Origin of the sequence: Amycolatopsis anabasis (assembly GCF_009765355.1) — a bacterium.
GTDB lineage: Bacteria > Actinomycetota > Actinomycetes > Mycobacteriales > Pseudonocardiaceae > Amycolatopsis > Amycolatopsis anabasis.
In genome coordinates this window covers 1-57671 of the sequence record NZ_VTHK01000053.1, presented here as the reverse complement: position 1 = coordinate 57671, position 57671 = coordinate 1, and the positions used below count along the sequence as shown (strand labels likewise).

The 57671-nt window shown below is 68.3% G+C and carries 50 protein-coding genes, 1 tRNA gene and 1 pseudogene (1 of these 52 running past the window's edge); 20 read left to right on the top strand and 32 right to left on the bottom strand.

The genetic code is table 11. The features are described from left to right. The 19 genes from cas1 to FXO23_RS40920 form a co-directional block, all read right to left on the bottom strand. Positions 1 to 460: the 5' end (the start) of a CRISPR-associated endonuclease Cas1 gene (cas1, locus tag FXO23_RS41010; protein ID WP_158892606.1), read on the bottom strand. It extends 512 nt beyond the left edge of the window; only the first 460 of its 972 coding nucleotides appear in the window; the start codon lies at positions 458 to 460; the stop codon falls past the left edge of the window. After that, on the bottom strand, positions 460 to 960 hold the full coding sequence (locus FXO23_RS41005; RefSeq protein WP_218952304.1) for a CRISPR-associated protein Cas4: 501 nt from the start codon (positions 958 to 960) through the stop codon (positions 460 to 462). Before FXO23_RS41005 ends, cas1 begins: the two co-directional genes overlap by 1 nt. Continuing rightward, on the bottom strand, positions 957 to 3428 hold the full coding sequence (cas3, locus tag FXO23_RS41000; RefSeq protein ID WP_158892604.1) for a CRISPR-associated helicase Cas3': 2472 nt from the start codon (positions 3426 to 3428) through the stop codon (positions 957 to 959). Before cas3 ends, FXO23_RS41005 begins: the two co-directional genes overlap by 4 nt. Then, positions 3425 to 4096 (bottom strand): CRISPR-associated protein Cas5, encoded by a 672-nt coding sequence (gene cas5 / locus FXO23_RS40995; RefSeq protein ID WP_158892602.1) that lies wholly within the window; start codon positions 4094 to 4096, stop codon positions 3425 to 3427. The genes cas3 and cas5 overlap by 4 nt, the downstream gene beginning before the upstream one ends. Positions 4097 to 4126: 30 nt before the next feature. After that, positions 4127 to 5140 (bottom strand): type I-B CRISPR-associated protein Cas7/Cst2/DevR, encoded by a 1014-nt coding sequence (gene cas7i, locus FXO23_RS40990; protein WP_246258326.1) that lies wholly within the window; start codon positions 5138 to 5140, stop codon positions 4127 to 4129. Then, entirely contained in the window at positions 5137 to 6606 is a 1470-nt protein-coding gene (locus FXO23_RS40985; protein WP_158892600.1) for a hypothetical protein, read from the bottom strand. Before FXO23_RS40985 ends, cas7i begins: the two co-directional genes overlap by 4 nt. Continuing rightward, positions 6603 to 7277 (bottom strand): CRISPR-associated endoribonuclease Cas6, encoded by a 675-nt coding sequence (cas6, locus tag FXO23_RS40980; protein WP_246258325.1) that lies wholly within the window; start codon positions 7275 to 7277, stop codon positions 6603 to 6605. The genes FXO23_RS40985 and cas6 overlap by 4 nt, the downstream gene beginning before the upstream one ends. Positions 7278 to 8457: 1180 nt before the next feature. Then, entirely contained in the window at positions 8458 to 9426 is a 969-nt protein-coding gene (locus tag FXO23_RS40975; protein ID WP_158892596.1) for a hypothetical protein, read from the bottom strand. Positions 9427 to 9671: 245 nt separating this feature from the next. After that, entirely contained in the window at positions 9672 to 10196 is a 525-nt protein-coding gene (locus tag FXO23_RS40970) for a hypothetical protein (protein WP_158892594.1), read from the bottom strand. 74 nt (positions 10197 to 10270) lie between these two features. Continuing rightward, positions 10271 to 11632: a hypothetical protein gene (locus FXO23_RS40965; RefSeq protein ID WP_158892592.1), complete on the bottom strand. Its 1362-nt coding sequence runs from the start codon at positions 11630 to 11632 to the stop codon at positions 10271 to 10273. Next, positions 11616 to 12410 carry a hypothetical protein gene (locus FXO23_RS40960; RefSeq protein WP_158892590.1) on the bottom strand — a complete coding sequence of 265 codons (795 nt, stop codon included), beginning with the start codon at positions 12408 to 12410 and terminating at the stop codon, positions 11616 to 11618. Before FXO23_RS40960 ends, FXO23_RS40965 begins: the two co-directional genes overlap by 17 nt. After that, complete coding sequence (locus FXO23_RS40955) at positions 12407 to 14293, bottom strand: type IV secretory system conjugative DNA transfer family protein (RefSeq protein WP_158892588.1); 1887 nt, start codon at positions 14291 to 14293, stop codon at positions 12407 to 12409. Before FXO23_RS40955 ends, FXO23_RS40960 begins: the two co-directional genes overlap by 4 nt. Beyond that, positions 14290 to 15444, bottom strand: a complete 1155-nt coding sequence (locus FXO23_RS40950; RefSeq protein ID WP_158892586.1) for a C40 family peptidase — start codon at positions 15442 to 15444, stop codon at positions 14290 to 14292. Before FXO23_RS40950 ends, FXO23_RS40955 begins: the two co-directional genes overlap by 4 nt. An 8-nt stretch (positions 15445 to 15452) precedes the next feature. Further along, the gene (locus FXO23_RS40945; protein ID WP_246258324.1) at positions 15453 to 17000 is read right to left on the bottom strand and encodes an ATP-binding protein; all 1548 of its coding nucleotides are present in this window, start codon (positions 16998 to 17000) and stop codon (positions 15453 to 15455) included. Beyond that, the gene (locus FXO23_RS40940) at positions 16997 to 18511 is read right to left on the bottom strand and encodes an SCO6880 family protein (RefSeq protein ID WP_158892584.1); all 1515 of its coding nucleotides are present in this window, start codon (positions 18509 to 18511) and stop codon (positions 16997 to 16999) included. Before FXO23_RS40940 ends, FXO23_RS40945 begins: the two co-directional genes overlap by 4 nt. Beyond that, on the bottom strand, positions 18508 to 19917 hold the full coding sequence (locus tag FXO23_RS40935) for a TrbL/VirB6 family protein (protein ID WP_158892582.1): 1410 nt from the start codon (positions 19915 to 19917) through the stop codon (positions 18508 to 18510). The genes FXO23_RS40940 and FXO23_RS40935 overlap by 4 nt, the downstream gene beginning before the upstream one ends. Next, entirely contained in the window at positions 19917 to 20750 is an 834-nt protein-coding gene (locus FXO23_RS40930) for a hypothetical protein (protein ID WP_246258323.1), read from the bottom strand. The genes FXO23_RS40935 and FXO23_RS40930 overlap by 1 nt, the downstream gene beginning before the upstream one ends. 3 nt (positions 20751 to 20753) lie before the next feature. Further along, positions 20754 to 20909, bottom strand: a complete 156-nt coding sequence (locus tag FXO23_RS40925; protein ID WP_246258322.1) for a hypothetical protein — start codon at positions 20907 to 20909, stop codon at positions 20754 to 20756. An 85-nt stretch (positions 20910 to 20994) separates the two neighbouring features. Further along, the gene (locus tag FXO23_RS40920) at positions 20995 to 21816 is read right to left on the bottom strand and encodes a hypothetical protein (protein ID WP_179957028.1); all 822 of its coding nucleotides are present in this window, start codon (positions 21814 to 21816) and stop codon (positions 20995 to 20997) included. A gap of 1300 nt (positions 21817 to 23116) precedes the next feature. On the opposite strand from FXO23_RS40920, the gene FXO23_RS40915 reads away from it, so the two are divergent. Then, on the top strand, positions 23117 to 24022 hold the full coding sequence (locus tag FXO23_RS40915; RefSeq protein WP_158892580.1) for a hypothetical protein: 906 nt from the start codon (positions 23117 to 23119) through the stop codon (positions 24020 to 24022). Here the strand turns inward: FXO23_RS40915 and FXO23_RS40910 are convergent. Both FXO23_RS40910 and FXO23_RS40905 read right to left on the bottom strand, forming a co-directional pair. After that, positions 24019 to 25197 carry an MAB_1171c family putative transporter gene (locus FXO23_RS40910; protein ID WP_158892578.1) on the bottom strand — a complete coding sequence of 393 codons (1179 nt, stop codon included), beginning with the start codon at positions 25195 to 25197 and terminating at the stop codon, positions 24019 to 24021. The two genes, FXO23_RS40915 and FXO23_RS40910, sit on opposite strands and share 4 nt — an antisense overlap. Further along, the gene (locus FXO23_RS40905) at positions 25190 to 25624 is read right to left on the bottom strand and encodes an ImmA/IrrE family metallo-endopeptidase (RefSeq protein ID WP_158892576.1); all 435 of its coding nucleotides are present in this window, start codon (positions 25622 to 25624) and stop codon (positions 25190 to 25192) included. Before FXO23_RS40905 ends, FXO23_RS40910 begins: the two co-directional genes overlap by 8 nt. A gap of 722 nt (positions 25625 to 26346) precedes the next feature. On the opposite strand from FXO23_RS40905, the gene FXO23_RS40900 reads away from it, so the two are divergent. From FXO23_RS40900 to FXO23_RS40865, 8 genes are all read left to right on the top strand, one after another. Next, positions 26347 to 27207 carry a hypothetical protein gene (locus tag FXO23_RS40900; RefSeq protein ID WP_158892574.1) on the top strand — a complete coding sequence of 287 codons (861 nt, stop codon included), beginning with the start codon at positions 26347 to 26349 and terminating at the stop codon, positions 27205 to 27207. Between the two features lie 658 nt (positions 27208 to 27865). Next, a complete protein-coding gene (locus tag FXO23_RS40895; RefSeq protein WP_246258321.1) occupies positions 27866 to 29641 on the top strand; it encodes a S53 family peptidase in 1776 nt (591 codons plus the stop codon). 95 nt (positions 29642 to 29736) lie between these two features. Next, the gene (locus tag FXO23_RS40890; RefSeq protein ID WP_246258320.1) at positions 29737 to 30693 is read left to right on the top strand and encodes a L,D-transpeptidase family protein; all 957 of its coding nucleotides are present in this window, start codon (positions 29737 to 29739) and stop codon (positions 30691 to 30693) included. Between the two features lie 36 nt (positions 30694 to 30729). Beyond that, entirely contained in the window at positions 30730 to 31455 is a 726-nt protein-coding gene (locus FXO23_RS40885) for a hypothetical protein (RefSeq protein WP_158892570.1), read from the top strand. 463 nt (positions 31456 to 31918) lie between these two features. Beyond that, positions 31919 to 33034 (top strand): hypothetical protein, encoded by a 1116-nt coding sequence (locus FXO23_RS40880; protein ID WP_158892568.1) that lies wholly within the window; start codon positions 31919 to 31921, stop codon positions 33032 to 33034. A gap of 83 nt (positions 33035 to 33117) precedes the next feature. Then, positions 33118 to 33606, top strand: a complete 489-nt coding sequence (locus FXO23_RS40875; protein WP_158892567.1) for a cupin domain-containing protein — start codon at positions 33118 to 33120, stop codon at positions 33604 to 33606. 162 nt (positions 33607 to 33768) lie between these two features. Further along, positions 33769 to 34302, top strand: coding sequence for an Rv0361 family membrane protein (locus tag FXO23_RS40870; RefSeq protein ID WP_158892565.1), 534 nt, complete (start codon positions 33769 to 33771; stop codon positions 34300 to 34302). Between the two features lie 321 nt (positions 34303 to 34623). Next, on the top strand, positions 34624 to 35667 hold the full coding sequence (locus tag FXO23_RS40865; RefSeq protein ID WP_158892563.1) for an SAM-dependent methyltransferase: 1044 nt from the start codon (positions 34624 to 34626) through the stop codon (positions 35665 to 35667). A gap of 39 nt (positions 35668 to 35706) precedes the next feature. Here FXO23_RS40865 and FXO23_RS40860 read toward each other — a convergent pair whose 3' ends face one another. Then, positions 35707 to 36846 (bottom strand): hypothetical protein, encoded by a 1140-nt coding sequence (locus FXO23_RS40860; RefSeq protein ID WP_158892561.1) that lies wholly within the window; start codon positions 36844 to 36846, stop codon positions 35707 to 35709. 411 nt (positions 36847 to 37257) lie between these two features. On the opposite strand from FXO23_RS40860, the gene FXO23_RS40855 reads away from it, so the two are divergent. Next, entirely contained in the window at positions 37258 to 37911 is a 654-nt protein-coding gene (locus FXO23_RS40855) for a histidine phosphatase family protein (RefSeq protein ID WP_158892559.1), read from the top strand. Between the two features lie 93 nt (positions 37912 to 38004). Then, on the top strand, positions 38005 to 38232 hold the full coding sequence (locus tag FXO23_RS40850) for a 3'-5' exonuclease family protein (RefSeq protein WP_158892557.1): 228 nt from the start codon (positions 38005 to 38007) through the stop codon (positions 38230 to 38232). A gap of 630 nt (positions 38233 to 38862) precedes the next feature. Here FXO23_RS40850 and FXO23_RS40845 read toward each other — a convergent pair. The 3 genes from FXO23_RS40845 to FXO23_RS40835 all read right to left on the bottom strand — a co-directional run bounded on the left by FXO23_RS40845 (position 38863) and on the right by FXO23_RS40835 (position 40149). Further along, a complete protein-coding gene (locus FXO23_RS40845) occupies positions 38863 to 39099 on the bottom strand; it encodes a hypothetical protein (RefSeq protein WP_158892555.1) in 237 nt (78 codons plus the stop codon). A gap of 220 nt (positions 39100 to 39319) precedes the next feature. Further along, positions 39320 to 39484 carry a hypothetical protein gene (locus FXO23_RS40840; RefSeq protein WP_158892553.1) on the bottom strand — a complete coding sequence of 55 codons (165 nt, stop codon included), beginning with the start codon at positions 39482 to 39484 and terminating at the stop codon, positions 39320 to 39322. Positions 39485 to 39735: 251 nt separating this feature from the next. Then, a complete protein-coding gene (locus tag FXO23_RS40835) occupies positions 39736 to 40149 on the bottom strand; it encodes a hypothetical protein (protein ID WP_158892551.1) in 414 nt (137 codons plus the stop codon). Positions 40150 to 40506: 357 nt separating this feature from the next. Here FXO23_RS40835 and FXO23_RS40830 point away from each other — a divergent pair, with 357 nt between their 5' ends. The 6 genes from FXO23_RS40830 to FXO23_RS40805 all read left to right on the top strand — a co-directional run bounded on the left by FXO23_RS40830 (position 40507) and on the right by FXO23_RS40805 (position 49033). Further along, positions 40507 to 40749, top strand: coding sequence for a hypothetical protein (locus FXO23_RS40830; protein ID WP_158892549.1), 243 nt, complete (start codon positions 40507 to 40509; stop codon positions 40747 to 40749). 40 nt (positions 40750 to 40789) lie between these two features. Then, complete coding sequence (locus FXO23_RS40825) at positions 40790 to 41920, top strand: 3-oxoacyl-[acyl-carrier-protein] synthase III C-terminal domain-containing protein (RefSeq protein ID WP_218952303.1); 1131 nt, start codon at positions 40790 to 40792, stop codon at positions 41918 to 41920. 43 nt (positions 41921 to 41963) lie between these two features. Continuing rightward, positions 41964 to 42206, top strand: a complete 243-nt coding sequence (locus tag FXO23_RS40820) for a hypothetical protein (RefSeq protein ID WP_158892546.1) — start codon at positions 41964 to 41966, stop codon at positions 42204 to 42206. A 116-nt stretch (positions 42207 to 42322) separates the two neighbouring features. Further along, entirely contained in the window at positions 42323 to 42937 is a 615-nt protein-coding gene (locus FXO23_RS40815; protein WP_158892544.1) for a hypothetical protein, read from the top strand. 4414 nt (positions 42938 to 47351) lie between these two features. Then, a complete protein-coding gene (locus FXO23_RS52775) occupies positions 47352 to 47639 on the top strand; it encodes an excisionase family DNA-binding protein (protein ID WP_158892542.1) in 288 nt (95 codons plus the stop codon). A 260-nt stretch (positions 47640 to 47899) separates the two neighbouring features. Continuing rightward, on the top strand, positions 47900 to 49033 hold the full coding sequence (locus FXO23_RS40805) for a tyrosine-type recombinase/integrase (RefSeq protein ID WP_158892540.1): 1134 nt from the start codon (positions 47900 to 47902) through the stop codon (positions 49031 to 49033). A gap of 77 nt (positions 49034 to 49110) precedes the next feature. Here FXO23_RS40805 and FXO23_RS40800 read toward each other — a convergent pair. After that, positions 49111 to 49183 (bottom strand) — tRNA-Asn (locus tag FXO23_RS40800). A gap of 165 nt (positions 49184 to 49348) precedes the next feature. Here FXO23_RS40800 and FXO23_RS40795 point away from each other — a divergent pair. Continuing rightward, positions 49349 to 49546: a hypothetical protein gene (locus FXO23_RS40795; protein WP_158892538.1), complete on the top strand. Its 198-nt coding sequence runs from the start codon at positions 49349 to 49351 to the stop codon at positions 49544 to 49546. Here the strand turns inward: FXO23_RS40795 and FXO23_RS40790 are convergent. Genes FXO23_RS40790 through dnaG form a run of 3 tightly spaced genes read right to left on the bottom strand, consistent with a single transcriptional unit; the run spans position 49543 to position 52763 of the window. Further along, the gene (locus FXO23_RS40790) at positions 49543 to 50298 is read right to left on the bottom strand and encodes a trans-aconitate 2-methyltransferase (RefSeq protein ID WP_158892536.1); all 756 of its coding nucleotides are present in this window, start codon (positions 50296 to 50298) and stop codon (positions 49543 to 49545) included. The two genes, FXO23_RS40795 and FXO23_RS40790, sit on opposite strands and share 4 nt — an antisense overlap. Positions 50299 to 50356: 58 nt before the next feature. Further along, positions 50357 to 50887, bottom strand: a complete 531-nt coding sequence (locus tag FXO23_RS40785) for a hypothetical protein (protein ID WP_158892534.1) — start codon at positions 50885 to 50887, stop codon at positions 50357 to 50359. Beyond that, positions 50874 to 52763: a DNA primase gene (dnaG, locus tag FXO23_RS40780; RefSeq protein ID WP_179957027.1), complete on the bottom strand. Its 1890-nt coding sequence runs from the start codon at positions 52761 to 52763 to the stop codon at positions 50874 to 50876. The genes FXO23_RS40785 and dnaG overlap by 14 nt, the downstream gene beginning before the upstream one ends. Before the next feature lie 42 nt (positions 52764 to 52805). On the opposite strand from dnaG, the gene FXO23_RS40775 reads away from it, so the two are divergent. Beyond that, positions 52806 to 53741 (top strand): sigma-70 family RNA polymerase sigma factor, encoded by a 936-nt coding sequence (locus FXO23_RS40775; protein WP_158892530.1) that lies wholly within the window; start codon positions 52806 to 52808, stop codon positions 53739 to 53741. Positions 53742 to 54012: 271 nt separating this feature from the next. Here the strand turns inward: FXO23_RS40775 and FXO23_RS40770 are convergent, their stop codons facing one another. After that, positions 54013 to 54600 (bottom strand): carboxymuconolactone decarboxylase family protein, encoded by a 588-nt coding sequence (locus FXO23_RS40770; protein ID WP_158892528.1) that lies wholly within the window; start codon positions 54598 to 54600, stop codon positions 54013 to 54015. A 29-nt stretch (positions 54601 to 54629) separates the two neighbouring features. Beyond that, positions 54630 to 56027 (bottom strand): MFS transporter, encoded by a 1398-nt coding sequence (locus FXO23_RS40765; RefSeq protein WP_246258319.1) that lies wholly within the window; start codon positions 56025 to 56027, stop codon positions 54630 to 54632. 141 nt (positions 56028 to 56168) lie between these two features. Here FXO23_RS40765 and FXO23_RS40760 point away from each other — a divergent pair, with 141 nt between their 5' ends. Then, entirely contained in the window at positions 56169 to 56636 is a 468-nt protein-coding gene (locus FXO23_RS40760) for a MarR family winged helix-turn-helix transcriptional regulator (protein WP_158892526.1), read from the top strand. Here the strand turns inward: FXO23_RS40760 and FXO23_RS40755 are convergent. After that, positions 56626 to 57671, bottom strand: a pseudogene (locus FXO23_RS40755) (glycosyl transferase); the annotation flags it as partial. The gene FXO23_RS40760 and the pseudogene FXO23_RS40755 overlap by 11 nt on opposite strands.

Sequence of the window (57671 nt, the reverse complement as noted above, 5' to 3'; positions counted from 1 at the left end):
AGTTTCCTTCGGCGGCCATGAGTTGTGCGGGTGTGGTGGCGGTGGCGATGCTGTCGGTGAGGGTGGTGTAGGGGGTGGTGAGGAGCTTGCGGTCGATGACGCGGCGGACGTTGAAGGCGGCGCAGTCGACGACGCTGCGGGCGATAGGCATGGCTGTGTCCGGTGCCGCGAGGCGGGTTTGGGCGGTGACGGTGGCCCCAGAGGTGGCGGTGTCGGCGCCGAGCAGGGAGCCGGTGTAGTCACCGTGGTAGCTGAGGAAGTGGATGTCGATGTGGTGGCGGTTGAGCAGGCTGATCACGGAGCTGTTGAGGTCGACAGGGGCGGCGGCGATGATGTCGCGGACGTCGGTGATGGGGATGTGGACGGTGGTGCCTTCGTCGCGGTCGATGCGCAGAGAGTTGTCCTGGCGTTGGATGCGGCAGGGGGTGGTCAGCCAGTAGGTGCGTGCGGCGGTGGGCATCAGGGGTTCCAGCAGTAGTCGAGGTAGCTGCAGCCGTGGCATCGGTGGCGTGCCAGGCGGGGTGCGGGGCTGGGTTGGGTGATGGTGTCCAGGGCGGTGGTGATGTCGGTGCGGGCTTGGTGGTCGTGGGCGCTGGGGTCGTAGGGGATGCGGTGTGTGCGGCGGGTTTTGTGGTAGTGCAGGATCGCGCCGCGGGCAGGGATGCCGAGGGCGCGGAGCCGGTGGCAGTAGTGGATGGCTTGGGCGCGGTCGGCGGCGGTGGGTTTGCCGGAGGATTTGACTTCGTGGACCCAGAGGTCGCCGTCTATGTGGTCGAGGCGTGCCCCGCCGAGGTCGATCGGGGACATGCGGGTATAGCTGGTGTCGTGGACCGCTTGCCCGTATTGGACGAGTTCGCTGAGGTGTTCGGGGCGGAATCCCCTGCTGTAGAGCCAGAGTTGGCGTCGGCAGTGGTGGAGGTATTTGATGTGGACTCCCCCGATGTCCTCGGGGCCGATCATATGAGCTCTCCGGGGTTGTAGCGGACGCGTCCGGTGACGTCTCCCAGTCCAGTGACCGGGTTGTAGTCGCCATCGAAGACCAGGACCCCGGTGGCGGGGTCCCGTTCGAGGTTGCGGATTTGGTGGGCGGGCAGCGGGATGAGGAATTCGGAGGCGAGCAGCCGTCCCGCCGCTGTGGTGTCGGTCGAGTGCAGGGCTGCGGTGTAGTGCTCGAGGTCGGGCCGCCAGACCGCTTCGATCCCGTCGAACATTGTCGCGAAATGCTTCTCCAGGTCGGCCAGTTCGTGAAAGGGGCGGGCGAAGGCTAGGAAGGTGTTGGTGAACTCCGTGCGGGCCTTCCGCACGTCGGTTTCCCAGCGGTGGGCCCAGTCTCCGGTGTAGACGGTGTCCAGCCAGTGCTGGAGGTCGGCCTCGTCGATCACGGCGTTGTCGTGGGTGGTGAGCAGGTCCCAGGTCCGGCGGGTGGGTTCCTCGTCGTAGACCCCGTCGGCGTAGAGAGTTTTGCTGTTGCCGCGGGGCCGGTAGAGGGGTGCGTGCACGATCACCGGGGCGGGGGCGCGCAAGCCGAGCCGGTTGATCCGCCCGAACCGTTGCAGCAACGCCTCCAGCGGTGCTCCGGAGGTGTGCAGGATGGCGCCGTCGAGGTTCAGCGACACCTCCAGTACCTGTGTCGCGACGACCAACCCAGGGGGTTGTGCCCGCGCTGCGGCGGTACTGGCGCCGAATCGGTCGAGGATCCCGTTTTCGATGCGCCGGCGATCCAGGCCGCGGAAGCGTGCGTGCAGCAAGAACGCGGCCGGTTCACCCCATCGTCGTGTCACGCGGGGCGCGAGTGCGTCGTAGATCAGACGCGCGTCGGCGATGTTGTTGGCGATGACGAACACCGGCTGGCCGGTGTCGAGATCCCGCGCGATGGTCTCCAGGCTGGCAGGGCTGGTGAGATGGTCCTCGGTGAGATGGAGCCGGTGTCGGGGCTGGGCCTTCGGGGCGTCGATGACACGCACGGTCTGGTCGGCCAGGACCTCGTCGGTGAGCATCCGGGTCAACGGGCCCGGCAGGGTGGCGGACAGGATCGCGACGCGGCCTCCGTGATCGGCCCACCACGTCATCATGGCCAGGATCATGCCCAGGCGCCGCGGCTCGTAGGCGTGAAGCTCGTCGAAAATGAACACCGAGTTGACGGTGTCGAGCAGGGTCGCGGCGTTGGTAGGGCCGCTCAACGCGGCACGCAGCAGTTGGTACGGCGTGGCGACCCGCAGCAGTTCCCGGTGATTGCGGCTGGCCTGCTGTTTGGACACTGCCTGTTCGGCCGCTTCGTCCCTGGCCTGCTCTGGATCGGCCCGGTCGAGGTGGTAGAGCCCGGCACGGGAGTGCAGCACGCCTACAACATCTTGGCCGACGTCTGTGGCTAGCCGGTCGGCGATCGCGTTGATCGAGGCCAGATACGGCAGGAGGTAGAACACCCGCGGGATCCCTCCGCAGGCGGCGCTGATCGCGTCGGCGTTGGTTTCGGCCCACAGTTGTCCGGTTTCGGTTTTGCCCAGGCCGGTGGACGCACGGATGATCACATGTCCGTGCACGGTGGCGGCGAGGGTTTGGTGGGGATACGGGTGCGCGCCGGTGCGCGCCAGTGTGTATGCGAAGGTGGTGTGGTAGCCGCGCAGGGGTGGCTCGGTGAGCAGGTCACCGTCGGCGGAGGCGACGTGGTCGGCCAACACCACCGCGCCTTGCAGCAGGCGCCCGGTCACCCCGTCGGCCCGGTGCTGGCCGAACAGGGTGTTGAACCAATGCGTGTGCAGTTGGCGCAGCAGGTCGAACGCCGCGGCGCCCAGTTCGTCGACATCCACAGTCTCACCGAACGCGGGTGATCGTGTCGGCAGGAGGCCGTGGCTGTGGAGGATGTCACCGCACCAGGACAGCAGCGCGGCCGCGGTGGCGGGGTCGACTGGGTGGAAGCAGTTCAGGAACTCGGCCAAGTCCAGCTTGCCGTACTGAGTGAACACGGCACGCCGGGCCGCGTGGCTGTCGGTGGTGAAGGGGCGGTGGTGCGCCGCGACCGCGGTGCCGATCCAGAATCGGTCCCGCTCCGGTAGTGCGGCCAGCAGTAGCGCGACGAAGCCGAGGGAGTAGACCTCGTGGCGTTGCCTCCAGGCCCGCCCGCTGCGAAGGAGTTGCTGGAATCCGTCCGGGAGTTTCCCGGTGTCGTGTAGGAAGGCGGCGATGAGCACCCAGGTCCAGAACCGCTTGGGCTGGTCAGCGATGGCGCCCACGCGGCGCCAGACCAGGTAGGCGGTGTTCAGCGTGGCCAGGCTGTGCGTGGTGAGCTGCTCCTCACCGATATGTCCCGTGAGTGTGTTCTGGGTGGGGTGTTTGGCCAGCACCCGCGTCAGCGGATCCGGCGGCGTACCAAGGGGGATGGCGGATAGCAGGGTGCTGGGCGTGAGTGGTGCGCTGGGGCTCTCGGTCACAGGGCCGCGCCTGGGGTGGCGATGGTGTCCGGATGGACCCGGTGGAGCGGGACGATCGCTTGCCCGTCGTCGGTGGTCCAGTCGCTGGGCACGGTGTTGGCGCGGCCGGTCGGGTCGTAGCGGTAGCTGTTCCAGGTGTGACGGTCCCGGTCGATGCTGATCGTGGCGGGCAGCCGCAGCAGGGATCCCGCCGTGCTGACCTCCGCGGGCACGATCGCGTGTTGTTGCCGCCCAGGGCCCGGGTGCAGGGTGACCATGCGGGTGCGGGCATCGGCCAGGTCCTGACTGCGGCCCAGCCGCAGCGGCCACACTGGCCTGCGCAATGCGGCCCGCCACAACGCAAGATCGTCCAGCAGCCAGACAGTGAGGACCACGTCGAACAAGAACCCGCGCTCTTTCGGGGTGGGTGTGGTGCGCCGTCCGTGCGCGTCGAGCGGATGGTAGGTCTCCAGGTCTACCCCCTGCCCGGCGGTGGTGAACGCCATCGCGAAGCGGGTGTGCACAGGCATCTGGGCCCAGCCGCCTACAGCGGCGGCCAGCGCCCCACCCACCGTGGACGGCGGTGGGCAGGGCAACCCGATCTGGGCGGCGGCGTAGAGCGGATCGCGGAAGGAGGCCACCCGAGCAGTGATGGTGGCCTCCACCGCAGGCACAGTGGACGTGGTCATCGAGCGGGGTCCTCGAACCACGCGTCGTGCTCACCCTTCTCGATCTTGGCCGCCAACTCGGTCAGCACGACCCGGGGGTGGCCCACCTGCACGGCGCCGCTGTCGATCTGCTCGGCCAGGCTCGCGGGCCTGTTCCCGTTGGTCACCGAGGAAGCCCGGTGCCCACCCGATCCGGACCGGGCCGTCGAGTTCGTCCTGCCACGCACCCAGTTCCTCGACCAGCACCTCGGGGTCGAACATGGTCCGGCCCCCCTGGTTGCGCACCACGCGGGTGAAGGGGTTGTTGCCGCCCTTGATCGGGGCCAGGATCACCAATGCCGGGGACCGTTCCCCGTAGTGCAGCGACTTTTTCGCACCTCCACGAAGCTGCGCGATCGTGCGCAGCAGCACCGCGACACGGCGGCGGCGTTCGGCCAGCGGTAACTGGATGGCCTCGTGCTGACGGAACTCGACGCTGACCGCGCCCGCGGCGGTGGCCTCGGCGGCGGCTGCGGGTGACAGGTCAGGCAGCCGCCCTTGGCCTTGCAGGGCAAAGGTTCCCACCCGCGGTAGATCCAGCAGGATGTCCGAGGCTAGTTCGGTGGTGTAGTGCTCATGCTCGTGGATCACCGGGGGCTCGCCGCTCTCGAATCCCCGGCTCATCGTGCCGAAGTCCCGGGTCGGGGTGTGCGGCACCACCGACACCGCTGTGCCCACGGCCAGCACAGTGTCGCGTTGGTAGCTACCGCCGTCGCCGTTGTCCTTCGCGCGGGCGATCATGTAACCGAACAGATCGTCATCCAGGTACAGGTCCGGCCGACCCGCGGTGTGGGCTTGCTGTTTCCTGCCGCCCCCCGAACCGGACCGAGTCACCGGTGAGGCCAACTCGGTGTCGGCCAGGCAATCGCGGGTCCACCGGCGCTGCGCCTGCGCGGATGCATACGGGTAGTACGCGCCGGTGTTGGTGCGGATCTTCTTGACCACGGCGAGGTTGTCCTCACCCCGGCCGTTGTTCGGGGCACCGGCCTTGATGTCGAAGCACAGCTGGCCGACCAGGTAGGTCATACGGGTTCCTCTTCCAGGGTTTCGTCGAACAGTGCGGGGTCGAGCACGTCGTCGTCTTCCAACTCGGACCGGGCTTGGCCAGAATCGACCGTCCAGCCACGCAGTTGCAGTTCTTCCAGCACACCCGACACCAGCAGGTCGCGCCGATGCCAGGACGCAGCCGCGGGATCCGGATCGAACAGCAGGTGGAGTTGGCGCATGGTGATGAACGGCTCCCGTGGACGCCCGTTCTCAGCAGTATTCGGCACGGGTGCGCTGGCCTCGACCAGGGTGTGCAGTGTGGAGGTCTTCTTCAGCCAGGTCCTGAGACGTTTCGAGTCCCGCTCGGCATGCAGAAAACCCCGGAGCCGCTTGTCGTTTCCGGTGGCGCCGACATGGTCGGCGATCCGGGCCGCCAATGCTCGGATCTGGTCGATGTCGCTGGTGGGCATGGACAACACCTCGGTGACGTAGGAGAAACACAAGTCGGCCAGCATCGCCGATTCCGCCGGGATCCTGGTGCTGGCGCTGCAGGCTCGCAGATAGCCCGCAACCCACTGGGGGAGGCGATCGGGACTGGTGAACAACACGTTCGCCAGCATGTGACTGCCGGCAACCTTGCTGGTGTGCATCGCACGAGTGAGATAGCGAAACGCGGTGGCGCGGTCGGCCGACCACGCGGTCGACCGTAGCCATGCCGCGACCCGTTGCTGGAGGTTGTGGATGTCGAGCGATTGGTCTTTGTTGCTGTTGCTGAACACCATTAGATCGACGTCCGCCGTCACCGTGTCCGCGGATTCGTAGGAGCGCAACCGTGCCAGTGCGAGACGCTGCCGTAGATACGCGCCCGCCACGGGTTTCGGGCCACCGGCTTGGGCGTAGATCCGGGTGTCGTGAACCTGGTTGATCGTGGTGTGCCACAGGAACTTCTCATCCCAGCTGTGCACAACGGTGGCGCGGCCCCCGTGGATGCGACAGGCGTAGGGCAACGCGTGAAACGACGACAGACACCCAAAACATAGCGCCAACCCCTCATGGCCACGGGTGGTGGTGTTGCGATGGCTGGTGCTTTCCGCCAACGGCACATCGACCTTGCCGTAGAACCCGCAGGCCCGCCGTGTACACAACGCGCATGGCACACCTGGCCACGATTCATGTTGTGGCGCCTTCCGCCAGCGGAGGATCTGTTCCTCACGGGTGGCGTGATCCTGCTTGCCGCGCGCGGTCGGGTTCATCGGTGAATTGGGCCAGAACAGGTAACTGACTCCCAACCAGAACCCGCCGGCATCCTTGGCCTTGTCGACTGTGACGGTGCGCAGCAAATCGGCGGTCATCTGCCCTACCCCGGCTTCAAACGCTGCGGAGTCCACCCCGGCGACGCTGTCTGCCTCGGCGAGAACAGCCAGCGCCGTAGCGCCGACACGCTGCAAGGGATGATGGGTCAACACCGGCACGAAGGCCCATTCGTCGCCGCGGTGGGCACTCATCGCCTCACCCAGCCGAAACCTGCAGATGTGTCTTGTCCCAATCCCCAATCATGAATGGCCTGCAGGGTTCTCGGTGGCCCCGACAGCTCCACCTCGACCCCTGCGCACACCTTCGCTCCCTGCCCCACTGCGAAAGACCGCTTGCAGCCGATGAAGTGCACCTGTTCCAAGGTCACGTCCGGGTCCAGCTCCAACGTCTCGGCCTTCCGCTTCAGGTTCTGCTCGAAATACGCCGGCCACTCCGGTTCCCCCGGCAGCAACCAGTTCTGCTTGTCGGTCCGCGCACCGGTCGCGTCCCGGTTTGGTCCTTTGAGGACCATCGGGGTCAGCGTCCGGAACCGGGCACGCCCGGAGCCGAACTGCGGAGGAAACACCGGAGTGATCGCATGGACCTGGAGGGCGACACCGCCCCAATCCCATACTTTCTCCTCCGCCAGCCCATTGGCGATCGCCTGGACGATCTCCACCAAGGGGCTGCCGATCTCCACCGTGCCATTCCCGCCGGCCCGGTACACCCCGCGCCGGCGCCGCGCGCCAGGAAACCGCGGCGGGCTGTACCCGAACGGCCGCATCCGCCGCGAACCCCAACCCTGCTCGTGAAGCTGATCTCCGAGCTCGGGATGCGCACGCCTCAACGCCTCGTACACGATCGCCCGGCCCGGCTTGAGCACCGAATGCCATGGCACCCGATCCGCCCGCGTGGAGATCTCACACACCAGCCGCACACCCCCACCTCCTCCCGCGTTTCAGTCGATCTCGATGAACTTCTACTAGGTTGAAGGCTGGCCGTTGTAGCAACTCGCGACACCGCACACAAGCAGCGCTCGACGCGCGTGTCGCCTGCAACGCAGGAAGCCGTGTACCAGCTGTAGATAGCAGAAGGGGCCGACACAAATGCTGTGCCGACCCCTCCGTGCAGGCCCTGAGAGGGCCGATAATGCGACGTCACCGCACCAGAAGACCTAATAGATCTTCATGTTGTCACCCCGACAAAAGGGCGATGACCGCGTGCCGACAGCACGCGCAACACCGGGCAGCCTGCCCCGCCACGACACCACAGGCAAGTCCATCCACCACCGCCGATTCACCCGATCGGATGTCGCACACTCCTCAGGACACAGCCACCATCACACGCCATCTGCAGCGAACCCCCCGGCTCCCATGCATAACCAACGGATCGCTGAAACCAGACGATGCTCACCAACCTTGTTCAGTCAATCGTCAAGCGAGCGGGGGTAACACACCACCAGAGCGACCAGCCTGTCGACGTTCCACATGACCCGGGCAATTTGGGTGCGCTGGTTGTGGCGATTGGGGATCCCCGGCAGATCGAGCGGGTACGGTGACCTTCGCGCAGCTGCGGGAAACTCCGGGTTAGATACCAAACTTTAGTGGCCCGTCCTCGCTGTACGCGAATTCCGCCGAGCACAAATCTACAACGCGACGACGGCCCCACTGTTCACCGATATCTATCCCTTCAACACGACAGCTACCGGCACCACTCCACCGGCGAGTCGACCGCCGGGCAGTGGCAAGCCGGAGCCAACTCGGCCGCGCTGGTGCGTCCCTCGGTGAGGAGGCCCTACGGGTCAGCGCCGACAATCGCCCCACGCGCCGGTTTGTGCCCGGCCTGCTCGGGTGACGCCCAGCGCACCGGGCATGGATGGTTGACGCTTGCCGCCCTGGCTGGGGTGGCGGCCGCGGCCAAGCGTCGTCGCCTGCCCGTGCTGACCCTGGGGCACCCTGGCGGATTTCCTCAACCGTTCCGCGACGGCTGGACACACCGGCCGTAGCGATGGCGACTCCCGCGCGATCAACGCCCATTGCCTGGGTAGCTGGCCGAGGCGGCAATCAGTAGCCCAGCCCCGAGTGCAGGCCGTTGTCCTCGTCATTGTCGTCGCCTTCGCCATCGAGGTTGCCATTCCCGGTCGTGTCTGTGGGTGCGTCGGGGCTGTAGTTCTCGCCGTCGTGTCGTCGGTCGGTGTGGGGGTCGATGATCTGGGTGATCGCGTTGTCGACGAGGTCTTCTGTGTGTTCACCGAGGATTTCGGTGAGAAGGTGATCGACGTCTTTCTCGATCACGGGGGTGCCGTCGGTTGGTTTTTCGTGCTGTACCAGGTCGGTGAGGTCTGTCGCCGAATCGACAGGATGGTGGTGTCCGTCGAGTTTGACGGGGCTGAGCAGGTATGTTGGGCTATCGTGGCCAGGCCAGGCCCATCCGATCGTGAGTTCCTGGTCTCCGCGGATGTAGGTTTCCGCGTGGCCTCCGGGGGGCGGGTAGGTGGGGTGGATTGTTGTGCGTTCCCACCCGTTTTCGGCGATCGTGATTTTGACGAAGTCGAGTTCGATGTCGCTGAAGGAGACGAACGGGTTGTCCGAGTCGAGCAGCGCGGCGAGGACCGCGGCGCCGTGTTCATCCTCTGTGCTGGGGGTTCCGGCTACCTGGTAGTCGTTGGTGCCGAGCAGCGCGGCCATCGACGTGCGTTCCCCCACTACGACTTCCCGGGTGGTGGTGCGTGCTTCACTGCGCAGGTCGACGAAGGTGGCGGTATCGGAGGCGCGATGCGTCGCCAGGGTTGTCCCCAGATCGTCGGGGATTTCGGCGTAGGGGCGCACGGCGTCGAGCGCGATGGCGGGCTCGAGGATTTCGCCGATGTCGGTGCCGCGCTCGACGAGCGGGATGTGTTCGCCGTCGGCGTCGACGCCGTCGAACACCGTGGCGTAGTAGGTGTGCAGGACGTCGTCCCAGCCCACGTGGATTTCTCGCTGGGGGTGCGCGTCGGCATCGAGCGGTTCTAGCCGGATCCGGCTGTCGGCCATGAACGGTCACCTCCCGCCGTTGCCAGGGGCGGAATGCCACGGCGACGCCGTTCGGGTGGGAAAGTCGTCGCGCTCGTTTCGACCTCGTGTGCTGTACCGCGCTTCGCATTCGCCGGTGCTAGCCGCATGCGGTGCTGGTCGCGAGCGGGCGACGCTAGCCCTGTGGCGGTGAGAGCCGCCGTACTGATGAACTCTGCGGCCTGGAGCGCGGGGCGAAGGCGAGTGGAGATTAAGCATCGCGGTGGTCAGTAGCCCAGCCCGGAGTGCAGACCGTCATCGCCGCCGAAGTCCTCGTCGTCGCCGAGGGGTGCGGTGGCGTTGTCGGCACCGGCGGTGTCGGTGCCGTCCCGGTGCACGGTGTGGGGACCGAGGATCAGATCGACGTCGTCGACGGATGGTGCGCTGGTGCCAAGGATCGCGTCGATCGCGGTGGGGTCGCCTTGCAGTGCCTGCCGGGCGACGTGGCCCGCTTCGGTACGTAGCTGCGCGAAGGTGGAGGTGTCCGCGGCGCGATCGTCCGCGAGTCGGGTGGCCAGATCTGCGGGGATTTCCGCGTAGTCGCGGACGGCGTCGATCACGCCACCGGGGTAGGTCAGGTCGCCGATGCTGTTGCCGCGGTCGACAAGGAGGACTTCGTTGCCGTTGGCGTCTTCTCCGTCGAAGACCTGCGCGTAGTAGGTCTGCATGCCGCGGTCCCAGCCGACGTAGATTTCCCGGTCGGGATGGTCGGCGGCGTTGAGGGGTGTGAGTGGGATCCGACTGCTCGCCACGGCGCATCACTCCTTTCATTGTCAGGTCGCCTGGCCGGTCGCGGGCGCGAGTTCGCCGAGGTGCTCATCGGTGGTCAGCACGACACCACGGAGCGCACCGCCCGGATCCACCGTTTTCCTGTGTCGGTGAGTTCGGTGCCGTCGGGTGTGGTGAGCGGGCAGCTGGTGGTGATCCGCGCCAGCGTTGCTCCGGGGGTCAGGCGGGTTCCGGGCCGTGGCGCGCCGGAGACACGGATGAGGTCGCTGTCGGGTCCGGGTGGTCCGGTCAGGCCTCGGTGGTGCTCGACGAGCCGGTCGTGGGCCACCCGGTACAGCCCGGCTGGTGGGCTGTACCGGACGGTGTGTTCGGGTCGTGTTGAGCGAAGCTCCAGCTGCGTGATCGGTCGGGTCGGCGCCGGTGACGTGGTTCGGGTCGCGCGCCGACCGAGGACGGCGTCCAGGTGGCGGATCAACAGCGGCTGCTGTCCGCGTTCGGCGTCGAATTCGCTCTGCAGGGTCACCGAGGCGTGCGGCCCAAGGTGGAGGTCGAGCAGGTGGGGGCCGTAATCGGTGAGCACATAGTCGACGTGGAACGCACCTCGGTAGCCGCGGCCGGCCAGCCAAGCTCCGATCGTGTCGGTCAGCTCCCGCCCGGCGCGGACGGTGTCGGGGTCGAGGTGGTCGTGCGGGCCGTACACGGCGCCGCAGTAAACGCCCGGTGGAGCGCCGGTCTCGGAGATGCTGGACAGGCGCGTCGACGGGGCGTTCACCGTCACGGTCTCGGTGTCGACGAGCGCCTGGTAGGTCAGGGTGGAGCGTCCGGGAAGGTTCGAGACGATCCACCTCGTCACGTCCGGACGAGCGTTGAGCATGCGGTGGAGATCGTCAGTGGACTCGATCAGAGAGATGTCGTGTCCGGTCGCCGGGGTGGGCACCTGCAGGAGGAACGGGGTGCCCAGCTTGCCGGTAATGCGCTGATGGACTAACGCGGCCGCCGCCTGCACCAGGTAGGGCGGCACAGGGATACCGAGCCGGAGCAAGTGGTCGCGCAGGATGGCCTTGTCCGCCAGCTCCGCGACGGTGCCGTGGGAGATGTCGGCGAGCTCGACCAGGCCCGGCCACTGGCCGGTGACCGCGCGCCAGGCGGGGCTCGCCGCCCACGGCACGACCAGCACCGGTGTGTCCGGGTCAGCGACGGCGTTCACGGCCACCTGCGCGTAGCGGGCGAGCTGGTCCAGGTGCCGCGGTCCCCAGGGGCGGCGGATCCGGTCGGTGTCCTCGAGGGAGAACCCGGCGACCACGGGGTTCGCCAGGTAGTCGTGCACGGAGGCGCAGCACACCAGCGTGGCCCGCGTCGCTGAGTGCACGAGTGGGAGCAGGTCCTCGGGGTGGGGGCTGATCGCGACGATCGGCCGGTCGCGCAGCGTGGTGCCGGGTTGTTCATGGGGTGGTGTCATCGCGTGATGCCTCCTGTCCGGGGAGCGCGCCGCCCGCTGGGGGCGCGGTGTGCTGTTCGGGCGCGGTCGAGGGCTGCTCGGCGCCGGGCGTGGGTTGTTCGGCGAGGGTGAACCGGTCCAGGCGTGCTGGGGCGCCGGTTTGTTTGTGGCCGTCGGTGCGGCAGTGGGTGTGGGTCCATTCGGTGGCCAGCCGGGCGGCGAAGCCGGGGCGCCAGTGGTGGTGCCAGTACTCGGCTTGCTGGATGTTGGCCGAGGGGCCGAGGTTGGCCGAGCGCCACGCGTAGGCCAGCGTGGCGAGCTCGGCGACGAGGCCGGGATGGTTGAGCCAGCAGACGGGGATCGGCACGGCCCGGCTGCCGGGCAGGCCGACGTAGGTGCGGTTGTAGAACTCGACGAACATCGCGAGCGTGAACAGCGGGTTCTGGTCCTGGTGCTCCTTGTCCTCGGCGGCGGGCGGGGGCGGGAAGATCACCCAGGGCGCGGGCCGGTGCTGCCGGTCATCACCGCCCTCGTCGGGTTCGGTGTCCACGAGTTGCTGGACCTGGACCGCGAGGTCCTTCTGCTGGTCGCGCACCTCGGCTACCAGCCGGGCTACTTTCTGCAGGCTGGCTTTGAGCGCGGCGAGTTGTTCCTGGGTGTGGTCGATGCGTTCCCAGAGCACGTCGACGTGCGAGCGCCAGTCCGCGCGGCCCCGCCCGGCAGGCCGGGCCGGTTGGTGCTGGCCGCCCGGTTCTGGAGGGTCGTCGGGCCGGGTGGGGATCTCTTCGTCCTCGCTCATCGCGCCCCGATCCCCGGCACGCTCGCCCGCGGGAGCATGCCGTACCCGTCGGCCAGGGGCCGTCCGTCGGGTCCGACCGGTGCGGTGCCGGCGCGGATGGTCTCCACATCGGCGCGGAGTTGTTTCGCGTCGGGGCGCTGCTCGACGTCGACGGTGCGGGCCAGGATGGGTAGCAGGTTGCCGTGGATGACCAGCACCCGGCCGCGGCGCAGGGTGCGGATGTCCCCGGCCCGGTAGGTGGGCACGGTTTCGCTGCCCATGGCGGTGCGGCCGACGCCGAGCATGCCCTCGGAGTGTTGCTGGTAGCTGCGGCGTCGGTGCTGCCCGGACAGCGTGGACAGCCACTCCAGGGTTTTGTCGTCCTTGAGGCCGCCGAACGCGGTGAGCGTCAGCGTGTTGTCCAGCAGTTGGCGTCGCCCGGACTGGTCGTAGAGTTCGTCCAACTGGGCCACCGATTGCGCGGCCCAGTGGATCAGCGCGCCCCGCCCGGCGGAGTCGGCCAGGATCGCGGGCAGCCGCGGCACGGGGGTGGCGTCGTAGAGTTCGTCCAGGATCGCCGAGAACGGCGGATCGAGGCGCCGATGCGCCTGGGTGAGTGCCTGGTCTTGGGCGGTGGTCAGGATGTGCTCGGTGAGCGCGGTCAGGATCGGCCGGGCCTGCGGGGCTTGGTGCTCGCCGGCGATGAGGAACAGCGACCCGTTCTCGGCGAGGAATTGCTCGGCGTCGAAATGCTGGCCGGGTTCGGGGATGGACATCTGCCGTAGGTGCGGGTGCATCCACGGTTCGAGGCAGCGCCGTACGCTCATCCACACCGCGTCGGAGGTTTCGGCGACCATGCCGACCTCGCTGCGGAGGTTGCTGGACAGGTCGGTGTGCCCGTGGGCGCGCAGGATGTCGACCGGTTCGAGGTCGGGGGGTTTGGTGATCGCCCATCCGACCACGTCGCCGACGTTCTTTCCGTCGAGCGCGGCGGCGAGCAGGTAGGCCTGCATCACGATTTTCGCGCGGTCTCTGAAGACTTTGTCGTTGCCGACCACGTTCCTCAACCCGACCGAGGAGGCTTCCACGAGGCTTTCCGCGCGACGTAGTGCGACGTTGGGGTCGTGGCAGCCGAGGATGGGTGACCATGCGACCTGGGCGGGCCAGGACACGGTGGAGGTCGCGTCGAACAGCCACACCGGGCCGCCGTTCGTGCGGCGGGTGCGGGCGAGCAGGCCCCATTCGGACAGGTCCGGTTTCGTGGTCGAGGCCAGCAGCGCGCCCGGCGCGGCCAGCACTTTGTGCACGAGGTCGGTGCGGGACTTCCCGCTGCGGGTCGGTGCGATGGTGCCGGTGGGGGTTTCCAGCGTGGTGCACAACGGCTGCCGGTTGGGGCCGCGGTGCAGCGGCACCGAGATCTCCTCGACCGGCGCGCTGCGGCGTTGCCGGTCATCAAGGCTGGGACGGGTCCACCGTGCGGTGTGCCGGGCGTGCCGGACCGACAGGTTGGCTCGCAGGTCGCGCCGGCTCGCGTGCCCGGCGGGGGTGGGGCCGAGCAGCCGCCACCCGGGGATCGCGACCGCGACGACGGCCAGTGTGCCGAGCGCGAGCAGCAGCGCGACGAGCATCCAGTACAGCACCGGATGCCCGGCGAGCCCGGCCTGCCACGGCTGCCCAAGCTCTGTCCCCGGGGCGGCGGGGTGGGACACGATGTCACCGGCGTTGGCAAACCAGGATCCGAATTCGGGGAACTCCCACGGGCCACCGGTCACCGCGGTGACCATCACGGTGGCGGTGTTGAGGATCGTGATCACGGCGAGCACGACGCCGAGTGCGCCGACGAGCAAGGCGAACAGGGCCACGTCCCGGTCGAGTCCGGGTGGCCTGTTGGAGTTGGGTTTCATGCGGCGGGGCTCCCTCCCTGCGGTGGCGGGGAGGGCGTGCTGGGTTCGGCGACCCGACGGATCGCCACGACCTTGTCCGCCCAGGCGGATAAGGGTTCGAGGATGACGCCGGTCGAGCTGTCGTAGCTGTTGACGATCAGGTTGTGCCCGGCGTACAGGCCGACGTGGCGGGGATTGCGTGCGGTGCCGAGGGATCCGGCGGTGAACAGCAAATCCCCGGGCTGGACTTGGGTCAGGCTGGGCACGGGGCGTCCGGCGTGGACTTGGCTGGTGGTGCCGGCGGGGATGCCGACTCCGGCGGCGGCCCAGGAGGCCAGCGTCAGTCCGGAGCAGTCGAACCCGTTTGGGCCTTTCCCGCCCCACACATACGGTTTCCCGAGCTGTGCCAGGGCGTAGGAGACCGCGGCGGCCTGCCGAGGATCGGGCGGGGGCTGGAAGTCTGGCGGGAGTTTCTTCGGGTCGACGCCCGGGTCCCGGGGGATGTTCGAGCCGCCTTGGTCGCTGCACCCGGTTGCCGCGAGGCTCGTCTGCTGCGCCGGGTTGTCCAGCCCTCCGGGGGCGGGTGGTACGGGAACGGGATTGTCCGGGCCGGTCCAGAATTTCCCGACGATCGCGGTGGCTTCGCGCTCGCGCGGCGCGTATCGGTCGGGAAACCCCGAGCGCTGCACCGCTTGCTGTGCCTTGCCTGGTGGCATGGTGGCCCAGCCGGGCAGGGCCACGAGGTGGTCGAGAAACGTGTTGGTGGCGTAGACCGGGTTGAGGATCTGCTCCGCGCTTCCCCATCCTTGGCTGGGGCGTTGCTGGAAGACGCCGAGGGAGTCGCGGTCGCCGTAGTTGAGGTTGCGCATCCCGCTTTCCACCAGCGCGGTGGAGATGGCGAGGACGGCGGCGCGGCGCGGGAGATGGCGTTGCTGGACGACGGTGACGATGGTCTGGGCGATGTCCATCTGGTCGGCGTTCACCCGTGACTCGTCCACGACCTGGGATCCGCCGCCGGGGCCGCCGTCGCCGCTGCAGCCGCCGAGCGCGACGGTGCCGGCAGTGGTCACGGCCATGACGACGATCGAGGCCACCGCGACCGGCACCGCCACCACCGCAACTAACGCGGTGGTGATGCCGCTGAGAAGGCTGGTGCTGCTGACCGGTTCCATCAGCGCGCCTACACGGTGTTCCGGCCGACAGACCCGTCGGTTTTCGTGAACTCACCAACGTTCTTGCGGAGTTGGGCATTGGTGTCGAACAGGCGCCGCTCGGTGCGGCTGAGTACGGTTTGGACCTTGTAGCCGGTGTGGTTTTCGATCTTCCACAACGCGCGGCCCTGACGGTCGTTGGCCCAGCCGGTGGTGACCTGCTGTTCTTTCTCGGACAACGCGAGGTCGTCGGAGAGCTGGTCGGCGACCCGGGTCGACTGTCCAAACAAGACTCTGGTGCTGCACAGGGCGAGGAGGTCTTTGGCGATGGCGACTTCCTGCGATCCCGCGCTGCCCACGGAGAGGAAATCACTCGGTTTGTGCGCGACGAGGACCTGGATCTTGCGCTCCGCGCGAGAGAGCCGCAGTTCGCTGTCGACCGATTGGACCGCGCGCAAGCCCAGCCGGAGCTGGCGCCAGATCTCGTCGCGCACGACGATCCGCAGTTCACCGTCATCCTGCAAGTCAGTGACCATCGACGACCACGAGCCCAGGCAGGTCAGTCCCACCGCGACTGCTTTGTCGCCGCGGGACCGCAGCCGGGACAGGTCCATACTTTGAACCGGCGCGTCCCAGTCCAAGGTGAAATTGGTGGGTTCGTCGAACAATCCCGCGAGCGGGCCCGAGATCAGGTTCGCGAGCGCGTCGGTGATCGGGCGCAAATGGTCCAGGAACTGGCGGCGGTCGGCGAACCGCATCTCGTCCCAGAGCGCGGCGTCGGGGTTGGCGAGTTCGCGCTGGACGTCGGGGATGGTGATCGGGCGCAGCCGGGTGTACCCGTCGGCGGCGCCCACCAGGCGGCGCAGCACGGTGGACAGCACGGCTTCGTCGGTAACCGTGGGGCTGTAGCCCTGGGCCTCGGCGAGCGCGACGAGCAGTTGCACCCACCGGCCCAGCACTCCGTCGAGTTCTTCCCGTTGCTGCGCGGCCGACCAGGAATCCCACCGCGCGGCCAAGGGACCGAGGTCGAGGGCGTTGAGGCGGTGGGGGCTGCCGCGACCGAGCGCGATCGGGGTGATCCCCAGCGCTTTGAGCAGTGGTGTGTACTCGCCTTTGACATCACCGGAGATCAGGGTGCGGACCCCGAACATCATCATCCGCAGCAAGAAGGCGACGATGGTGGAGGACTTGCCTTTGCCCGGTTCGCCGAACGCCACGAGGTTGGGGTTGGTGCAGATCTTCTGCAGTACCCACTCCACCGGATGGCAATAGAACGCTCCCCCGGACAGGACGTCGTAGCCGATCCTCGCGCCCACGGCGGGGATCGGACTCGCGGCCAGCAGGGGGAACAGACCACCGATCTCGTGTGTCGATGCCTGATACACCGCCAGCGGCGCGGGAACCGGTGACCAGCCTTGGCCCGGGCGGGCGTGGCCACGGCGCGGCGCGATCGGCCGGTTGAGTCGTTCCCGTTTCGCTTTCCCCCGCTGTGGCTGGGGTTTCGCCGCGGGGGCGGGGCCGAAGGTCGAGAGCAGTTCTGCCGCGGACCGTTCCGGGCGGGCGGGGCGTCGTCTCATAGCACACCCCCGCGCAGTCGGGGCAGTCCAATGCCGACCGGCAGCACCGCGGCGACGAACGTGGAGTCTTGCGCCAGTTCCATGCGCAGCAACCGGAATCGGCCGGCGACGTCGTTCTCGACCCGGGCGGCGTGGTCTTCCACGTTCCAGGCGGAGGGCACGGTGACCGCGGTGGTCACGGCGTAGCGCACGATGGCGTGCCCGGCGGCGACCGCGCGTTCCTGGGCCCGCGCTCCCCGTGCTTCCCGGTTGTCCTCGGCGTTGGTGTTGAAGCCTTTCGAGGTCTTCCAGTCCGAGACCACGCCGCTGCGGAACCGGTTGCCCCGCACCGCGCTGCGCGCCTTGCGCTGGGAGAGGACCTCATAGTGCACGGCCAGGCTGCGCCGCTCCCCCGCGGTCTTGACCGCCAGCAGCGCGCCCAGGCTCCCGAACACCGTGCCCGCCTCAGGCATCAGCACCGAATAGCCGACCGTGGAGAACCCATCATGGTGATAGGCCCGCGCGCTGGGGGCGGGCGCGTGGGTCGGACCCGCCGCCGCCCACGGCAACGCCCGCCTCTTGGTGGGGTCGGCGGTGTGCCGATTGGCGGCCAGCACCCCCGCCGCGGCGGGGTTGAACCCCGTGCGGATCGCCTCGGCCAACGCCGGCCCGGACAGCCAGGTCACACTGTGCGCGCCCAGGGCTTTGAGTTTGTCCTCGAGCCCGTCCAGCACCCGATACAACACCGCGGCGCGCCCGGCGACGCCGCCACCGGCCGCGGCCGCGGGCTTGCGCAGGGATTCCTCGCTGCCGCTGATGGTGACGAACACCTCGTGCCGCACGGACACGGCGCCCACGGTGCGATCCAGTTCGTGGGTGGCCTGACGGGCCAGCTCCGGCGCGGTGTCGACCTCGTGGCGGGCGCGCCAGGCTTCGTATTCCTGGCCATCGTCCGGGACGGTGCGCACCAGCAGCGACATCCGGTCGATGACCTCGCGATGCCCGATCGAGAGCAACAGGTTGCCCAGGCGGGCGGCGAGCCGTTCGCATTGGGCATCGGAGAGCATGCCGACGCCGGTGTGGGTCAGCCGCGCGGTCGCGCCCCACCGGCCTTCGCCGGTGTCGTGGATCAGGCACACCCGCCCCTGGTCGCGCAGGGGTGGCCCGTCCGGGAACCGCACCCGGGCCAGCACGCCCGGGATGTCGGGCTCATCCGGGTTGACCGGGATCCCGGACGCGGCCTTGGATTGCCAGCGGCTCCAGCCGAACGTGATGCCCGCCTGGAACAGGATCAGGTGCCCCAGCCAACGCAAGGCCGGCCGACCGTGCACCGGGATGACCACCAGCGCGGCCAGCGGCAGGCAGATCGCCGCCAGAATGAGCGCGTTGAGCAGCTCTCCCGCGGCCAGCGCGATTACGATCGGGACGGCCAGCACAAGGCACACAGCGGCTTGGACCGGTGTCAGGCCGATGATCCAGCCGGCGTGCTCCCGACGCGACAGTCCTTTGTAGATCCGGATGCTGGTGGTCATACGACCACCGCCGCTTCCTCCATCGCGGCCTCGTCCGACGCAGCGGCCCCGCCGCCCCCGCCAGGTTTCGGTCCGCCTCCGTCCGGTGGTGGCGGTGGCGGTCCACCGCCACCGTCGGGCGGCTCGGGATCCGGCGGGTCGTCATCATCACCGCCGCCCCCGCCACCGTCGGAGCCGTCGCCCTCGGCGGCACCTGGTGGCTCGGGTTCCTCGCCGTCATCAGCGGCCTCAGCCCCATCCGGTGGGCTACTGTCGTCGGCTTCTTCCGAGTTGTCGCCGTCGCCCTCGCCACCGCCGCCACCATCACCGTCACTGGTGTCGTCGGTGTCACCGACACCGGTCTGGTCCATCGATTCCTCGGCCTCGTCGCCGACCGCGTGGTCGAACCGGTCGGTGTTGGCCTGCTCCTGGTCGGACCCGCCGCCGTCCTCGTCGTCCTCGTCGTCCTTCTTCCCGAACTTCTTGTTCCAGGCCCACTGCGCGGCTTTGCCCGATGGGCTGTCGGTGCCGTAGGAGTCCAGGCCTGCGTTCGACAACTGGTCCCGGAAGGCTTGGCCCGCTTCGGTGTTGGGGTCGATGAACGCGAACAGCTTGAACAGGACGAACGGCACGACGAGCGAGACGAGTAGGACTCCCACCCCGGCGAGGAGGCCGGACACTCCCTGCGCGCCGCCCATGATCGCGATCCCGAGCACGAGCGTGAACGCCAGGACCGGTTTCATGGCGATGGTGGCCAGCAGCCACCGTGCGGTGCGCCAGAACCACGGGGCGGTCACGTTGGCCAGCAGTCCCGCCGCGGCCAGCGGTGATGTGGCGACCAGGACGTAGATCGCGGCCTCACGAAACAGCATTTCGATGACGTAGCCGATCCCGGCCGGGACCACGCCGACGATGCCCGCGATGCCCAGCACGACCGCTTTCACACCGTCGGAAACCGCGTCAGCGAATCCGGTTGCGTTGAGCGCGTCCTGGAAATTCCGGGCGTGCAAGGAATAGTCGAGGATCGCTGTCGTGAGACCGTCCGCACTGGCCAAAAACGCCGCGACCAGGCCCACGGTCAAGGCGAGCGCGGCACCGTACTGGAACGGGCCGGCGACCAGGCGGGTGAACCCGCGGCCGCCGCGCAGCACCGTGATGATGATCTGCCAGAAGAACAGCCCCAGCGCCAGGACACCGGAGATCCACAGCACCAGTGGCCACAGCACGCTCACCGGGCCCTCGGTGGTGGACACGGTGAAGATCGAGAACTGGTCCGCGAGTTTGAACGCTTCGCGCAAGATGAACAGCGCGGCGTCCCAAATCAACCGCATCGCCAGCTCGAACAAGCTCGACGCGGCTTCCCCGACCTGAGCCCCTGCCGTGTCGCCGAGGAGGCCGAACAGTTGCAGCAGGACGCGGGGGTCCATCAGGCACCACCGCCCAAGGCGCGATACCCGGCCTTGACCGCTTCGAGGCTGCCCGGCCACGCATTCGACGCGAGCGCGGCCTGCACGCCGGGGCTGATCCGCCAGGCAGTTCCGGTCCAGCGCAGCGCTTGGCAGTCACCGACCCCCAGCGCGATGGTCTGTCCTTTGTAGTCAAACGACAGCTGGCCCAACGTGCACACCACCACGTACCGGCCCTCATCCGTGCTGCCTTTGATCAGCCCGTGGGTCGCCTCGTACCGGACGCTCAGCCCCGGCATCGTCTCCCCTGCCGCGATGCCGACACGCTTGCGGAAACTCGTCAGCAGCGTGTGCAGTCCAGTGCGCTCCACCACGGGCGCGCCGGGCAAGGACATCTCGGCATAGGCCCGGGCGTAGATCGCGGGATCCCCGCCCTGCACTCCCGTCTCGTTGAACGCCTTAAGCTGGGCCAGCGCTCCTTCCGGCGTGCGCGGAAATCCGCCAGGAATCCACCTACCCACCGTCTCCGCCGGGGCAGGCAGCGGGATGTCGGGCCCGGCGGTCTGGGTGGTCAACTCCCGGGGCTGCGCCGCCTCGGCGGGCAGCACCAGCATGGGGCGCAGCGCCAGCGCGCGCTGCGCGGCCACGTCCCAGCCTGGTTCCGTCGCAGGCCCAGCATCCACTGAGGCCCCTGGTGGAGCCTGGTGTTGCGGAGTGTTCGGTGGTGCGGTGACGTTGCGGGCGATCACCAGAGCGGCCACGACGCCGACCACGGCGAGCAAACTCAGCAGGATGCCCGCGAGACCGAGGCCGGCGCGCCGGCGGGAACGCTGTTCAGCGGCAGGGTCCATCATGGCTCAGCGCGCGAATCCGCTGATCAGCGTGAAGCCGATGCCGTACAAGATCGCGCCCGCGACCGAGCACAGCATCATGACCGTGCCGATCTTCCCGGCGCGGTGGTGATCGACCCACCGGCCGCCGGCCCACACCAGCAGGCCGATGAAGAAGCCCAAGACCAGCGCGACGCCGGCGCCCCACTTGACGTTGTCGAGGATGCCCAGGATTCGTTGCCACCCTGGGGGTGCCTTCGGCGAGGGGTTAGGGATTTCGGTCGGCGGCGGTGGTTCCGGTGGTGGCTGTTGCTGGGCCAGAAAGTCCACGATCTGGTGCGCGAGCGACATCCGCGGCGCCTCCCTTTCCACGGGCCCGGCCGAAAAGGCCAGAGCGGGATTGGGAGGGCTTGGTCACGGGCACAACACCCCAGTGGCGCAGCAGCGGGATCACTGCCGCGCGCAGCCGGGACGGGGTGACCTCGGCGGTGACACCGCAGACGGCCACGTCGGGATCATGCGGGACAAACACCGCGCCGGGCAGCAACGCCTGCACGCGGCGGCCGGCGCTACCGGCCACAGTGGACGGCCACCGTTTGGCGCCGACCACGATCAACGCCACCGGCATCACGGTGGCGCCGAGATTGCTCCAATACTCCAGCCGGGCCAGGACCTGCTCGGCGCGCGCCAGCGACGGAATACTGGGTCGGACCACGAGCACCGGACGGGGTGCGGGGGTGCCGCGGCGCAGCCAGGCCCCGGCACCGGCCAGCGGGTGCGCGGCCACGCGCCACGGGTCATGTCCGATGTCGACGACCGTCGCGTCCAAGTGCCGCGGGTGCGGACTCCAGAACCGCGGTGGCGGCACCATGCCTGGGGCGAGCACCGGCAGCGTGGTCTCCACCCGGGCCAGCAGCGCCTGCGCCCGCCAGGAGAATCTGATGGCGACCGCTGGGTGCGGCCCGGGGACGTAGGGACCTTCCGAGCGTGCTGCCTGTCCCAGGCCGGACCGGGTCGGGTCCGCGGTGTCGACCATCAACACCGACCGCTTGGCGATCTGCAGGACGTCGGCCACCACGGTGGCGACCACCGAGACGCCTGATCCAGGGCCGGCGCCGAGGATCGGGATGACTTGGCCAAATCCGGTCCAGTCGACCGGTGTTCCTGCGTTGGAAGGTGCGCCTTGCCGGGTAATGGTGTCCGCGGCGTCGGCGGTTCGTGTCGCTATCCGGTCGCCCTGCTGGGTTGCGGCCGTGTCGGCGTCGTTCCTTGCCTCGGTGCCGTCCGGTGGTTCGCGGGTGGGACGTGTGGATGCTGCCGCCTGCGCGAGCAGCCCAGCTTCGACCGCGGCGTCGCGATCGGCGGGAGCCAGCAGAGGCCGGCCCTGGGATGCGAGTCGTGCCAGCTCCCTCGCGCGTGCGAAACCATCGTCGGCATCGCCGGGTCCGCTGGTGGTGGCCCGTGTCCCCGCGGCCGGACCGCGGGCGGCGTCCGGCCGATGTGTCCAGCCGACCGGGCGCACCGGGTGCGACAGCGCGGTGAGCGCCGTCGTTGAGCCGCGGGTTTCGCGTGTACGAGGCTCAGGAGGCGGCGCGGGTGGGCGCGGCGTCTGCCCGTCGCGGGGCAGTGTGGTCGCGGCGCGCGCGAACATGTTGTGTCCCAACGGGTCTTTCCTCCTCATACCTGTCCGATCCGGTCTGCTGCGCGGTCGCGCCGGCGACTGCTGCAGGCTGTGTTGTCGGTGGTGGCAACGCCCTCGGGCCGGTGCGAGGGGGTAGCATCCGGCCCGAGGCGCGCCGTGTCCGGTACCTGTTCCCACGACATCGCGGCGCCGGTCACCTGGGGGACGCGCGCTCGCTGCCCCGACGCTCGAGCTGCGCTATGACCTGGCGGCACCTGGGGGATTCGGTGCGCGATGTGTCGTGCGGTACCGGCGGATGGCGGTCCACCGGCGGCGGTACCGGCACGATGGTGATGTGATAACGACCAGCGCCACGGGGTGCGGCGCTGCCCGTTGTGTCGTGATGTCGCTGTGTGTTTACCAGCCGCTCAAGGCCGGATCGGGCGACCTGTGCCCTCGGTTGTCCATCCCACCCCCTGCGAAAACGTCCGGGCCCCTCACGCGGAGGGTTCCCGTGTCCCCGGCATCGTCAGCCGGTTCCCCTGAGTGAGGCAACCCCATTGAGGTATCCTCGCTGATCCGGAAGGCCTCCGACCTGACGACTTCCCCGTCGCAACTCACGGTCGTTGACGTTCCTCTAGACAAAGAATATGCGTCTCCCCCAAAATGTCAACCGTTGTGAGTATGCTGGCTGTCGGGTGGTGGGCGCACGGCGCGGTGCGCGGTGGCCTGCCCCGTGGAATGTCCACAAGAGAGGGGTTGTGTGGCCGTGGCGGAGGTCGACACACCGGTACCGGAGCGGAATCGGCGCACGCAGGCAGCGGTCGAGGCTGACCTGGGTGCCCTGACGACATTTACCGAACGGTTCACCTATCTGCTGGACCGGGAGAAGGTCACGATCCCGACCTTGCACTCGTGGCTCACCCAGCGCCTGGAGGACTGCCCAACGACGAAGACCCTGTACAACATCCGAAGTGGCCACACCCGGCACCCCGATGATGCCTTCGTGCAGGAGATCGCGTCGCTGTTCCGTGTCCGCTTCGAGGACCTGGCCCCCGAGCGGCTGGTCAGTCCCCGCACGGCGATCAGCCCTCGCACGGCGGACGAGCAGCGCACCGTCGAACAGGACCTGTTGGCGCTGCCGACGTTCACCGAACGGTTCAACTATCTGCTCACCCGCGAAGTGGTCGGGATCCCTGAGCTGCACCGCTGGCTGACGAAACGTCTCGGCGAGCGGTGCCCGACCCCACAGGCTCTGTATCAGCTCAAGAACGGCTATCGCCGCCAGCCCAAGGACTTGGCGGTGGTCAACGGAACTGCGGAGTTTTTTCGCTTGGGCGACGCGCGCTGGCTCGATCCGTCCGTGCCCGCGAGCGAACTCACTCGCGACGATCCCCATGAGGCCGTCGAGCTCGATCCGTTGGACCGGGAGATCAAGCACTACATGGACAAGGTGGGGTTGCTCGGTGTCAACGCCCGCCAGATCAAGGACGCCATGAAAACTGCCTCCACGGAGTGGAAGCGTCAGTATCTCGGCTTACTCCAGGCTCTGGACCACGACCGCACCAATCCCGCGGAACCCGCGACGGGCACGGCCGATCCTTCGTCGCCGGCCTGGCGGGCACCACAGTTTCGTGGTCCCGATGCGACTCGACGATCTCACCGGCGTGGCTAGCGCTGCTCGCGGGCCCACTGCCGGAGACGCTCGACGTGGAGGTCTTTCTGCAGCAGGCGGCTGAGCTGGGCCAGCCAGGCGATGTCATCCTCAGCCGGCGCCGCCAGGCCCGAGCTGTCCGGCCGGGCGTCCACGTCACCGTCGCCCGATGCGTAGCGGTAGCCCTCGTCGAACGCGTCGAGGGCGCTGCCGAGCTCCACGGCCTCAACGAACATCGCCCTGTCGCGGGGCTTCATCCCTCGCAGGCGCGCGTCCTGCAACGCCAGCTCCCGGATGCCGGTGGGGATATACGGGCGCAACGTCAGCTGAGCGTCGCGGATACGGATGGCCTGATGATCCAGGTCCGGCGGGGTGCCCTCGTGCCTGTCTCGCAGTTCCGGTGGTCGGGCGGGTTGCACGGCGTGCCAAAGGTATTCGATCGCATGGTGGGTGCGCCGGCTCAGCATCTGGTCGCGGCGTTCCAGCAAGTGGCGCGCCAGAGCAGCGAAGGCTGAGCCTGCGGCGAACAGCACCGTGCCGATCGCGGCCAGGGTGAGCGATACCGCCGAGGGGCGCAGCCCCGCATCAGGGGCAATCAGATCTTCCACGGTGAGAACGAGTTTCCATGCCAGCCCCGCCAGGCCGACGAGCATGCCGGCCACCGCGATCCACAGGCCCCAGCGGATCACCCGCTCGGCGCGGCGGGCGATCGCCCGCACCTTGCGAACGAACAGATACAGCCAGACCGTCATGTAGGTGAGGTAGATGAGGTTGTACGCGTGCGAGGTCAGGTGGTGGTCGGCACTGGAGCCGAACTCCGGGCGCGTGGTGCCGTCGACGAGGTACAGGGTCACCATCGCGGCGGCGGCGACCGCGAGGACCGCCGCCGCGCCGCGCAGGCGCAGCTTCACCGCGGACATGCTCCGCAGGAATCCGGCCACGCACAGCATCGCGAGCATCGCCAACAGGCCGTTCAGCAGGAACGCGATGTTCAGGACACCGAAGAGCCCGTCGCTGAGACGCATCGTCGCGGGAGCACCGGCGGCCAGCGCCAGCCCGAACGCGCCCAGTCCCGCGGCCACATAGGACCGGGCGAGCTCGGCCCGCAGCCCGCGGTTGGTCACGGCTTTACGCACCGACTCCGCCACCGCGACGGCGGCGGCAAGGTAGATGACGACGCTGGCCGGGTCAGCCACGGCACAGCTCGCGGCGGGAGCCGAACGCGGCACGCAACTGCCCCAGGGCGCCTTCGGAGATTCCTTTCCGGAGCGCGCGGACGCGATTCCTGCTCAGGCGGGCCGCGACCCGGTCGGCGAAATACTCGGCCTCGGCTTCCTCCCGCGGGTCGAAGACCGGCTTCGCCTCCAATCCCGTCCAGGAAGGCTCATGCCCCAGCAACAGGTGACCGAGCTCGTGCATGAAGATCCAGCGTGCGTGGGCGGCGCTCGTCCCCCGCACCACGAAGATGTTGTCGGCGGTGTCCGTGCGGATCAGCAGTCCACACGGCATGGGGTCAGTCAGGGTCGCACGCAGCACGACGATCGGTTTCCCGCGCTGGCTTCCCAGCTCCCGCAGGAACCGATCGACATCGAACGGCCACTGCAAAGGCAATGAATCGATCATCCGGTCGCAGTGTGAGGCGAACTCCGATGATGGTGTGTACAGCACGGACAAGTCCCCGTCCCCTCTCACGCGCGCGCCGCGGCGCGAACGTCCAGGGACTGGTCATACACCGGCTGAACCGGCGCACGCAGGCAGGAACCCACGGACGCGGCCGCGCATCGCGCAGTGCCATTCCCGCAGGCACTCGCGACCTGCAGGTCGTCAGTCCGGCCGCACCCGAGAGGACAAGGCGAGCCATCGGCGACGGCTCCCGTCAACCGATTCCGATCTTGATACCGGAGTGTAGCCACTCTGCGCTAGCGGCGCACCGCAAAACTTACGGAGAGTGCACCCGATTGGACGAAACTTCGCGACCGTCCGCACATTCCGTAGAACTTCCCGCCCCAGGGGAGCAAGCCAGCCACCGAGGGTAGCTCGCAACGGGTCCCGTGCCCCAGCACCCGCTGCCGTGTCTCGCGACCGCCGGACGCGGCAGCCCGATCGCCACCCACCATCACACCCCGATAATCACGACGGTTGACAAAACCGGGGTAACACCTATGGTTGTTCACCAGCGGAGTCAACAGTCGTGAGTGATACCGGGGAGGCTTCGGGCTGTTCCTGCACCCGCCGCACGTGAGCACACCAGTATCCGCCCTGGTGCGCGACCGCTCACGCTCAAGCTGACGGGACGATCTCGGCGAGGGTTTGCTATGCGAAGACCATCTCAGGTCCTGGTCTGGTTGCACGCGGTCGACGGCCTGCATGTGCGCGTCGATGTGCGCGCGTACGCCGTCCCTCAGCGCACGGCCACGCAGTTGTTCGCCCTGTTCCACGATGGACTGTCCACGGATCCAGCCGCGGACCTGCTGGAACTGGAACGTGCCCAGCGGGTGCGGGTGTGCGCCCGGGAGATCGAGATCCGGCACGCCGAGCGAGCCGTCGCCGCCGCCCGAACCGCTGTGCTCGACGCACGCGGCCGCCGCCGACGCCGTGAGAGGGCCGCGCTGCGCACCGCGGTCATCGCACACCGCCGGGCTGCCCGGGCATTTGAGCGGGCGCGACTGGACAACCGTGTACTGCGCCGTTTCATCATGGGTCTCCCTGTCGTCTCCGGCGATCTGAACGCGGCACGCCGCGGCTGGCTGACCGGCACGGCGCGGCCGGGCCTGGCGGACATCTTCTTCAGCGAACAGGATTTTCTCGCCGCCGACCCGCGCCGCGCGGTCACCACGGGCTGGGGCGGCACCGCGATCGGCGGTTTCGAGTACGGCCAGCAATGGCGCCGCGATGGCGATGACGACCCTGATGTGCCCGATCCCGCGTTCTCCGGGCCGTGGACGGTGGCATTCATCGAACAGACCCGCGAACTCTACGCACATCGCCGATGGTGCACGCACCTGCCGGAGGAGATCTGGCTCCTGGCAACAGGTATCGGCCCCTCGATCCTGCCCCGGCTTCGCCAGCTGCAACGGCTGATGCGTGATCCCAACTCACTCATGCTGGTCGTGCGCGCGGTCGAGCACCACGCCCATTTCGACCCCGAATTCGGTCCCACAACCCATCCGCGAGCCCGCGGGACACCCGGCGGTGCCGCATGCTGACCGCGCCCTCCGCCGGGCAGGAGGAATTCCGCCCGAGCGGACCGTCGACCCGCGCAGCTACGCCTGGACGACGGGTGCCACATCCTCTGCTTCCCCGTGTGCCCTCCGACCGACGGCAGGTGACGACAACGGCCAGATAGGAACCCCAAAAAACTCAGTAAGCCGTATTCTTCAGCCCGGAATTCACTCACTGACCCGGGCACAAAGTCATGCCCAAAACGGCCTTCTTTTTCCACTAGAAAACAACACCGGAAATGGTTGACGAATAGGGTTTTCGTGTTGCACAGTAAGACTCGTTCAGCGCGACGACGTTGGACTGATGGCCGGGAATAACGACATCCTGGCCGACCCGGAACGGGAATCCCGCACAGGCCTTCTCGCCGGCAATCTGCTTTCACCGCCGAGAGTGTGGCACGCCGGGTGCGGCCGCATCGGTCTGGCCTGCGGATCACGACCGGGCAATTTCCAGCAACTACAGCAATAGGGGGCTTTCATGGTCTTACGACCATCACGCGTCATCGCGATCGCGTCCGGGTGCGCTGCTCTGGCCGGGATCGCTGTCGCGCCGGCGCTCGCGGGTCCCGAGTCGGCTCCGCCGCCGGGTGACCGCTCCGTCGTGGCCGGTTCCGCGCCGGCCTGGGCGGTACCCCAGGCCAAGGTGGGCGACGCGGACGGCCACACGGTCCGCCATATTCAGGTAGCGCTGGCGCTCCGGGACCCGGCGGGAGCGCAAGTGCTGGCGAAGGCGGTGTCCACCCCGGGTGATGCCCGCTATCGCCAGCACCTGTCCCCCGGTGAGTTCGTGGGCCGCTTCGCCGCGGACGACGGCACCGTCAACCAGGTCCGGTCGTGGCTGGCCAGTCAAGGGGTGCAGGTGACCGGCATGAGTGCGAATCGGCATTTCCTCGACGCCCAGGCCGACATCAACACCCTTGAGCGAGCGTTCGGGACGGGGCTGTCGCTGTTTCGCCACACCATCGGTGGTGCCGTGCGCACCCTCCTTGCGCCCGATACGCCGATCTCACTGCCGCGGGAGCTGCGTGGCGCGATCACCACGGTTCTCGGGCTCGATGACAGCGGGAAAACACTGAAGCCCCAGCACATCGCGCCCGCAACGCCGGCAAGCCCCGGTCCGCTCGCGCAGGAGCAGCACTGTGCCCGATGGTGGGCGCAGTCCAACAACACTGAGGTGCCCCAGCGCTACCCCGCGGGAATGCAGTCGAACTCCCTGTGCGGCTACAACGGGACCTCGATGCGCGCCATGTACGGGTTGACCGGCGCCAATACCGGCACCGGGGCGCACGTGGGCATCGTCGGGGCTTATCGCTCCCCCACCGTGGTGTCCGACACCAACCGGGCCGCCCAGCAGTTGGGCGTGCCGCAGCTCAATGCCGGGCAGTACAAGGAAGTTCTGCCCGACCGTTTCGACGAGGGCCCGGATTGCGACCCCGAGTCCTGGCGCGGTGAACACACGCTGGACGTGCAGGCCGTACACACTATGTCCACCGCTGCGGAGATCACCTACTACGCGGGGAAGAACTGTGGTGAGGGCCTCGACGCCGCCTTCAACGCGGCGGTGGAGGCCAACGCGGTCGACGTCATCACCAACTCGTGGGGCGGCGCCGGGGAAGACAGTGTGCCACCCGCGACCCTCGACCAGTTCAACTCGATGGCGTTGCAGGCCGCGATTCAAGGCCAGACCGTGTTGGTGTCCTCGGGCGACGCGGGAAACAACTCCGGGATCCTCGGACGCCCCGGGCCACAGTTCCCGGCCTCCAGCCCGTGGGTCACCGCAGTGGGCGGCACGACCGTCGGCCTCGACCAGGGCAACAACCCGCGAGTCCTCACCGGCTGGGAGAACGCCGGCAACACCCTGGTCGACGGGCAGTGGCGGCCCCAGCAGGACAAGGATGGGCCGTTCGCCGGCGGGGCGGGCGGCGGCCGATCCGACCTGTATGTCGAGCCGGACTATCAGCGGGGCGTGGTCCCGGACCAGGTCGCGGGCGGCAAGCGCGCGGTCCCCGACGTCAGTGCCCTGGCGGACTCCTACACCGGCATGCTCGTCGGCTACACCGACCCACGGCACGGGTTCTACCTGGGCTCCTACGGCGGCACCTCGCTGGCCTCGCCACTGCTGGCCGGGCTCGTCGCCGACGCCCAGCACGCGCAGCACGTCGAGCGGTTCGGCTTCCTCAACCCCGCGCTGTATGGGATGCGCGGCACTCCCGCAGTCACCGACGTCGTCCCCCAGCGTGCGGGGGTGTGGACACCCGCGATGCACGCGCTCCCGGGCGCCGTCGTGCCCGGTGCCCCCGGCAGCTATCTCGTCGATTTCGACACCCGGCCGCAGAACCTCCAGTCCGGCCCCGGATGGGACCCGGTGACCGGGATCGGCACACCACGCGCCGGTTTCGTCACCGCGCTCGGGAAATAGCCACCCCTGGCGGGGTTCAGGGTGCGAGCCCGCTCGGGGGCGGGCTCGCACCCACCCAGCCCCGATATTTCGACCGGAGAACAGGAGGTTCCGCCGTGACCGCACGCCCACCGCGTGACGCCCACACCCCCGCCCCCGAGGTCGCCCCCCATCCGGCGCGGCCCCACCTCGGTGACCGCGAGCGCGGGGAGGCGACGCTGCCCCTGGCCCGCCCGACCCGCAACCAGTGGATGCTCATCGGCGCGCTTGTAGCCGCCGCGATCGTGTTCGCCACGCTCGCGTACTCCTGCGCACCAGACACGGCAACCGCGGGCACCGAAGCCATCCCGGTCCCCGGCGGCGGCCAGGTCACCGTCGAGGCACCGATCGTCGCGCCCCGCCCACCGGGCGATCTTTCCCAGCTCCCGGAGGCCAGCACCTTCACCACCGTCCCCGACGCGCCCACCGATCAGGGCCGGGACCAGGTTCCCTCCGGGCGTCTGGTGCACCCGGTCTCTCCGGTCCCCGCGTATCGCGAGCCGGGCGGGCCCGCGATCGCCGCGGTGCCGGTGCAGCAGGTCGGCTCGGACACCTGGCTACCCGTCATCGCCGAGCAACCCGGCTGGTACCAAGTCATGCTTCCCGCCCGGCCGAACGGCGCCACCGCCTGGATCGCCGACGACCTCGCCGTGGAAACCGCCCACACGCCGTACCGCATCGTCATCGACCGGGCCGCGTTCCGCCTGCAACTGTTCCGCGAGGGCACCCAGGTCGGGATCTGGACCGTCGGCATCGGCAAACCCACCGCACCCACCCCCGAAGGACGAACCTTCCTGCTGGCCTCCATTCGCGACAGTCACCAGCGCTACAGCCCGGTCATCCTCCCGCTCGGCACCCACTCGGCCACCTACGAAACCTACGGGGGCGGGCCCGGCACCACCGGGATCCACGGCTGGCCCACCCCAGACGTCTTCGGACACCCCAGCAGCGACGGCTGCATCCGGATCCCCGCGAACGCACTCCAGATCCTCAGCACCGACGTACCGATCGGCACACCCGTACTCATCCACTGAGCACCCAACCCATATCCAGAAGGGGAAAACCAGCCCATGGACACCATCACAACTCCTGTCACCCCGGTCGTCCGCACCCGCGCCGTCCTGGCCGCCGTCGGAGCGGGCGCCCTCCTCGCCGGCGCGCTCACCGGAACCCCCGCCCACGCCGCCCGCCCGGACAACACCGCCAACGGCATCTCCATCAGCGGGGACGGCGTCCGCAACACCATCGCCGTCAGCAGCGAAGGCGCGATCAAGACCGCGTCCGGCTCGGTCACCTCGACCAGCGGCGCCATCGTGGCCACCGGCATCACCGTCCGCGCGGGCGCGGGCCTGGCCGAGGCCACCGTCACCAGCGTGCGGGTCGGCGCCACCAGCGTCGGCCCGATCTCGGCCAAGTGCAGCCAGGGGGCCACCACCGTGAGCGCACCCAACACGAGCAAGGGAAACCTGACAGTCAGCCCCGGCAAGTCCGGCGGCCCGTCCGGGGTGGGAGCGATCATCACGGTCACCGCCGCCGGCGGCGGCAAGGACGGCCCCAACAAGACCGTCACGATCACCGTCGCGTCCGTCACCTGCGGCACGGGAACCCCACCCGCGCCCGGGAACCCGCCCGGCCCGCAACCCCCGGGCAAGCCCGGCAAGCCAGGCACCCCCGCCCCGAAACCCGATGATCACCGCAAGCCCACCCATCCGCACGATCACCATCACCACGGCACCGCCGACAAGACCGCACCCAAACCGGACATCAAGGACGGCCGACTCCGGGTGACCGGCTAGCCGAGCCGGGCGGCACTGGCCTCACTCCAGACCGTGGCCCGTCCTCGTCACCAAGCGAGGGCGGGCCACGCGCCCGCACCCTTACCCAGCAAGGAAAGGAATACGAAGGTGAGCCGACACAGCAAGGTCACCACCGCCAGCACAGCACGGTTCGTGCACGAGGGCGCCGGGCGGGCGACCGGCGCGGCCCCCGCACAGCAACAGGGCACCTCGGAAAGATCCCTCTGCCGATCGCAGTACATCCAGGATAGGTTCGCCGCGCTGGAACTCGGCAGCAAGAACGATGCGATTCCGCAGCCCTCTACCTGCGCCAGCAGGTCCACGCCTGGACCCGCAGCCTCGACGAGGCACCGGCAACTGCGCAGACACACGTCCCCATCCTGACCCGTCACACACCCACCATTCCTGGCCGTGGTGTTCCTCCCCGCACCCGGACACGTCCCATGAACAAGGGGAGAGTTTCTTGCCTGTCAACCATTCCGAACCGCACCCGCAGTCCCGCCGCGAACGGCCTCGCCACGTCCACCGCGCCGTGCACTTCGTCGGCTCCCTGCCCGCCCAGCTCACCCCCAACGACCGCAGCACCATGCAATGGATCCTCGATCACAGCTACCCCGCAGCCCTCACCGCCCTGCCCTGCGATCCAGATCCCCGATCGATCACCGACTTCCTGAACGGGTTCGCCTCCACCCCAGCCTGGGAACTGGCCAAGCGCGGTGACAGCACCGACTACCATGACCTGCCGGTCCATCGCATCGCGGCCAGACACCAGCTCACTGCCGGCGACCTCGCGCTTGGCCGCCCCAGCCACGTCGCCGCTCTGATGGACGCACGCCTCCAACTCGACACTCACGACCTCCGCCTGCCCGCGGCGCAAGTCTCGATTCCCAACGCCCTCGATCTCGCGTTAGCCACCTACGGCGATCCCGCAACGGCCTTGCCCCGCCTGCCCCGCCTCCAGGACGCCATCGGCGCCGAAATCACCGAGATCAGCCGACAGTGGAGGGACGAGGTCGTCCTCCAGTTGGAGAGCCCGGTGACCCTCACCACGCTCGAAAAGGCACCGCGCCAGCGCTGGGAAACGCTCGCGCGTGGACTGGCTTACCAGCTCGCGGGCATGATCTCCCAAGCGCCCGCGGACACGCGCTGGATCGTACATTTGCGCTACGGCGACCCGGCCCGAACGCACACACCGCTGTTCACGCCCCAGGATCTCGTCGCACCAGTCCTCGTGTGCAACGCGTTGTCCGCGCGGCTGAGGAAACTGCGCTACCCGATGCCGCCAGTCCACATTCCGATCAGTCACGGCCACGCACCTCCCTCCCAGGAGCCCCATTTCTACGCGGCCTTGCGGCACCTCCGCCGCGACATCAACGTCATCGCCGGGGTGGTGGACGAAGCCCACCCCGACCAGTCCCGGCACGCGCTCCGGCTCGTCGAAGCCACCCTCGACCGGACCGCTTACGCGGTCGCCGCAACGTGCGGACTCAGCCACCGAACCCCCGCCGCAGCCACCGACAACGCCGCCCTCGCCGTCACCCTGGCCGCCATGGACTACGACGAGGACCGGACCCGGTAACGCCCCCCGCTCTCCCACATCCTCTGGCGACGACACCACGATTCCCGCGCCCTGCCCGCAACGTTTCTTGCGAGGAGACCACAATGGACACTGCACATTCCCGGCCCGTCCGGATCGCCATCGGCGCCTCCGCCTCCCAGATGGGTCCGCAAGGCCAGCATCTGACCCCCGTGATCCACCGCGGCGTCATCCCCGTCGAGGCAGTCTCGGCCGGCCGGATCCACATGCCCGGCGGGCATGTCGCCCACGCCCACCGCCACCGCACCACCGAACTGATCGTCTACGTGCTCGACGGCTGGGCCGCCACCCTGTGGGGCCAGGACATGCAACCGATCGCGCACGGTCCCGGCTCCATGCTCTACGTCCCGGCAGGGGTGCCGCACACCGCGGTCAACCTCAGCATGAACACGTCCGTGCTCGCCGTGGAGTTCCAGTCCAATCCCGACTTCGGCGGGGACGTGGAACTCATGCCCGAACTCGACCCTGTTGCCGCGTCTCGGGTCGAGCCGCTGCGTGCCGAGCACGCCGATCACCTGGGCAACGCCCGCGCCACCGGCCGAGCACCGTGGTGACCCGGCTCGACAGCGCCCGCGCCTGCCATCCAGTACTCGCAGCGCCGTGCGCCCCCGCAGTTCAGAAATCAGGAGAAAACCTATGCACTCCGCCGTGTTCCGGTCGTCTCGGCTCCGATCCGTCGTCCGCGGCGCTTCGACGTATACCCGAAGGGAAGGTCAATGAGGTATCCGGACAACGACCCCCAGCCGCACCAGCCCGCATCGCCCGGCGACCGCGACGCCACACCGACTCCAGCGCCGAAAGACGCCGCCGATACCGCTGCCCCGGTTCCTTCGACATCTCGCCCCCGCGCCAGCCTGCTCCTCTGCCTCATCCTCGCACTCATCGCGGTTCTCGTCGGAGCGATCATCCTCGTGCTGCTGCTCACCAGCGACGACAACCCGCCCGCCACCGATCCCTACGCCGTTGCCCGTGACACGGTGGCCGCGCTCAACACCAACTCCGCAGCGCCGCTGGCCCAGCACACCTGCCAGCAGCCGACCGCGCGGCAGCGCGACGGATACAACGCCGCAGCCAAAGCCGCGCCCGGCACCTTTACGATCAAGGAACCACCGCGGATCAGCGACAGCAGCGCGACCTATACCGTGCACGCGGTCTCCACGATCGGCCTCGGTGAGACCGACGTCACCTTCGCGCTGGCTAACCGGGACGGCGCATGGTGCTCGCTCTATTTCTGGTCGCGATACGGATGACCCTCACCCCACTCGATGGGCTGCGCAGGCACCTGCTGGACCACAACCAGTGCGCCCTTGTCGTCGTGGGCGTGGTGGTTGACGACGTGCCTCGCGTGGAATCGGCGTCCCAGTTGTCTAGGCCACTACATGCCGCGTTGTATATATCGTTATGCATCTAGGTCGGGTCACGGGTGGCTGTTGTCGTCGGCGCAGAGCGGGTGCGCCCTGCCCCTACCTTCTGTGGGTGCCAGAGACCACGCCTGGAAGGTCACTGCACTCTGTGAGCAGATCGCCGGTTGGAAGTAACGATCCGTTAGCGTGTTCGGCCATTTTCGCCCTGTGACCGATTCCGAGTTGCCGCCAGACCTACTCCTCAGTGAAGATCGTCAAGGCACCGGCCTGGGGAGGGCGGCTGACCTGGTGTGCTTCTTGTTGCGCACCTCGGCTGAGGAGGGGGATGAATCGTTGGCGGTCGATCCTGCACGCGTCGCTCGGTACGGTCCGCGGAACACCACGTCGGTGGGCACCGCAGCCGGCGCGTACTACACGATGCTGGGCAATACGGCACTGACCGACCGGGATGACCGGGCCGCGAGGGAACTTCGGCGCCCCTTCCTTCCCTTCACAACCCACGACGGCGAGGTCAACATCGCCGATCGCGTCACGCGCTACAACCGAGATTACCTCGGCCGAGTCGTGCGGTACTTCGCATCCCAGGGGATCCGGCAGGTCCTCGACATCGGCTGCGGGCTTCCGGCATACGGCAATGTCCACGAGATCGTCGGCGAGGCCCTGTCCGAGGGCGAGCGGGCGGCAGTGGTCTACGTCGACTACGAGCGGATCGTTGTCGATCGCTGGCGCGACCACCTCGAAGGCCACAATCGACACCCAGGTCTTGACGTGGCGGTCGTGCATGCCGACATGCGGCAGCCGGATTCCGTTCTGACCGATCCCGTCACCACGCGGCTGCTCGACTTTTCCCAGCCGGTGCTGCTGCTCATGATCTCGCTGCTGCAGTACATCCATCCCGAAGACGGTTGCTACGAGCTGGTCGAGCAATACACCGCGCCGCTGGCTCCCGGATCGGTGTTCGCGCTGAGCCACGGCACCGGCGATAACCTGCCCGATGACATGCGGGCACCGTTCTACGAACTGAAACTGGCCTACGAGGAGTACATCGCCGAGAACTTCACGCTGCGCGTCGAACCCCAGGTCCGGAGATTCTTCGGAACGTGGCCGCTGGTCCCGCCCGGACTCGTGCGGCTGCAGGACTGGCGACCGGGCGAACCAGGCTATGTGCCAGACACGCGGGATCCGGCGCGGCACATCATGTATGGCGGTGCCGCGGTCAAACCCGAGCCTGGCCCCAACGCCCGCTCCTGAAACTTCACACCGACCCTTGAACCCCTGCGGCCGCGCTGGTCAGGTCGCGGCCCAGTTCGGCCGGCCGGGCCACGCCGGATCGTTGGCGTCGGCGATCCGGCACAACGCCAGTTGCTGCTTGTCTCCCGGCTGCTGCTCACCTCGAGGACGCTCCCCCGCGACCGTCACCGCGAGACGGCGCCACCCGCCCGACGTGGTCGCGAACGCCACCTCCAAGGGTCCCTTCTCGACGTTGGGTTCCTCGATCGCGTCGTCCAGCAACGCCTTCAGTTTCGGGAAGTCCCAGGGGTCGACCATCTTGCGCAGATGCCGGTGATCCGGCAGCTCCAAGTCCAACCTGCCGAATTTCTCGTTCGCGGTCACGATGTACTCGAGCGTGGGATTGATCAAGATCAGCGGGTCGCGCGAAATGGCGAACGCCATGCTGATGAAGGGGTCTTCCTCGATCACCTGGTCGCGCACTGGCCAGCGCGCCCGGGTGGTGATTCCGCGGAACCATCGCACCGGGCGGCAGTCGGTGACATCCGACCGGCCCGCGGTCCGCAGGTTCAGGATCTCACCGGTCGCCGGGTGCTTTGCCTGGTATCCGCTGAAATGCAGCTTGTCCGTGCTCTCCGACAGAAACACGTTGAACAGCTCCCGCTGCGCGGGCCGTGATTCCTCTTCGACGAGGTCGTCCACGAATGCGGGGCCGTCCCACCAGCAGCCGGCCGGGTATCGGGCGTCCTTGGACGGAGGCACGCGATATCCGGCGATGCGGAACCACTCATCGGAGCAGTAGAGGCGGTTCGTGTGGTCGATCCCCGGAGGTGTGACGCGCCATTCCCAGGCACCGATGCGTGGCTCGGCGGGGAATTGCCGCTTGTGGCGCCGGGGGACGTAACAGCCTTTCGCGGCGACGACTCGCCCGGTCGCCGGGGCGAGAACCGGTACGGCCCGCAGGGTCCATTCCCCGCCCCGTTCCGTCACATCATGTTCGACGTCCACCCCTCGCTCGACCGCGTCCCGCATGACCTGCCGCAGCCGATGCCGGGCGACATCGTCCAGCCCCGTCGCCGACCTCGACCGCGGGGACGTTCCGTAGTGCGGCTGGTTCCCGACCGAGTACAACTCCATCCGGGCGGTCGTCACGATCCACTTTCCGCAGTGACGCAGCGGATGCGGCTTCTCCTTTGTCATCGGCGCCCCGAATTCAGGCCTCCGAATCTCAGCCGTCTATCTCGTCGCGTCCCCGCTGCCCTCGACTTCCCCACCCCGGCCGAACACGCTCGAATCCTCCGCCCCATACGATCAAGGGTAGAGGAAAACGCAACCCCACAGGGCTGTTCGTCCCGAGATGTCTCACCGGTTGCTGGTCCGGTCTGGACATCACCACACCACCGTCGTTACACTCCGACGACAAGCGCCAACATATGGTGACTTACTGTCGCCGAGGCCAGTCCGTGAGGTGGCCGGACGGCCGGTTCTGCCGTAGACGCGCGGGTCATGGGGGCCCGCGGACGTTCACGAGCCGCAACACGGCCTGGGGCACACCACCACGAACATGACGCGCTGAGGTTCCCCGCTCGTGTTGCGCGGGAGGGCTCACGCATGACAACCGAACTGACGCTCATCCGCCATGGCCAAGCGCACTGCACGGTCCAGGGCATCGTCGGCGGTCGGCGCGGCTGCACCGGCCTCACCGCGGTCGGCCGCCGCCAAGCCGATTTGGTCGGCGACCGCCTGGCCCGCGAACACGCCGAACGGAAGTTCGCCGTGCTGTGCACCACACCCCTGCGCCGCGCCCGCGAAGCCGCGGCAATCGTGGCCAAACGCCTGAACATCCCGGTCCAAGTGGTACCGGACCTCAGGGAACCCGACTACGGCGAGGCGGACGGCAAGTTATGGCGCGACGTCATGGCCACCGTGACCGCCACGGCCGACGAAGGCCTGTACCGACCCATCGCGGCCGGCGCCGAGCCGTGGACCGCCTACGCCGCGCGGACCAAAGCGGCATTGTGCACCCTCGTGAGCGAACACCGCGGCCAACGCATCCTCGTCGTCGGACACGGCGAGACCATCACCACGTCCGCGCACTTCTTCCTCGACCTGCCCGTGTCGATGCGGGTCACCGCCGGGTTCGACACCACCGAAGGCGCCATCACCCGATGGACCCTCCAGCCACTCGAACCCTCCCGCGACGGCACCGAACCTCGCTGGATGTGGCACCTGACGACCCACAACGACACCCGCCACCTCCAGTGAGCCCGCGGGGGCGCGTGCGTGGATGCCCGGTTGTGGTGTGTACCCACCCCACAACCGGGATTCCCTGGCTGCACACGGGAATTCGCAGGCCCGGTGTTTCCGGTCACGAACGTCTTCCGGATAGATACTGCAGACAGCGTCCTCAACGTCGTCGATGTGGAAACGACCTGCTGGGACGGGGACCTTCCGCCCGGCCAGGTCAGCGAGATCATCGAAATCGGTTTGACCATCGTCGACCTCGCTGCCGCCCGCTGGGTCGGCCACCATCGACTCCTGGTCGGCCCCAGCGCAGCACCATCAGCCCGTTCTGCCGCGAGCTGACCGGCCTGACCCACAAAGAGGTCGACACCGGCACCACCTTCACCGCCGCGTGCCGCGCCCCGGCGCTCGAGCACCAGGCCGAGTCGCGGCCCTGGGCCAGCTGGGGAGACGACGACCGGCACCAGCTCATCCGCCAATGCCAGACCAGCGGCACCGACTACCCTTTCGGCCCGCGCCACACCACCACCAAGGCTGTCTTCTCCGCCGCGCACCGGATCCGCAACCGGCCCGGGATGGCCAAAGCTCTATGGATCGCCGGCCGCCCGTTGGCAAGCCACCATGGGGGCCGGTACTGGCGAAGAATCAGCAACAAGTTGATCTTCAACTGGGTTACCGCAGGTGGAACGCCTGAGGGAGGAGGTGGCGTGGCTTCCCGCTGACCGAGTGCGCTGTTGCTGGGCGCTACAGCATCGCCTTCCCTCGGTGGTCGCGGAGATGACCGACGATCAGCCGTGTCGGCCGGGCGAGTCGGGCGGTGCGGCGAGTCCTGCGGCGACCATCCGGTCCAGGACTCTGCGGACGCTATCGGGGTCCAGGCCGCCGGCGATGATGGCCAGTTCGTCGGCCGGGTGCGGCCCGGGACCGCTGCCCCATGGTGACGGGTCTTGATCGGCGAAGACAGGTGGTTACTTACAGGTAGGGATCATGGTCCATTGGAGGAGGCCACTGATCCCGCTGAATAGATAATTCGCTTGCCTCGATGCGTTCTCGTGATGCCGCGAGCTTCACTTCCAGTTGCGCGGAAAACGCTGCTTGCTCTCGATCCTCCCGCGTAGCCCACCACAGCATCAGCTGGACCAGGACTGCGTTGACGACCGCCACGCCAACGATCGCGAGCACCAGCCATACGTAATCGAACTCCGTCATCGCCTCCTCCTGTCCCCTGGGAATGTGGCTGGCATGCCGTTCCGGCCGGACGCACGATAGAATCACTGGTGCGTTCGGCCCGCACAGCGGCCATGATCGCGCCGTGCACATCCGGCATCGCATCCCCAGCGCAGGCCAGGGGCTCCGATCAGAAGCAGCGATCAGGCCACAGGCTTTCCTTCAGCATCACGCCCGCCCGGTTCAGCAGCCCGAGCCGCGGTCAATCGTGGAATCCCAGCCACCGCCGGTACCAGACGGCGCCGAACAGCAGGCCGACCACCGGGCCGCCGATCCCACCTATCCACGCGGCCCACTGCCACGAAATCAACGGTCCGGTGATCAGAGCCGAGACGACGAAAAACGCCGCAAGAAACGTTGCGAACATCCGTAACTCCCACATAGAGCTGACTCTCCCATACTGGCCGACATTTCGCGGATGACCAGGAACTGCGACCAGAGCGGCCGATCGTAGCCTCTCCACGGGACAGCATTTCCATCGTCTCGTTATACTGGTGCGGCGGCATTTCCCGTTGCATCAGCTACACGATCGCTGCCTCGTGCTCGGGCCCGCCGAAACTGATGATCCCGTCCGCGCGATCTGTTGCCCACCGTCCTCGCCGGGCCGAATGGCGGTGATCAGTCGCAGTCGCAAGGGCAGATCATCGGGCATCTCCCGGATCGCCGACTGGAATTGCGCCAGCGACAGCACACCCGTCGACGCAGCTGAACGATCTGTCCATCTTCCTCCCAGACACCGGGCGCGTAGTCCAGTCCGACCACGACCGTCCCCTCGCCTCGGCCGCTCTCGGCTCGGTAGGCGGCGATGGCAACCTGTTCATCCCCCGCGTCGGCGTCTCCGGGACGAACCGCGGTGAGGAACCGCAGCGGCATTCCCGGCGCCGGGCACGAGGAGTCGTCCACGGTCTGCACGGCCGCCTTCACCTCACCGCAGACCAGCACCTTCCCCGGCACGAACACGCAGTCCCAATCCGCGTCGCCCCCGGGCACCAGCATCACCCGGTTCCCTGCATCACGATCCTCGGCGGCCACCCGCACCCGAGTGCGTGGTTGCCCGCCCCATCCACGCCGGTCGGACAGGAGCGCGCCCTGATCACCGTCTCCGACCAGAACGGCTTCGCCACCGGCGACATCCCTGAGTGCCCACCGAACTTCAGCACAAACACACCCACTCCCCCCAATTTACTCACGACTGTTGACAAGATCGAGCCTGACGGCAATCCTATCCCCTAGGGAGTCAACGAGCGTGACCCGCTCCGGGATGCGGGTGCGCTGGACTTCCCAGGCGGCCCACCACGCGCGACGGGTCGCCGACGTTCGGGGGGCGGTTGCTGGGGAGGGCGCCGCCTCCCGAACCGTCGGACTCGCGGATAGAAAGGCACCTGCTTCATGCTGAACAGCATCCTGTCCATTGCGGACGATCTGTTCCGAGATAAGCAGCGCCACGGTAGCGACGCCGGAACGGTCACACTCGACGAGATCGCCGCAACCGTCGGCATCAAGACCGAACACCTCCTCACCTACTTCGAGACCACCGACGAGATCCGGCGAGAGCTCGACGCCCGCCACCGGTCAGCACCCCCGTCCAACCCCGGAAATGGACTGAGAAGGCAGACCAATGCGGTGTTCTGATATCCACCTGCTCGGCGCCGGGGCGGCGCTGGGGAAGCTGGTGCCCGTCACCGAACTCGACCCCGAGGGAACGAAGCTCGATCCGGCGACCGGTCAGCGATCGATCTCAATCGCCGCAGGAGCGTCCGGCCCGCAGCTCGCGATCGACGCCGCCCGCCAGGCGCTCGTCACGAGCGCGATGACCGGACAGAACACCCTGCCCAATCCGCGATTCCATTTGCACGCCGCGATCTGGCGCGGCAGCCGCGGAATAGACTTCTGGTCGCGCGCCTCGTACGTGCATCGCGCCCTCGGGCTTCCTCCCGACTCCGGTATCACCACCGAACTCAACGGGATGTCCAACTCGATCATCGGTGGCCTCGACGTCACCGCCCGGCTGCTCAGCGGGAGCCCCGATCTCGACAGCGTCCTGCTCACCGGGGGCGAGGTCTTCGGCGCCCCGGCCTTCGACCACCTCAGCACGCAAGCCGGAATCGCCTACGGCGACGGCGGATCCGCCGCCATCATCGGCCGCCGGCCCGGGCTCGCGCAGCTACTGGCCGTCAGCTCGTGGAAGGACCCCACCCTCGAGGGCCTGCACCGCGGCCACGCGCGCATGATTCCGCCCGGCAGCATCGAGGTCGGCACCGAAGACGTCGGCGCCCGGATGACCGAATACCTCCACGCCCACGACGCGCAGTCCGTGATCACGCGCAACACCGTGGGCGTGACGCGCGTCGTCGACCATGTTCTACAAGAGACCGGAGTCGGCCTCGCCGATCTCACCTGGGTACTCCTCCCCCACTACGGCCACGCCCTGCTCGCCGGGCAATGCCTCACACCCCTCGGCCTGACGCCAGAACGGACACTGCAGTTCGCCGGCGACCAATGGGGACACATCGGCCCCAACGACCAACTGATCGGGCTGGTCCATCTCCTCGCCCGGCGCGCGGTACAGCCCGGCGACCTGGTGCTTCTCGTCGGGATCGGCGTCGGCATGACATGGAGCTGCGCCCTATTGCGGATCTCCCACGTGCCCGCCGAAATGCACGCCCACGCGCCACCGCTGCGGTGGCCCTGGCGTACCAGCGACGACCAGGACGCCGGGCACCCGAATCGGGGACAAGCCAATACATCCCGCCAGACGCAGGAGGTGATCGCTCAGCCCGCACCACCGCAGCGAAGCCATTGACACCCAAACCAACGACCACACGATGTTTCGGGGAGGAACACCAATGAGACATACCGCATTCCGGGCCAAAGCGGCCGTCGCGCTCCTGACATTCGGCGCGCTCGCCATCGGCGGAACGCTGGCCACCGGCGCCACCGCGCTCGCGGCAGCTCAGCCTGACGGCACCCGGATCCACTCCGTTCCCGCGAACCGCGAGCTGGACGTCACGCCCGCGAACCGGGAACTGGGCATCGCTCCGGACAACCGGGAACTGGGCATTACGCCAGATGGGACCCGGATTTCGTGATCCAACAACCGGGTGGCGCGGGCCCGGCGCAACAACCGACCTGCGCTACCCGGTCTCAGCACCCCGATCACGCCGAAGCCTCCGAGAGACACCCGCAGCGGGCCAAATCACCGAACGTGCCGGTACAGCCCAGCGACGGACTCGCTGTCCTCGCCGCGCATATCGACGAGTCCGCGGTACGACTGTCCGCCGGATTCAGGGTCTACGGTCTCGCCGCCGTCCTGACCTCCACCAGCGAACACGCGCGAATCGTCAGCGCACTACACGAGCTTCGCCTGCCCGGACGTACCTTCCTGCACCACTACGACGAAACCCCGGAACGCCGATGTCAGATCGCCGAAGCCGTCGCCAACCTTGCCCTCGACGGTGCCGTCATACTCACCGAGGCCACCACCGACCAGCATCAGGAGCGCGCCCGCGCACACCTGCTTACCCAGATGTTGCCCCGGCTCCAATACGTCGAGCAGGTCAGCAACGTCGTCATCGAATCCCGCGCCGGCTCCGACAAACACGACCGGCGCGTCCGAGACAGGTTGCGCCGCTCCCGCCACATCACCGCGGATCTACGCGTGAACCACGCCCGCAAACAAACCGACCCACTGCTGTGGATACCCGACTTCGTGGTGGGCGCGTGGTTCTCCGCCCGATACCACCAGGAGGCCGCTCCGTGGGCGACACTGTCCGCATCGCACTACATCGAGGTCACCGGGGCACAAGATGGCCTCAGATAACGCGAAACCCGGAGTCCCACGACAACGCGGGCGCATCCGGGCTCACTTCCAACCGTGTCCGCAGACCGGCGGCATCGCTGTCCAAGATACCCCTCCCAGCTGGAAACCCCAAACTCGCCTCGCCCCCATGGGCCATACCTCGCTCGTGCCGACTTCACGGATCCCCCGCCACGCTCGCATCACGAGCTCACCAAGGAACAGTCACGCATGGTGATACTCCGGGATCTATCAAAGTACTCACGTCCCCGTGCCCGCGGCGATGGCGCGTCCGAGCCGGGCCTGCCATATCGTCCAATACTGCCGACCGAGGAACCCTGGGTAACTCCCACCACGCCGGGCACGACCGTCGTCCTCCAGCGATGCGACCGCAACGAACCATTCCACATCCCACCGACGAAACCCCGGTGGTGGCAACGGATTCCCATGACCCGCCCGGCCCTTACCAACGGATCTCTGCCGACCAGCACCCCAACTAGGCATTCAAGGACACGCCATGCAACATCCCACCAGACTGATCCTGCCTGTGGTGTTCGCGGCCGCAATCACCCTAGGGCTCATCCTGGCCATAGCTCCAGCCAAGGCATCTGAAACCTTCGTGCGACGCCGTCAGGCCCGACACGCGGCCAACCGCCGCTCGGCCACCAGTCACACGCGCGCAGGTGACTGCTGCCCGCCTCGGCGCCGAGGACGCGCACAACACCGCATTCCCCGTGGTGAATCACGGAGGAAGGCCTGGCTCGCTAGATTTGTGCGACTTTGCCACGTCGGCGAGCCACGGGCCGATCGTAACGTCGCTAGGGCGGCCCGCGAGTTCGTCCAGCAGGCCCCGCCCCGTCAGCGTGGGCGGCACCGCCGACCGCACGAAGGCCTCAGCCCGCACCGCCTGTCACCGAAATTCGCAATCCTGCGATCATTTCGGAGAGCGCAGCGCCACGACATTCTGGCCAACAGGAGCTGAACAGCCCGCACATCCGTGCGTATCTGACTTACCCGACGCCCCGAAGCCGCGGACATCTGCAGCACACCATTTTGCGCTTCCCTGTGAGGTGCCGAGTCGTAACGCCACCGCGGCCCCACCAGATTCAGCCCACGTCCGACGGCACAGCCCCGTGTCGACCGTCCCCAAAGGAGAGTCTGTGACCTAACCATTCTCCATAATCCGCATAGGGATTCCCGGTACGCGGTAACAAGGCCCGCGCCATCGCGGGCGCGGGCCTTGCACACTCAACTGTCAGCGAGTCTCTGCCAAGATCGCCGACTGCCGTTCCACCGCGCTGGCCGAAGCTCACATCCGGGCGTCCCGAAACGCTGCGAAACATTGGGAAACGCTGTGACAAGCTGTTCTCAGGGTAGCGCACGCTCTGATGAAGCGGCAACACACGCCGCCCCTCGTGGCCAACCCGCCGCCTGTGCGCTTCACACCGAGTTGGACTCCGTCTTGTTCCGCCGGCCATTCGTCCTCATTGCGGCCGACAACTCACCGGTGGGCACGGCCAGCACGCTGTCCGACGTACAACGAGCGATGGCCGACTGGCCTGACGCCACCACGGTCGCGGGCACACTCACCGTCGGCGTTTCCGGAGTGGACATCGATCTCCCTCCCAGGATCGAACCTGAGGCCGGCCGCGCCGCCAGTGACTCCCTCCTCGCTTGGTGCGACGGGTATGGCCTTCCACGACTGTTGCGGGCATCAGGCAGGACCGGCCATCGGCATCTCATCGCCGCCATCCCGCCCGTGCTGACAAAGCAATTCCGGCGCATGACGACAGAGGCTGCGGTCCGCCACGGCGTGTCCATCACCGTCCGAACAACCTCGAGGCTGCTCACCGCTCCCCACCGCCTGGGCCTGCCATCGCCGGTTCTCGACAACACGTTCCACCCCGACGATGCCGCGAGATTCACATCGTCGCCCCTGCACGAAGCGGCGAGCAGCCGCATGCACCGCTTCCCACGTCGCCGAGCTCGCCGCCACTCTCCCCACCAATCCAGTCGATCCGAACGCGAGTTCGGAGACGCGCTCGCTCGCGCACGCGCACAGTGGACGACCCGGCGAGCCTGGAACGCAGCCAACCTCCGCGGTAGCAAGGCCGCCGAGATCGGCGAGCGCGCATGGCGCAGATGGATCTGGTCCCCTGCCGTGACGATCGCGGCCGCCGAACAGGGAACGACTGAAGAGCAAGCGTGGCGCCGATTCCGCGAAGCATCGCCACCCCAAGCCTCCTTCCTCGGCCATGACCGCTGGCGTGTATCACGGTAGCTACCAGCGCTGGAGGAGGCGCGTCGACAGCGACCGCGCCGACTCAACACGAGGAGCCACGAGAATTTCTCCCGCTCTGCGCCCACAGAATCCACATGCGCGTACCGCAACCGCCTGATCACCACGATCAGCGAGGTGCTTCTCGCGACCGCCCGTAAACACATCGACGGGCGAGATCGGCTCCCCGGCGGGGTCAGACCCAGAAGCCTGTTCGCCGCCCTGCATGCCCTCGCCGCCCCCATCGCCCACCGCGGCGGTTCAATCTCCACCCGATCCTGGGCAGAAGCCGCATTGCTCGATCCGAAAACGATTCGCAGAGCTCGCGACGCCGCACTCGAGCTGGGAATCATCCGCCGAGCACGAAAATACGACAGTGGCAGCACGGACTCCGACGCGTGGCTCCCCGCACCCGACCTAGCGAACGAGATCAAACAGCAGAGACGAAATTCCCCCACTGGAAGGTACGCCCCCGCCCCGGCACCGCGCGGTGCTGCCGACCTCGCCCGTCTTCGCCGCACACACGACCAAGAGCGCAACTCCTGGCGCCTGCGCTGCCAGCGCCACAACCTCCACACCATCAACCGCCTCATGAATTCCACGCCCTCGATAGCGAGAGTTCTCTCCTCGCTGTACCATCAGCGATCCTGGTGGCAGGCGCTCACCTCAGACGAGCAACGGGCCCGACGTGCGGCGAGGCGAACTCAGCTAAGGCGGATGTGTCGCACCCACCAAGCCGCGTGGATCGACTGGCTGAGCCGCCGACGGGTTCTCACCGCAGCTGCCGACAGAGTTGCTTCAGGGACCGCAACATCCGGAGACTGGACCGTCCTCGCTTCCGCACCGCAATCCTTCCACCAAGGGATGCGTGCCCCCGTTTGGCGATGCAATGAACCTTCCAAATCGCCCCATGGACACTCACGCTAGTTGACAAAACGGGGGTATCCGCGCATCTTGGTTTGTAAAGGGTTCACTTGCGTGACCGTACCGAGGCGGGCGCGCTGCCGGGGCAGACGGGCCGGGCATCCCGGCAGAGTCGGCGCGCTTCCCGCAGTAAGCAGTCAATTTACGACAAGGGGTCGATGATGCGCGGAGGGTGATGTAGGTATATGACCCCGGCCACGTTCTACCAGTTCGATCCGCACGCCTGTCGCTGAGAGTTGCACACCTCCCCGCATCTTTCGCAACGCTACTCACCAAGCGCACGCATGATCCCGGCATTCCCGGCCACGCAGTGTTTCGGCACGGGCGCTGCCGCTCGTGCCGAACAACGCAGCGCTATGAACCTGCAGCAGATCTGGCAGAACCTCCGGCGCACAAAGCTCTGAACATCAACGATCTTCTGGAGCTAGCGATCATGACGAGGCACCACCCACCAGAGCCGTTATGGATCCCCGAGGACCTGTCAGCCTTCCTTAAGCTACCCGAAAAGACCCTGACGAAATGGCGCAGCGACGAGCAGGCCCACACCCTGGATCAAGATCGGCAACCATATCCGGTATGGACCGCGAACGGTGGCCAACCGGTCGGTACAACACGCCTAGAACTCCGGGCCCACTGGATTCCGGGCGGGCGTGGCCGGGCCCAGCACAGCGGACCCGCCGGGTTTGTCAAGCCCGCAACACCACCAGTCCGGTCGCGACACGAGGAGGCGGGCTTGACAAACCCGCGGCGCGGGTCCGCTACGGGGCTCCCGTCCACGCCCGCCCCGAAATCCAGACAGGTGGAATTCAGCGAAGCCTTCGCTTGTCCAACGACAGGACGGCATGCCCGTGACTACCACGACACCCGTACGAATAGGCCGACAACGAACGACTCAACTGGCCCACCACCGATCCGCACACCACGAACCGAGGCAGCGGTCGCAGGGTCGCCCAACCTTCCCGCCAATTCCAGGAGCCCAAGCAATACCCACATCGCTTGGAGCGCAAGCGATCACCAGTCAGATGACTAGCGGCACCGTCGAACACAACGCGGCGCCGCGAAGGTAACCCTGCGGCCAGCCGGGCGACCTGCGCCTGCAGCCACAACAATCCCCGGCGCCGCGCGAGTGTCGGGCTTTGCGCCGTGCCACAAATGCGTCCCTCCCCAACGCAATCTGCCTAGTCCCAAGGCATTTGTTTCGCGCTGACCGCAGCGCTCCAGGAGGTGACGACACCCATGACCACGAGCGGCAACAGCAAGCCCCATCGTGACGCCGATGCCCTGCCGCGGCGCGCGTGGAAGCCGAAGGAAGTGTCCATACAACTCGGCATTCCCTACGAGACCGTGCTGGGCCTCATCCACGACGGGAAACTCGGCGCTGTCCCCGCTGGACGATATTACCTCATCCCAGACTTCGAATTAGAGAGGTACTTGCAGACAGCGCGCCCCCCGAAAGAAGCCGACTCGCCTGACCAAGCAGGCCGAGCAAATATCACACGCCTCACCCGAGAACCGCGCCAGTGAGCTTTGCCCGAACAGCCTGACAGTCAAATCCCTGAACACGAACCCACGCGGCCACCTCACCGCGAAACCCTCCCGCGAACTTCCCGCCCCACACCGCACGAGTCACTAGATGCGGAATCCAACAGAACACCGCCGTTATTCCCTTCTGCCTCTGGGGGTGATGACCCATCGGAAGGCCACCGACCCCAGTCGGAACACACGGAAACATCAAAGCCACACAACTCGACCCTAACCGCTGGATAGCAAAAGCCCGCATCCGCATGGGCAACGGCTCCTCCAAGCTGGTCGAGCGAACCCGCGGCACCAAAACCAAAGCGACCAACGCACTGAAGGAGAGACTTCAAGAACTCGCCAAAGAAATAATCGCCGGCGAAATCGCCAGCGACACACGCTTCGCCAAAATCTGCGACCTCTGGCTGGAAGAACTCAAACGAGAGTACAAGCTCGCCGGCAAGTCACCCCAAACTCCACGCCTGTACGAGGGCTACGTCCGCAACTGGATCAAACCTCACCTGGGGGAACTGCAGGCCCGCGAGATCAGGGCAATGGCCTGCAACCGCCTGATCCAGAAGGGCCGGGACAAGAGCTTCGAGACCGCGAAATCACTGAGGGCGGTGCTCTCCGGAATCTGCGCCTTCGCCGTGCGGTTCGGCGCGATGGACGTCAACCCCGTGAAGTCGACATCCCGACTCGCCAAGGGCAAGAAGAGGGACGTCAAGGCCATGACGCTCGAACAGCGTCACGATCTCCTGACCAAACTGGAGGAGTACGGCCGCAAGCGGAGCGTCGACGCGAAAGGCCGCAGCCTCGGACGCCGTGCACAGGTGTGGCAGGACCTGCCCGACATCGTCCGCGCGATGCTGGCCACCGGGTCCCGCCTCGGCGAACTACTCGCACTGGACGGCGACGAAATCGAGCCTTCCAAGAAGACCGTCCTGCTCGGCCACCACATCGTGCGGGAACCGGGTGTGGGCCTGCTGAGGATGGACGGCCGCAAGGGCGGCGAACCCGGACTCCTGCTCCGTGCGCCCGACTGGTCGGTACCCATGTGGCGACGGCGGAAACTCGCCTCCGGTGGCGGTCCGCTGTTCCCCTCCTGGAACGGAGAGTGGCAAGACCCGGGGAACGTGATCAAGCGTATCCGGCAGGCGATGGACGAGTGCGGGTTCGAGTGGGTCACCTCGCACGTATGGCGCAAGACGGTGGCAACCGTGCTGGACGAGGCGGACCTGCCCACCACCGCGATCGCCGACCAACTGGGCAACACGACGAAGGTGGTCGAGGAGCACTACCGGGCCAAGCGTGTAGCGAACGAGGCGACCGCGGACGCGCTGGAAAATATCCTGCGTGACGACGACGGCGGCCAGCACGGCGAGGAGGCCGAAGCCGAGTGAATTTGTTGGGTTTTTGTTGGGTCGGGGGTTTGTCGATCTTGAAAGCAAAAGCCCCAGGCCTGTGACCTGGGGCTTTGCTCCCCCGGCTGGACTCGAACCAGCAACCCTTCGGTTAACAGCCGAATGCTCTGCCAATTGAGCTACAGGGGAATGCTCTGGTGTCGGGCGGATCGCTCTGTCCGACGGATAGGAACTCTAACGCATGCCCGATCGGCGGGTTGCACCCACCCCGGTCAGTCCGGCGTCGGCGCGGTCCTCCGGACTGATGGACAATGTGTACAGCAGCTGAACACCGAGAGGAGGCGCAGCGAGAGCATGAAGACTTTTCTGCTTGGCGCGGCCGTGGGCTACGTGCTTGGCGCGAAGGCCGGGCGGGGGCGCTACGAGCAGATCGTGCGCACCTACCGCAAGGTCGCCGACCACCCGGCGGTCCAGGGCGCCGCCGGCATCGCCCGGGCCAAGATCGGCGAGAAGGTGGGCGATCGGCTCCCGTTCGCCCGCAAGGAGGGCTAGGGGACCCTGGCGACGGCGAACACCCGGCGGAACGGGAACCACGTGGTGCCGTCCGGGCGCGGCGGGTACGCCTCGTCGAGCAGCGGGGCGAGCTGCTCCCGGAACCGTTGCCAGGCATCTTCGGCCAGCGCCGCCCTGATCGGGCGCAGGGCGGTACCGGTGATCCACTCGAGCACCGCGTTCTCGCCGGTGAGGCGCTGCAGATACGTCGTTTCCCAGGCGTCGACCACGCAACCCGCCCCGGCCAGCAACTCCGCGTAACCCGCCGGATCGTCCACGGCGTCCTCGCCGCGCAGGTTCACCCCGGCGAGCTCCGGCCACTCCGCCGCCACCTGCCGCGCCAGCACGTGCGACGGGGCGCCCAGATTGCCCGGCACCTGCATCGCGAGCCAAGCGCCTGACGGCAGCTGCCTCGCCCAGCGGCGCAACAGCTCACGGTGATCGGGCACCCACTGCAGCACGGCGTTCGTGATCACCACATCGGCGTCCCCGGCGGGCACCCAGTCGTGCACGTCGAGTAACCGCGCCCGCACGCCCGCGGCCTGGGCGGCACGCACCATTTCGGGTGAACTGTCCCCCGCTTCCAGCTCCGCGTCCGGCCACCGCTGCGCGAGCGCCGCCGTGAGGTTCCCCGGGCCGCACCCCAGGTCCACCACCCGGCGCGGGCTGATCGCGCCCACCCGGGCGGTGAGGTCGAAGAACGGGCGGCCCCGCAGGTCGGCGTAGTCGAGGTACTTGCCCGGATCCCACATGGCGCCTCCCAGTTTCACAGTACGCCCGTACTGCTAGCTACTCAGTACGAGCGTACTGCTAACTCGGAGGGTTGGCCAGCTTCGCCGCGGCCTCCCGAGCGATCGCGGCGACGACGTCCGGATCGGTCCCCGGATCGGGACGCACCTGGAGCACGGTCCCATCGCGGCCCGGCACCTTGCGCTGGACGAACCAGGCGCCACCGGAGGCGAACTCCTCGCGATGCCGCGACCGGATCGAACCGTCGACCCGTTGCCGCACCATCAGCGGCACCTTGCCGGGCCTGGTCACGGTGAACCGGACGGGGTCCCGGTCGGCGAGCACCACGAACGCACCCGCGTCACCGGTTTCCTCGGCCTCGGTGACGGTCAGGGTCTCGTCGCGCCAGGCCGCCTTGCTGATCAGGTGCCACCCGATCCGGCGGGCCCCCTCGCCCGCGGGCACCCACAGGCCCAGCGCGGTCACCACGAGATGGCCGCCCCCGCTCACCGGCGCGCTGGCCAGTGCGCTCTCCTCGGGGTCGAGGGAGCCGGGAAAACCCTCCGGCAACCGGTCGCCGAACAACCGGTTGACCAGTTCAGTCCAGCCCACCGATCGCCTGCTCCCGCAACGCCTTCCGGTACTGCTCCAACGCCACCAGGTCACCGAACAGCGCCCGGTATTCCTCGGCCGCGTCGACCGGCGACAACCGCTGCAGCTTCGACTTGATCTCGGCGATCTGCCGGCCCACCAGGTTCTCCTGCACCGCGGCGAGCACGCCGCCGACATACCGGGAGTCGGCCTCCCCCTTGGCGTGCAACGGTTCCACCGAAAGTTCGCTGAGCACGGTCCGCGCGATCCCCTGCGGGCAGTGCGGGGTCGCCGCGTCGATCAGCGCCGGACCGGTCAGCCCGGAGGCCACGCCACCGGCGGTCCGGATGGCGCGGTGCACCACGACATAGGTGGGATGGGTGAACGCTTCTTCCGGCAGGGCGTCGAATTCCGGCCCGGCGAGCGCGGGCTCCTGCAGGGCGGCCTTGAGGGCTTCCCGCTGGGCGGAGAACTTCGGATCGCCGGGCGCCGGCCGGGTGAGCCCGCCTTCGCCATCGGATCCGTTGACCCGCTTGGCCGACCGCGCCGGGGCGCGCTTGTCGGACGCGCCCGCCGCACCCCGCACCCGGCTGACGACCTGGCCGGGATCCTGCCAGCCGACCCACCAGGAGAGCTTGGTCGCGTACCCGTCCCGGCTGGCCCGGTCCCTGATCCGCGCGACCAGCGGCACGGTCCGCTGCAGCGCCGCGACCTGCCCGTCCACCGAATCCAGGTCGTAGGCCGACAGCATGCTCTTGATCGCGAACTCGAACAGCGGAATCCGCCGGGCGACCAGGTCGCGCACGGCGGCATCGCCCTTGGCCAGCCGCAGCTCGCACGGGTCCATCCCGTCCGGGGCGACCGCGATGTAGGTCTGCCCGGCGAACGTCTGGTCCCCTTCGAACGCCTTGAGCGCCGCCTTCTGCCCCGCCTCGTCGCCGTCGAAGGTGAAGATCACCTCGCCGCGGAACGCGTCGTCGTCCATCAGCAGGCGGCGCAGCACCTTCATGTGGTCCTCGCCGAACGCGGTGCCCGAGGACGCGACCGCGGTCGGCACCCCGGAGGCGTGCATGGCCATCACGTCGGTGTACCCCTCGACGACCACGACCTGGTGCCGCCGGGCGATCTCCTTCTTGGCCAGGTCCAGCCCGAAGAGCACCTGCGACTTCTTGTAGATCGGGCTCTCGCTGGTGTTGAGGTACTTCGCCTCGATCCGGTCGTCGTCGAACAGGCGCCGCGCGCCGAAACCGACGATGTCCCCGCCGACGTCCTTGATCGGCCAGACCAGCCGCCGGTGGAACCGGTCGATCGGACCCTGGCGGCCCTCCTTCACCAGCTGCGCCTTGAGCAGCTCGGTGAGCTCGAAACCCTTGTTCAGCAGGTGTTTGGTCAGCTTGTCCCACCCCGCCGGGGCGAAACCGCAGCCGAACGTCTTCGCGGCGACCTGGTCGAAACCCCGCTCGCTGAGGAAGTCCCGGGCCGCGCGTGCCTCCGGGGTGTGCAACTGCTCGGCGTAGAACTCCTGGGCGACCCGGTGCGCCTCGACCATCCGGGCGCGGGTGCCGCGGTCGCGCTGGACGCTTCCGCCGCCGCCCTCGTAGGTGAGCCGGAAACCCACCCGGTCGGCCAGCCGCTCGACCGCCTCGACGAACGAGACCATGTCCATCTTCATGATGAACTTGATGACGTCGCCGCCTTCACCGCAGCCGAAGCAGTGGTAGGTGCCATGGGTGGGCCGCACGTTGAACGACGGGGTCTTCTCGTCGTGGAAGGGGCACAACCCCTTCAGCGAACCGCCCCCGGCCCGCCGAAGCGCGACGTACTCGCCGACGACCTCGTCGATCCGGTTGCGGTCGCGCACCTCGGCGATATCGCTTTCCCGGATCCGACCTGCCACGGGGACGAGTCTAGTGCGGGGCCGTGCGGCACACTGTGACGGGTGAGCACCGTCCCGCACCAGCTCGACGCCCTGGCCGAAGAGTTCGCCGGCCTGCGGTCGCATCTCATCGCGGTGGCCTACCGGCTGACCGGTTCGGTGGCCGACGCGGAGGACGCGGTGCAGGAGTCGTGGCTGCGGCTGTCCGGGCTTTCGGCGGCGAAACGCGCCGAGATCGAAGACCGCAAGGGGTGGCTGACCACCGTGGTCGGCCGGATCTGCCTGGACCGGCTGCGTTCGGCCACCGCCCGGCGGGAGCGGTACGTCGGCCAGTGGCTGCCCGAACCGATCGTCACCCCGCTGGGCGGCACCCCGGGCGAGGACCCGCTGGAGGTCGCGGTCCGCGACGAAGGCGTGCGGCTGGCGGCGATGGTGGTGCTCGACAAGCTCACCCCGGAACAGCGGGTGGCCTTCGTGCTGCACGACGCGTTTTCGGTGCCCTACGGCGAGATCGCCGGGATCCTCGGCTGTTCCCCGGACGCGGCCCGCCAGCACGGTTCGCGCGGCCGGCGGGCCCTGGACGACGCCGCGCCCCCGCCGCGCGCCGCGTTCGACGAGCAGCAGGAGATGTTGCAGCGGTTCGTGACCGCCGTGATGACCGGGGACATCCAGGCGGTGGCCGAGGCGCTGCACCCGGACGTGGTCCTCATCGGCGACTCGAACGGCAAGGCCCGCACCACCCGGCAGATCATGGTGGGCGCGGACAAGCTCATCCGCTTCTACCAGGGCCTGCTCAAGAAGTACGCGCCGGGCGCGTTCGGCGTCGCGCGACCGGTTCTGGTCAACGGCGACCTCGGCCTGTACCTGCCCGCCACGCCCGGCGGCGAGGGGTACCTCGACCTCGACACGCACGTGCAGGCGGTGTCGTTCCGCGACGGCAAGGTCGTCGCGGTCTACGACATGTGCAACCCGGACAAGCTCACGCACGTTCCGGCATAGGCACCCGGCAGGCATCGTCGTGAGTGTTTACGCCGGTTTCTAACCGGTCGGAACGCTCACGACTCACCCCACCCGGCGACCAGGTGCCGAACCGATCCGGCCGCGCAAGCGCGGCGCTTCGGCGGGAAAGTGCAGCCGAGGACTCGAAACGCGGGCGCTTTCGGTTACCAGCGGGGCACGCCTCCGCCACTGGGCGCGCCTTCCTTCTGGGCCGAGGTTGCCGATCATCGGGGTCGTGAATGGCTACGCCGGTTAGAACCGGTCGGAACGCTCACGACCCGGGAGTGGCGTCGACGGGGAAGGGCACCCGGCAGGCGTCGCCCGAGGTGAAGCCCTGGTCGGTGATGTCCAGCGCGCTGTTCATCCGGCCGCGCAGGTTCTCCAGCGCCACCAGGTAGGTCAGCTCGAGCACGCCCTTGCGCCCGAACTCCGCCTCGAGCTCGGCGACCTGCTCGTCGGTGACGCTCACCGGCGTGGTGGTCATCGCGTCGGCGTAGGCGAGCGCCAGCCGTTCCTGCCGGGTGAACTTCGGCGAGGTGGCGTAGTCGTCGATCGTCTTCAGGCGGTCGATGTCCAGGCCGGAGTGCAGCTGGAGCATGGTGCCGAAGTCGACGCACCACGAGCAGCCGAGCTGCACGGCCGTCCGGTACACGGCCAGCTCGCGCACGTTCTCCGGCAGCGTTTTCGCCGCCTTCTCGACGAGCATTTCGTGCATACCGCTCACGCGCGTCAGCTTCGGGTGGTGGGCGGACACCGCGAACGGCTCGGGCACCGCGCCGTAACGCTTGCGCGCGAAGCGGTACATCAGCTTGAGCAGCGGTCCGGCGTCCTGAACGGCGACTGCGGGAATGCGCGGCATCGGGTCCTCCTGGGTTCGTTCCTCCGCTTTCACCTGGGGGACGAGACGGCCGCGGAATGTGTGACAGCCTCGGACGACGCCCGGGGTGAGCTGAGCCACGCGCCGAGCATCGCGACCGCCGCCGCGGCGAACACCACGGTCAGCCCGGCCGGGCCGAACCCGCCGGTGGCCAGCAGCGCGACCCAGCCGAACACCGCGGTGCCCAGCACGCCGCCCGCCTGCCGCGCGAAGACGAAGGCGCCCATGGTCACCCCGAGCAGCTCGCGCCGGGCCCGGGCCTGCCCGAGGAGCGGGTAGGCCGACGTGCACAGCCCGAAGGAGGCGCCGAACAGGAGCAGCCCCGGGATCAGCGGCCCCGTGCCCGCCCACGGGGTGAGGGCGATCAGCACCAGCCCGGCCGCACCGAGCGCGCAGCCGAGCCGTCCCCACGGCACCATCCGCGGCCACCGCCGGGCGAGCACCGCGAACGACGTGGACACCACCAGCTGACCGCCCATCAGCACGGTCAGCAGCAGGCCGGTCCGCGCGGAGCCCCCCGCGGAACCGAGGTCGACGACCAGGGAGACGAACGTGAAGGTGCCGTACAGGGCCACCCCGGCGAGCAGGCTCACCAGCACCGAACGCGCGACCACGTGGTCGGCGAACACCTTCGGCGCGAGCAGCGGGCTCGATGAACGTCGTTGCACGGCAACGAAACCAGCCCCGGCGGCGACCGCGAGGACCAGGAGCAAAGGCGTCCACAGTGGACTCCGGCCGAGGCTCTCCACGCTGCCCAGCGCGACCACGATCGTGCCGGTGACCGCGATCAGCAGCGAACCGCGCAGGTCGAACCGCTCGCGCGGGCGGTCGGCGTTCCGGCCGGGCAGCCCGCGCACACCGAGGGCCAGCGCGAGCAGGCAGACCGGCAGGTTGAGCAGGAAGATCCAGCGCCAGCCGGGACCGCCGGCGAGCAGGCCCCCGACCGGCGGGCCGCCGAGGGAGGACACCGCGAACAGCGCGGTCTGCCAGCCCTGGCGCCGGATCAGCTCGTCCTTGGCGAACAGCTCCCCCAGCGCGCTCATCGCGGTGACGATCAGGCCGCTGCCCCCGATCCCCTGCACGGCCCGGGCCGCGATCAGCACCCCGATGTCGGGCGCCGCGGCGCAGGCCGCCGAACCGGCGGCGAACACCGAGACCGAGAACACGAACATCACCCGCCGCCCGTGGAGATCGCCGAGGCGGCCGTGGATGGGCGTGGACACGGTGACGGTCAGCAGGTACGCGGTGGACACGCCGATGATCGCGGTCCCCGCGTGCAGGTCCGCGGCCAGCGCCGGCAGGGCCGCGACGACCACGGTGCCGTCCAGCTGGGCGACGAACATCCCCAGCAGGACCGCGGCGAACGCGAGCTCGCGGGCGAGCGCGGAACGGGCGTAGATTGTGTGCATATCGCACACATTATACGTGCGAAACACACGCATCAAGCGGTGGCGGGCACGGCCGCATGCCAAGATCAGGGGCGTGGCACTATGTCGCACTACTACGCCGCTCGGGTGGCCGAGCACGACACAGACAAGGGGAAAGGCTCGATGCCCGCTGGTGGGGGGCCCGCATTGTTCCGGTTGGTGCGCTTCTGGTCTCGCCGTTGGGCGCCGGACGTGGTCCAGCAGCTCGACGAGAACGCGCCGGAGACCTGGACCGTCCAGAACCTCTTCGTGATCCAGGCGGTCCACGGCGCGGCGGAAGCCGGCGCCGAGGTCACCGTCGCCGAGGTCGCGCGGCAGCTCGGCCTGGACCGTTCGGTGGCCAGCCGCATGATCACCGACGCGATCCGCGACGGCTTCGTGCACCGGGACACCTCCGACCGCGACGCGCGGCGTGCCCAGCTGTCCCTGACCGACGCCGCCAAACCGTTCCTGGACAGCGCGCAGGAACACCAGCAGCGCGCGTTCGACGAACTCGTGGCCCGCTGGCCCGCCGAGGACCGGCGCCGCTTCGCCGGGTACCTGCGCAGGCTGGCGGCCGAGGTGCTGGACGCCCCGGTCGCTAAGCGGTGATCAGACGCACGTCCCAGATCCAGACCCCGTCGACGTACTGCCCGGGCTTGCGCAGCAACAGGTTCACCGTGTTGTACAGCGCCTGCTGGTTCTTGACCGGCGCCAGCACCACCACGTCCGCGCGCCACGCGCGGAGATCGTTCAGCGCGTCCTCGCGTTCGGCGTCCCCGATCGGCGGCACCTCGCCGCGGTCGCGGACCCGCGCGAGCAGGGTCGTGGTCTGGCGCCGCATCGCGCCGTAGCGGCCGCGTTTGTCGTCCGGCCCGTTCGGGCCGACGAAGTACCCGTCGGCGATCGGGAAGCCGAGATCCGCGTCGACCTGCCAGCGCAGGGCCCGGGCGTCCCCGGAGTTCGGCAGCGGTACGGCGACCACCGATCCGCCCGGCCCGACGTACTGCCGCCAGGTGCCCGCGGTGAAGAAGGCGGGCGTCGCCGGGCGCTCCCCGGCTTCCAGCGGGGTCGGCGCGATCGGCACCAGCACCGCGGCCAGCGTGCCGAGCCACAGCAACCGCACCGACGGCGGGGTCGGCATCCCGTCGCCCGGGGTGGACCGAAGCCAGCGCGGCGCGCGGAACCGCGGCGGCGGAGTGAGCGCGAAGACCCGGTCCGTGGCCAGGGCGAGGAGCACGCCGATGGCCGGGACGCAACCGAGCGCGAACCGGGACTCCAGCACGGATTCCAGCAGCGGCAGGTCCGCGAGCCAGGACCACGGCAGCGAGATCCCGGTGGCCTCGTGCGCGACGGTCAGTTCGACCCCGAGCGACAGCACCGCCAGCACGAACATGGCGATCGCGGCCGCGCGGGCCAGGACCTCGCGCCACAGCCAGACCGTGAGCACCAGCATCAGCACGACCAGCGGCCAGCCGAAGAACGCGTTCTCCTCGGTCGGGTTCATCGCGACGTCCTGGGCGACCCCGGCGTCCCCCGCGACGGATTCGCTGGCGAACCGGGTGAACGCGGCGGTGTCGTTGCCCACCGGGCCGTGTTCGAGGGACTGGTAGCTCTGCGGCCCGAAGAACTGCCACCACAACGGAA

Coding starts and splice junctions, on each gene's coding strand:
- FXO23_RS40955 (WP_158892588.1), bottom strand. CDS start 14,293: ATGAAACCCAACTCCAACAGGCCACCCGGACTCGACCGGGACGTGGCC.
- cas7i (WP_246258326.1), bottom strand. CDS start 5,140: ATGACCTACCTGGTCGGCCAGCTGTGCTTCGACATCAAGGCCGGTGCC.
- FXO23_RS40830 (WP_158892549.1), top strand. CDS start 40,507: ATGCTGAACAGCATCCTGTCCATTGCGGACGATCTGTTCCGAGATAAG.
- FXO23_RS40820 (WP_158892546.1), top strand. CDS start 41,964: ATGAGACATACCGCATTCCGGGCCAAAGCGGCCGTCGCGCTCCTGACA.
- FXO23_RS40935 (WP_158892582.1), bottom strand. CDS start 19,917: ATGGACCCCCGCGTCCTGCTGCAACTGTTCGGCCTCCTCGGCGACACG.
- FXO23_RS40905 (WP_158892576.1), bottom strand. CDS start 25,624: ATGATCGATTCATTGCCTTTGCAGTGGCCGTTCGATGTCGATCGGTTC.
- FXO23_RS40760 (WP_158892526.1), top strand. CDS start 56,169: ATGCCCGCTGGTGGGGGGCCCGCATTGTTCCGGTTGGTGCGCTTCTGG.
- FXO23_RS40860 (WP_158892561.1), bottom strand. CDS start 36,846: ATGACAAAGGAGAAGCCGCATCCGCTGCGTCACTGCGGAAAGTGGATC.
- cas5 (WP_158892602.1), bottom strand. CDS start 4,096: ATGACCACGTCCACTGTGCCTGCGGTGGAGGCCACCATCACTGCTCGG.
- FXO23_RS40950 (WP_158892586.1), bottom strand. CDS start 15,444: ATGGAACCGGTCAGCAGCACCAGCCTTCTCAGCGGCATCACCACCGCG.
- FXO23_RS40790 (WP_158892536.1), bottom strand. CDS start 50,298: ATGTGGGATCCGGGCAAGTACCTCGACTACGCCGACCTGCGGGGCCGC.
- FXO23_RS40975 (WP_158892596.1), bottom strand. CDS start 9,426: ATGGCCGACAGCCGGATCCGGCTAGAACCGCTCGATGCCGACGCGCAC.
- FXO23_RS40870 (WP_158892565.1), top strand. CDS start 33,769: ATGAGGTATCCGGACAACGACCCCCAGCCGCACCAGCCCGCATCGCCC.
- FXO23_RS40875 (WP_158892567.1), top strand. CDS start 33,118: ATGGACACTGCACATTCCCGGCCCGTCCGGATCGCCATCGGCGCCTCC.
- FXO23_RS40985 (WP_158892600.1), bottom strand. CDS start 6,606: ATGAGTGCCCACCGCGGCGACGAATGGGCCTTCGTGCCGGTGTTGACC.
- FXO23_RS40885 (WP_158892570.1), top strand. CDS start 30,730: ATGGACACCATCACAACTCCTGTCACCCCGGTCGTCCGCACCCGCGCC.
- FXO23_RS41005 (WP_218952304.1), bottom strand. CDS start 960: ATGATCGGCCCCGAGGACATCGGGGGAGTCCACATCAAATACCTCCAC.
- FXO23_RS40765 (WP_246258319.1), bottom strand. CDS start 56,027: ATGCACACAATCTACGCCCGTTCCGCGCTCGCCCGCGAGCTCGCGTTC.
- FXO23_RS40930 (WP_246258323.1), bottom strand. CDS start 20,750: ATGATGGACCCTGCCGCTGAACAGCGTTCCCGCCGGCGCGCCGGCCTC.
- FXO23_RS40795 (WP_158892538.1), top strand. CDS start 49,349: ATGAAGACTTTTCTGCTTGGCGCGGCCGTGGGCTACGTGCTTGGCGCG.
- FXO23_RS40940 (WP_158892584.1), bottom strand. CDS start 18,511: ATGACCACCAGCATCCGGATCTACAAAGGACTGTCGCGTCGGGAGCAC.
- FXO23_RS40840 (WP_158892553.1), bottom strand. CDS start 39,484: ATGTTCGCAACGTTTCTTGCGGCGTTTTTCGTCGTCTCGGCTCTGATC.
- FXO23_RS40960 (WP_158892590.1), bottom strand. CDS start 12,410: ATGAGCGAGGACGAAGAGATCCCCACCCGGCCCGACGACCCTCCAGAA.
- FXO23_RS40965 (WP_158892592.1), bottom strand. CDS start 11,632: ATGACACCACCCCATGAACAACCCGGCACCACGCTGCGCGACCGGCCG.
- FXO23_RS40770 (WP_158892528.1), bottom strand. CDS start 54,600: ATGCCGCGCATTCCCGCAGTCGCCGTTCAGGACGCCGGACCGCTGCTC.
- FXO23_RS40845 (WP_158892555.1), bottom strand. CDS start 39,099: ATGACGGAGTTCGATTACGTATGGCTGGTGCTCGCGATCGTTGGCGTG.
- FXO23_RS40855 (WP_158892559.1), top strand. CDS start 37,258: ATGACAACCGAACTGACGCTCATCCGCCATGGCCAAGCGCACTGCACG.
- FXO23_RS52775 (WP_158892542.1), top strand. CDS start 47,352: ATGACCACGAGCGGCAACAGCAAGCCCCATCGTGACGCCGATGCCCTG.
- FXO23_RS40805 (WP_158892540.1), top strand. CDS start 47,900: ATGGGCAACGGCTCCTCCAAGCTGGTCGAGCGAACCCGCGGCACCAAA.
- FXO23_RS40945 (WP_246258324.1), bottom strand. CDS start 17,000: ATGAGACGACGCCCCGCCCGCCCGGAACGGTCCGCGGCAGAACTGCTC.